The sequence below is a fragment of the Acidovorax sp. GW823-FHT05D11 genome (assembly GCF_058795695.1).
This window is the reverse complement of sequence record NZ_CM179502.1, coordinates 2,574,457-2,631,859: the sequence shown is the minus strand read 5'-3', so window position 1 is coordinate 2,631,859 and position 57,403 is coordinate 2,574,457. Positions and strand designations below refer to the sequence as shown.

Below are 57,403 nucleotides of genomic sequence, written 5' to 3'. Positions count from 1 at the left end.
GCCGTCCTTCTTCTTGGCCACATGCTCCATGAGCACGATCACGCGCTTGACGCCGGCCACCAGGTCCATGGCGCCGCCCATGCCCTTGACCATCTTGCCAGGGATCATCCAGTTGGCCAGGTCGCCCTTCTCGCTGACCTGCATGGCACCCAGGATCGACAGGTTGATCTTGCCGCCGCGGATCATGGCGAACGACTGGTCGCTGCCAAAGATCGACGAGCCCTTGATCGTGGTGACGGTCTGCTTGCCGGCATTGATGAGGTCGGGGTCCACCTTGTCGTCGGTAGGGAAAGGGCCGATGCCCAGCATGCCGTTCTCGGACTGCAGCCACACTTCCTTGTCGCCCGTGAAATTGGCCACCAGCGTGGGGATGCCGATCCCCAGGTTCACATAGAAGCCGTCTTCGAGTTCTTGCGCCGCGCGTGCGGCCATCTGGTCTTGGGTCCACGGCATGGTCAGGCTCCTGCTTTCTCGGTGATGGTGCGTTTTTCGATGCGCTTTTCAGGGTTGGCGTTGAGCACGATCCGGTGCACGTAGATGCCGGGCAGATGGACGTCATCGGGCGCGAGCTCGCCCGTTTCCACGATGCGCTCCACCTCCACGATGCAGACCTTGCCGGCCGTGGCCGCGGCGGGATTGAAGTTGCGCGCGGTGAGGTTGAAGCGCAGGTTGCCGGACTTGTCCGCCACATCCGCCTTGATGAGCGACACCTCGGGTACCAGGGAGCGCTCCATCACATAGGTTTCGCCGTCGAACTCGCGCAGCTCCTTGCCGTCCGCAACGATGGTGCCCACGCCGGTCTTGGTGAAGAAGGCCGGAATGCCCGCGCCGCCGGCGCGCAGCTTCTCGGCCAGCGTGCCCTGGGGCGTGAACTCCAGTTCCAGTTCGCCCGCGAGGTACTGGCGTTCGAACTCCTTGTTCTCGCCCACGTACGAAGAGATCATTTTCTTGATCTGGCGGGTCTCGAGCAGCTTGCCCAGGCCAAAGCCGTCGACCCCCGCATTGTTGGAGATCACGGTGAGATTCTTGGCACCCGAATCGCGCAGCGCATCGATCAACGCCTCCGGAATGCCACACAACCCGAAACCGCCCACAGCCATGAGCTGGCCGTCTGCAACCACACCCCGAAGGGCCTCGGCCGCGGAGGGGAATATCTTGTTCACCACGATCTCCTTGTGAATTTTGGATGCGCTACGATACTACGTACCCGAATAAGTAGTATCCCCTAAAGATTTGCACTATGGACGTTGATTACCGACTCGCTTTCGACATGGCTCCCGTGGGCCTGGTGCTGTCACGCAACCGCACCATGGTCGATTGCAATCGGCAGGTCTGCGAGATGTTCGGCGCCTCGCGCGAGGTGCTGATCGGCCAGTCCTTCCAGGTACTTTATCCGAGCGCCGACGAGTATGAGCGCCTGGGCGCCCACATGGAGCCCATCCTGAACGCCAAGGGCCACTACGCCGACAACCGCATCATGAAGCGCGCCAACGGCGAGGTCTTCTGGTGCCATGTGTCAGGGCGCGCGCTCAATCGCAATGCACCGCATGAATCGGGCATCTGGAGCTTCGAGGACCTGAGTTCCCAGCGCCCCGTGAAAGCGGAGCTGACAGGCCGCGAACGCGAAGTGGCGGCACGCCTGCTGGAAGGCCTGACCTCCAAGGAGATCGGCCGCACGCTGGAGATCAGCCACCGCACGGTGGAGATCTACCGCGCCCGCCTCATGCGCAAGTACAACGCGTCGACCGCAGCCGATCTCGTGCACAAGCTCCTCGCGGGCTGAAGCCTTATTTTTTCGGCCCGTCGATCACGTCGGCGGCCGTGCGGAAAGCCTCCACGGCGGTGGGCAGTCCGCAGTAGATGCTGGCATGCAGCAGCACCTCCTGGATCTCGGCCGCCGTGGCGCCGTTGTTGAGTGCACCGCGCACATGGCCCTTGAGCTCGTGCTGCTTGCCCAGCGCGGTGAGGAACGCCACGGTGATCAGGCTGCGCGTCTTCATGTCCAGCCCCGGGCGCTGCCAGACATCACCCCAGGCATTGCGGGTGATGAACTCCTGGATCGGCTGGGTGAACTCCGTGGCATTGCCAAAGGCATTGGCCACGAAGTCCTCGCCCATGACCTGCTTGCGCGTGGCCAGGCCTTTGTCGAAATCCTTGGAGGATGGGGGTTGCGTCATGCGGGCTCTCCGGTTCGGTTTGGGGCCGCCATGGTAGCCGCCCTGCCCGCCCGAAAAGCACAACGCCACCAGCCCCGCCCCAAGGAGGCCAGGCCGGTGGCGTCGTCAGTCCGGGGGGCTCAGGCCTGTGCTGGGTGTGCCGTGGGCGCGAGATCAAAGCGGTCCAGGTTCATGACCTTGGTCCATGCCTTCACGAAGTCCTGCACGAACACCGCCTGCGCATCGCTGCTGCCATACACCTCGGCCAGCGCGCGCAGCTGCGAGTTGGAGCCGAACACGAGGTCGGCCACCGTGCCCGTCCACTTCGGAGCGCCACTCGCACGGTCCACGCCCTCCAGCACGCCGGCCTCGGAGGCCGATTTCTGCCACCGGGTGCGCATGTCCAGCAGGTTCACGAAGAAATCGTTCGTGAGCACACCGGGACGCTGCGTGAACACGCCGTGCCCGCCGTGCCCTGCATTGGCGCCCAGGGCGCGCAGGCCGCCCACCAGCACGGTCATCTCGGGGCCGGTCAGCGTGAGCTGGTTGGCGCGGTCGATCAGCAGCTCGGCCACCGCGCCTTCGAGGCCGGGGCGCACATAGTTGCGAAAGCCATCGGCCAGCGGCTCCATGACCTCGAACGAAGGCACATCGGTCTGCTCCTGTGAGGCGTCCATGCGGCCTGGCGCGAAAGGCACGCCCACTTCCTGGCCTGCGCTGCGGGCGGCCGACTCGATGGCCGCAGCACCGCCCAGCACGATCAGGTCGGCCAGCGAGACCTTCTTGCCGCCGCTCTGCGCGGCATTGAAGTCCTGCTGGATGGCTTCGAGCTTGCCCAGCACCTTGGCCAGTTGCGCAGGCTGGTTCACTTCCCAGTCCTTCTGCGGTGCCAGGCGCACACGGGCACCGTTGGCGCCGCCGCGCTTGTCGCCCCCGCGGTAGGTGGAGGCCGAGGCCCAGGCCATGGACACCAGTTCGGGCACCGACAGGCCGGACGCCAGGATCTTGGCCTTGAGCACCGTCACGTCCTGGTCGTCCACCAGGGCATGGTCCACCTCGGGAATCGGGTCCTGCCAGATCAGCACTTCGGCCGGTACCTCAGGGCCCAGGTAGCGCACGCGGGGGCCCATGTCACGGTGCGTGAGCTTGAACCAGGCGCGCGCAAACGCGTCGGCGAACTGCTCGGGGTGCGCGAGGAAGCGGCGCGAGATCTTCTCGTAGGCCGGATCGAAGCGCAGCGACAGGTCGGTGGTGAGCATGGTGGGCACGCGCTTCTTCGAGGGATCGTGCGCATCGGGAATCGTCGCCTCGGCGCCCTTGGCCGTCCACTGGTGCGCACCAGCCGGGCTCTTGGTCAGTTCCCACTCGAAGCCGAACAGGTTCTCGAAGAAGTTGTTGCTCCATTGGGTGGGCGTGGTGGTCCAGGTGACCTCCAGGCCGCTGGTGATGGCGTCGCCGCCAAAGCCGCTGCCGTGCTTGCTGATCCAGCCGAAGCCCTGGTCCTCGATGCCGCCGCCTTCGGGCTCCTTGCCCACCAGGGCCGCGTCGCCCGCGCCGTGGGTCTTGCCGAAGGTGTGGCCGCCGGCGATCAGCGCCACGGTCTCTTCATCGTCCATGGCCATGCGGGCAAAGGTGTCGCGGATGTCGCGCGCCGCCGCGATCGGGTCGGGGTTACCGTTGGGACCCTCGGGGTTCACATAGATCAGGCCCATCTGCACGGCGGCCAGGGGCTTGGCCAGGTCGCGCTCGCCGCTGTAGCGCTTGTCGCCGCCCAACCAGGTGGTCTCTGCGCCCCAGTAGACATTTTCATCGGGTTCCCACACGTCGGGGCGCCCACCGCCGAAACCGAAGGTCTTGAAGCCCATGGACTCGAGCGCCACATTGCCGGTGAGGATCATCAGGTCGGCCCAGGAGATCTTGCGGCCATACTTCTGCTTGATGGGCCACAGGAGCCGCCGCGCCTTGTCCAGGTTGGCGTTGTCGGGCCAGCTGTTGAGCGGCGCAAAACGCTGCTGCCCGGCCCCCGCGCCACCGCGGCCGTCGGCCAGGCGGTAGGTGCCGGCGCTGTGCCAGGCCATGCGGATGAACAGCGGGCCATAGTGGCCGAAGTCGGCCGGCCACCAGTCCTGCGAGTCGGTCATCAGCGCGTGCAGGTCGGCCTTCACGGCCGCGAGGTCCAGGCTCTTGAATTCCTCGGCGTAGTTGAAGCCGTCGCCCATGGGGTCGACGAGCGGAGAGCTCTGGTTGAGCGGGCGCAGGTTGAGCTGGTTGGGCCACCAGTCCGCGTTGCCACGGCCCTTGGGCGCGGCGGCCTTACCGTGGTCGAAAGGGCATTGGGCTTCTGTCGTCATGGGTCTCTCCTTGTGTAAGCGGTTCAGGCACTTGGCGAGACCAATGGTAGGAAGCAATCCATGACACGTAAATTGAATCGATTGAATTCGATTGATAGTCAATATTTATCAAACCACAAAGGCCGGTAGCTTCACGGGCTTGGATGGATAGTCGCCAGCCTGCGCAAGGCACGCTGCAGGCGCTATCAATAGCGTAGCTTCCAGCGCCTTGCAGGTAAGCGCTAGAGGCCATTTTTGCTTGAAAATTGTGCTCACGAGCATGTCCCCCGCCCTGGCTACGCGGCTGGGGCGGCTGCCGCCTCACGGGCCAGCACGGCGAGCAGGTTCTGGGCCGCGCCCACGCCCATGTTCACGTAGGCGTCGCTCGTCACGCCGCCGATGTGCGGGCTGAGGATGAAATTCTTCTCGCCCTGGAACGGGTGGCCGGCCACCATGGGCTCCACTGCAAAACTGTCCAGGCCCGCCGCCATCACCTGGCCCGAGCGCACGGCCGCCAGCAGCGCGGCTTCGTCGATGAGGCCGCCGCGGGCGGTGTTCACCACGATGACGCCGCGCTTGCACTGTGAGAGCGTGGCGGCGTTCAGCATGCCGCGGTTCTCGTCGGTCAGCGGGCAGTGCAGGGACACGGCATCGGCCTCGCGCCAGATCGTTTCGAGCGGAACGCTCTGCACGTAGCCGGGCAGGTTCTTGGCGAACGGGTCGAAACCGATCACGCGCATGCCCAGGGCGTCGGCCATCTTGGCAAAGCGCAGGCCAATGGCGCCCAGGCCCACCAGGCCCACCGTGCGGCCGTAGAGCTCCAGGCTCTTGTGCGTGGCCTTGTCCCAGTGACCGGCGTGCATGCGTGCATCCAGCTGCACCACCGACTTGGCACAGGCCAGCAGCAGCGCAAGCGCCTGCTCGGCCACGGCCGCGGCATTGGCGCCCACGGCAGCCACCACCTCGATGCCGCGCGCCTGGGCCGCCACCTTGTCGATGGTGTCGGTGCCGCTGCCGTGTTTGGAGATCACCTTGAGCGAAGGCGCCGCGTCCATCACGGCCGGGCCCACCTTGCCGTAGCGCACGATGATGGCCACGGGGTCGTGTTGCTTGGCCAGGGCGACCATGTCGTCTTCGGTCGGCGTCTTGCCAGCGTAGATGACTTCGTAGCCGGTGAGCAGGCCGAGCGCCTGCTGCGCCAGGTCGGCGCCCGTGACGATGATGGTGGGGTTGGTGCTCACAGCGACTCCCCTTCCTGGAGGACACCTGCCGCACGCAGCGCGGCGGGCAGCCACTTGGAGGCCGTGTCGCCCCGGGCGATGGCGTCGATGCGGGCGGCCTCGTCGGCCACCTTCTTGTCGGCCAGGGCCATCATGCCGGGGGCCTTGGCGCGCTCGATCACGACCACGCCGTCGGCATCGCCCACCACCAGGTCGCCGGGGTTCACCGTGGCGCCGCCGGCGGAGATGGGGTGGTTGATGCGGCCGGGCACGTACTTGGTGGGCCCGGCGGGGTTGAAGCCCGCGCTGAACACGGGGAAGTCCAGTTCCAGGATCTCGAGCTTGTCGCGGATGGCCGCGTCCACGATCACGCCGGCCAGGCCGCGCTTCTTGCAGGCGCTGAGCATCAGCGTGCCCATGAGGGCGGCGGTCAGGTCGCCCTTGCCGTCGATCACCAGCACGTCGCCCGGCTGGGCCAGCGCGATGGCGGCGTGGATCATGAGGTTGTCGCCGGGGCGCACTTCCACGGTGAAGGCCGGGCCGGCCACCTTCATGCCCTGGTGCACCGGGGCCACGCGGCCATGCATCGTGCCGCGGCGGCCCGCCACGTCGGCCAGGATGGCGGCCTGGAAGGTCGCGGCTTTGTGCACGACCTCGGCGCTCACGCGGTCGATGTCACGAATGATGTCGGGGGGTTGGCTCATGGTGAATTCCTTGTAGAGAGCACGAAAAACGGTGGGGCCTGCGCGGCTGCGGCGGTGGCACGGTGTCAGCTGCGCAATGCCCATGCCGCAGCGCGACCGCGGACGTGGAGCGGCTGCAGGCAATGCGGTTGGAAAAAGATGGACGGGCGACGTGTGGGGCCCGGGCGTGGGGCGCGCTTGGCATTTCAACGGATCGCTGGGCGGGGAGCCGCAGGCAGTGCGGTACACGGCAAGGCTCCCCAAGGAGACGGGCCTGTTGAAGGCAATGCCCTAAATCAGTCCAGGCTGGCGCCCGAGTCCTTGACGATCTTGCCCCAGCGCGGAACCTCGGTGCGCAGCAGCTGGCCGAACTGATCGGCCGGGCCGCCCAGCACGTCGCCACCTTCGGAGCGCAGCTTGTCGGCCACCTCGGCATGCTGCAGCGCCTGGTTGATGGCCTTGTTCAGCTGCGCCACGATGGGTGCGGGCGTGCCGGCGGGCGCCAGAATCCCGAACCAGGTCACGGCCTCGAAGCCCTTGTAGCCGGACTCGGCCAGCGTGGGCACGTCCGGCAATTGCGACGAACGCTTGGCCGACGTGATGGCCAACACCTTGAGCTTGCCGTTGCGCACCTGGCCCAGCAGCGTGGGCACGGAGGACATGTACAGATCGATCTGCCCGCCCACCAGGTCGGTCATGGCCTGGGCCGCGCCCTTGTAGGGGATGTGGCGCAGCTTGATGCCCGCCGCGTTCTCGGCCAGCTCGCCGGCCAGGTGGGCCACCGTGCCGTTGCCCGAGTAGCCCAGCGTGAGTGCATCGGGCTTGCCCTTGGATGCAGCCACCACATCGGCAAAGGTCTTGTAGGGCGAATTGGCCGGCGCGGCGATCACGATGGGCGACGACGACACCAGCGCCACGGGCACCAGGTCCTTGATGGGGTCGTAGGGCAGCTTGGGGTACAGCGTGGGGTTGATCGCCAAGTTGCTGGTCTGGCCCATGACCAGGGTGTAGCCGTCAGGGGCCGACTTGGCCGCGGCGTCCACGCCCAGGTTGCCGCCCGCGCCGGGGCGGTTGTCCACGATCACATTCCACTTGTTCTGGTCCGTGAGCTTTTGCGCCACGGTGCGCGCGATCATGTCGGTGCCGCCGCCGGGCGGGAACGGCACGATCAGGCGGATGGGCTTGTTCGGGTAAGCGGCCTGCGCCAGGGCTGCGCCTGCGGGTGCGGCCAGGGCGGCAAGGCCCAGCACCGCATGGCACAGGTGCGCGCCGACGGCACGCGAAAGCGATGAAAAAGCTGGCATGGATTTGTCTCCGTTTATGGTGGTGCTTCACGCCGGTCCGCAGAACCTGCGAGGGCCCGGCGCCGTGGCCGCGACTTTACGCAGACGTTTCAACCCATACAATGCAGTTGCATACAGTGAAACGAATGGCACCATGAGCAACAGCCCCCGCCAGCCCGCACACCCTCCGCTGCCCCGCGCGCCCCAGCCTGCCGCACCGGCCTCCGCAGGCGAGGCCGAGCCCTCCGGGGGCGTCATCGCCGTCACCCGGGCCCTGCAGGTGCTGGAGGCTTTTGCCCTGGGCGAATCGAGCCTGCCGCTGGCCGAGCTGAGCCGCCGCTGCGGCCTGCACAAGACCACGGTGCTGCGCCTGGCGCGCACGCTGGCGCAGTCCGGCTTCATGGTGCAGCGCGAAGACGGCGACTGGCGCCTGGGGCCTGCCGCGGGCTGGCTGGGCGCGCGCTACCAGGCGGGCTTTGACGTGCAGAACGTGCTGGAGCCCGCGCTGCGCGAGCTGACCCACGCCACGGGCGAAAGCGCGGCCTTCTATGTGCGCGAGGGGAACGTGCGGACCTGCCTGGTGCGCGTGGAGGGCCCCCAGGCGCTGCGCCACCACGCCCGCATGGGCGAAGGCCTGCCGCTCGACAAGGGCTCGCCGGGCCGCGTGATCCTGGCGTTCTCGGGCGAGCCGGGCAAGGCGTACGAAGACATCCGCAGGAAGGGCTACCACTGGTCCATCGGCGAACGCGAGCAAGGCGTGGCCACGGTGTCGGCGCCGGTGTTCGGCATGCACTGGCGCCTGATGGGCTCGGTTTGCATCTCCGGCCCCGCATCGCGCCTGCCGGCCGAAAAGCTCGAAGCCCTGGCCCAGACGGTGATCGGCGCCGCGACGCAGCTGTCGTATGCGCTGGCGGGCAACACGGCAGCGCCCGCGCAAAGCCCCGTGCGCGCCACGCAGTGGCATCCCTGAATCCCGGATACTGATGCCTGCCACCTACTGAAAAATCGACAAGGAGACCCCTGTGACCCGCTACCCTGTGCCCTCGCTCGACAGCCTGCCCGAAGACATCCGCGTCCGCATCCTCGAAGTGCAGGAGAAGGCTGGCTTCATCCCCAACGTGTTCCTGGCGTTTGCCCGGCGCCCGGCCGAGTGGCGCGCGTTTTTTGCGTACCACGATGCGCTCATGCTCAAGGAAGAAGGCAGCCTCACCAAGGGCGAGCGCGAGATGATCGTCACCACCACCAGCGCCGCCAACCAGTGCCTGTACTGCGTGGTGGCGCATGGCGCCATCCTGCGCATCTACGAAAAGAAGCCTTTCCTGGCCGACCAGGTGGCGGTCAACCACCGCAAGGCCGACATCACGCCGCGCCAGCGCGCCATGCTCGACTTCGCAATGAAGGTCTGCGAACGCTCGCACGAGATCGAGGATGCCGACTTCGCCGCGCTGCACGCCCACGGCTTCGACGACGAGGACATCTGGGACATCGCGGCCATCACCGCGTTCTTCGGCCTGTCCAACCGCATGGCCAGCTTCGCGGGCATGCTGCCCAATCCCGAGTTCTACCTGATGGGCCGCGTGCCCAAGGCCAAGCCGGCCGCCTGACGCCATGCGCGCCGCGCCCGGAGCCTTGCTGCTGGCGCTCGCCTTCACGGCGGGTGCGGCGCGGTGCGCCGGGTTCGGGCCTCCCGCCGGAACGCTGGCCGTGCACCCACTGCCCTTGGCCGTGCCCCCCGGCGCGCTGTCGCCGCTGCTGTCGTCCACGCTCTACCGCAGCGGGGACGCGGCACCGGCCTACTACCTGGGCGCGGGCGTGGGCATACCACGGCTGCAGATCGCGGACTCCCCCGGCGCCACGGCATGGAAGGTGGTGCCTGACACGGACTGCGCCCACCTGGAACCGGTGCCCGTCGCAGCGCTGCAGGCACCGGCCGTGCAGCCCGTCATGGTGCGGCAGAACCCGCTGCCCATGGACCGCGCGGCCGTATTCGAGGGCAGTTGCACCAGCCGCGACGGCCAGCTGCGCATCGCCACCGCGTTCCAGGGCACGCACCGCAAGGCCCGCGTGGGCGGCGGCTTCTTCGGCACCGAAGGCCGCATCGACAGCACTTTCTATACGGGCGTGCGCACCCTGGCCATCGAACACCGGCCAACGGGCCGGATGTTGCGCATGCAGGAAAGCCTGTCCGACACCAATGGCTACAGCGCACCACAGACCGCGGTCCGCTACCTGCCCGAGTTGCGGCGGGTGCTGCTGCTGGGCGCAGCGCAGGAGCGCGGCGTGCCGCTGGCCCACTGCATCGCGCTGCCGGCCGATTGAGCCCGCGGGCCGTCCGCCACCGCCTCAGCTGACCATCGCCCGCATCCAGTCAGGCAGTTCCGTGGCCTTCTGCTGCGGAAAATCCACCCAGATCGTCGTGGCGCCGCCCGCGGCGCAGACCACGCCCGGCTGGTCCGCCCGCTCCATCGTGCCCCAGGTCTCGAACGTGGTGCGGCCCGGATCGCTCACATAGAGCTTGAGCAGCACGTCGGCCGGGTATTCGAGCTGGCGGTAGAAGTTGCAGAAGGCGTTGACGATCACCGGGCCCTGCCCGCGCGGGTCGGGGTTGCAGCCCACGGACACCATCCAGTCGATGCGCGCCGTTTCCAGGTAGCGGAAATACACGGTGTTGTTCACATGGCCCATGGCGTCCATGTCGCCCCAGCGCACGGGAAAGCGCATTTCATGGACGAGTTTCTTGACCTCAGGGATTTCGATCTTCATCGTTGACTCAGTTGTTTGCACGATCACGGCCTACGCAGCTGGCGCGCCCCACCCAACACCCGTGCCACCGTGGAACTGGCCCTGCCAGACCGCGGGGTGGAGCCTCCCTCAGGGAGAAGGCGCGCAGCGACTCAGGGGGAACCTATACCGCAAAACCGTCGTCCGCCGCAATGACCGCGCCGTTGATGAAATGGCTCTGGTCGCTGGCCAGCATCACCAGCAGCGCGTCCAGGTCTTGCGCGTTTCCCACGCGCTTGCGGGGCAGCATGTCGATGAGCTTCTTGCCCTGCTCGGTGTTCCAGTGGTGGTGGTTGATCTCGGTGTCGATGTAGCCGGGGCAGATCGCGTTCACGTTGATGCCGAACTTGCCCCACTCCATGGCCATGGCCTTGGTCATCTGCACCACGGCGGCCTTGCTCATGCAGTAGGCGCCGATCTGCGGCAGCACCTTGAGTCCGGCCATCGAGGCGATGTTGATGATGCGCCCGCCCGTGAAGCTGCCCGGCGCCGCACCGCGCGAGCGCGCCAGCATGCGCTTGCCCACCTCCTGCGCGACGAAGAACGCACCCTTCACGTTGGTGTCGAAGATGAAGTCGTAGTCCTCGGGCGTCACGTCCTGGATGCGCTGCGTGGTGCTCACGCCCGAGTTGTTCACGAGGATGTCGATGGAGCCCATCTCCGTCTCGGCATGCGCCACGGCGGACTTGATCGAGGCATGGTCCGTCACGTCGAGTTCGATCACATGGGCATCGCCGCCCTCGCCTTCGATGCGTGCGCGCAGTTCCTTGAGCTTTTCCACCCGGCGGCTGGCCAGCACCACACCCGCACCGGCACGCGCCAGCGTGCGGGCGAACTGCGCGCCCAGGCCGCTGGAGGCGCCCGTGATGAAGGCCACGCGGCCGGACAAGTCGATGCTGTAAGCCATTTAGAGTTTCCCCACTGATCAAAATAGAACGGTCGTTCGATTGTCTCTATTCCGTGAATACAATCAGTCGCCAGCCAGACAGGGCATTGCACCCTGCTCTGTAGAAAATAGCCCATTATCAAACGCCCGACGAGAAGCCCATGACAAACGAAGAAATCATCGCCCAGTATGGTCCCCGTGAATCGATGGAATACGACGTGGTGGTCGTTGGCGGCGGCCCCGGCGGCCTGGCCACCGCGATCCGCCTGAAGCAGCTGGCCGCTGAAAAAGGCCAGGATGTCTCGGTGGTGGTGCTGGAAAAAGGCTCCGAGCCCGGCGCGCACATCCTCTCGGGCGCCATCATGGACCCCAAGGCGCTCTCCGAGCTGATCCCCGACTGGAAAAAGCGCGGCGCCCCGCTGAACCAGCCGGTGACCGATGACGCCTACATCTTCCTGTCGGAAAAGTCGGGCTTTCGTGTCCCCAATGTCTTCCTGCCGCCGTTCGCGCAGAACCACGGTAACTACATCGTTCGCCTGGGCGACGTGACCAAGTGGATGGCCGAGCAGGCCGAGGCGCTGGGCGTGGAGATCTTCCCCGGCTTCGCGGCCGCCGAGGTGCTCTACAACGACAACGGTTCCGTCAAGGGCGTGGCCACCGGCAACATGGGTGTCGGCAAGGACGGCGAGCCCACCGAGAACTTCCAGCTGGGCATGGAACTGCTGGGCAAGTACACCGTGTTCGCCGAAGGCGCACGCGGCCACCTGGGCCGCCAGCTGATCGCGCGCTACAAGTTGGACGCAGACCGCGACCCGCAAAGCTTCGGCATCGGCGTGAAGGAGCTGTGGGAGATCGACCCCAAGAAGCACCAGCCCGGCTTCGTGATGCACACCGCCGGCTGGCCCATGGAGAACGACACCTACGGCGGCGCGTTCCTGTACCACCTGGACGACAACAAGGTCGCGCTCGGTTTCGTGACCGGCCTGGGCTACCAGAACCCCTACCTCAGCCCGTTCGAGGAATTCCAGCGCTGGAAGACGCACCCGAACGTCCGCTACTACTTCGAGAACGACAAGGGCGAGATCACCGCCAAGCGCCTGTCGTATGGCGCGCGCGCCATCAACGCCAGCGGCATCAACGCCCTGCCCAAGACCATCTTCCCGGGCGGCGCGCTCGTGGGCTGCAACGCGGGCTACCTGAACGTGGGCCGCATCAAGGGCAGCCACGCCGCCATCAAGACCGGCATGCTGGCCGCGGAGGCAGCCTACGACGCCATCGTGGCCGGCCGCCAGCACGACGAACTCAAGGCCTACCCCGAGGCATTCGAGGCCAGCTGGCTCTACACCGAGCTGAACAAGGACCGCAACTTCAAGAACTGGTTCAAGTACGGCCTGACCACAGCCACGCTGATGAACGGTTTCGAGCAGTTCGTGCTGCGCGGCCACATCCCCTGGACGCTGCACCGCGACAAGCCCGACCATGCCTACTTGAAGCCCGCGGCCGAGTGCAAGCCCATCGTCTACCCCAAGCCCGACGGCAAGCTGACCTTCGATCGCCTCTCCAGCGTCTTCATCAGCAACACCAACCACGAAGAAAACCAGCCCGCCCACCTGACGCTCAAGGATGCGAGCGTGCCGGTCAACATCAACCTGGCCAAGTACGCCGGCCCCGAGGCCCGCTACTGCCCGGCGGGTGTGTACGAGTTCGTGCCCGACACCGCCAAGGGCGGCGATGCGCAGCGCCTGCAGATCAACGCGCAGAACTGCGTGCACTGCAAGACCTGCGACATCAAGGACCCGACGCAGAACATCGTGTGGGTCACGCCCGAGGGCGGCGGCGGCCCCAACTACTCGGGCATGTAGCTATAAAAATCATAGCGCCTTGCGCTTGATGGGCCTGCGCTGCAGGCCTTTTTTTATTGGATTTTCCAAACTCAAACCGCTGCACGAACGAGCTGGAACTGCCCCATGGCCTGCGCCAGCCGGTGCGCCTGGTCCTGGAGGCTCTGCGCGGCCGCCGCGCCCTCTTCCACCAGCGCGGCGTTCTGCTGCGTCATGTGGTCGAGCTGGTCCACCGCCTGGCTCACCTGGCCGATCTGCGTGCTCTGTTCGGTGCTGGCCTCGTTGATCTCGGACATCAGCGCAGTCACGCGCTCCACGCTGCGGACAATGTCGTCCATGGTGGAGCCCGCGGTCACCACCAGCCTCGCGCCGTCGCTCACCTTGTCCACGCTGTCGGCGATCAGCGCCTTGATCTCGCGCGCCGCGTTGGCGCTGCGCCCGGCCAGGCCCCGCACCTCGCTGGCCACCACGGCGAATCCGCGGCCCTGCTCACCGGCACGGGCCGCCTCCACCGCCGCGTTCAACGCCAGGATGTTGGTCTGGAACGCGATGCCGTCGATGATGCCCACGATGTCGGCGATCTTCTGGCTGCTGGCATTGATCTCTTCCATCGTCGTGACCACCTGGCCGACCACCTCGCCACCTTTGCTGGCCACCCCCTTGGCATTGCGCGCCAGCGCATGGGCCTGACCGGTGCTGTCGGCATTGGCCGCCACCATCTGCGCCAGTTGGGCAATGCTCGCCGCCGTCTGCTGCAGGCTGCTGGCCGCATGCTCGGTGCGCGCGCTCAGGTCGGTGTTGCCCGCCGCCACCTCGGAGCTGGCCACGTGGATGGAATCGCCCGCATCGCGCACCTCGGTCACCACATAGTGCAAGGACTCGACCATGGCGTTGAGCGCGGTGAGCAACTGCCCGATCTCGTCCGTGCGGCGGGTCTCCAGGTGCACCGTGAGATCGCCGTTCGCCACCTGCGCGGCGGCCTCGCACGCCTGGCGCAGCGGCAGCACGATGGAGCGCCGCAGCAGCCACCCGAACAACCCCGACAGGCCCACCACCACCAGCACGGCGATGGCGCTGATCCATTGCGCGCGCAATGCGTCGGCGACCATGGTGTCGGCCGCCGCCAGCGATGACTGCTCCGACGCATCGAGCAACAGGTCGATCGCCTGCAGGTAGCGCGTGAGCGCTGCGGCATGGTCCTGCAGCTCCTTCTGGCTGATCACCTTGGACTCCAGGGCGTTCTGCACCAGCGTGTCGCGCAGTGCCGCGTACTGCTGGCGCTGCGCCTGGGCCGCCGCCCACAGGGGCTTGGTGTGCTCGGCGGTGGAAGCACCGGCCAGCGCCGCCTCGATGCGCCCGCGCATGGCGTCTTCATCCGCCAGCTGCTTGCGCAGCTCGGCCACCAGGGGGAAAACGTCGGACGACACCGTGGCGCGCAGCGCGATCTGGCCGATGGTGACGGACTGCGTCTTCCAGTCGCGCACCGAGCGCTCGATGGGCAGCTGCTCACCCGCAAGCAGAGCGGCCTGGCGGCGGGTGCCCTCGCCTGTCATCCAGGTCATCGCACCCAGCAGGGCCACCGCGCCGCCCAGCAGGCCAAAGCTGGTGGCGAGCTTCTGGCCCACGCTCAGGTTGCGCCGCCGGGGGGGCGCCGCGGTGCCGCCGCCGCCGGCGGTGCGCGCCGACGCCTGGGCCCGTGGCGAAGCCCTTGCCTGGGCGGGCAATGCCGACGCGGTGGTGGCAGGCAGATAGCTCATGAAAATCCCTTCCCTGGTTCAACATGCGCCCCACGGGGGCGGCTGGCGTGCAGGAACGCAAGCGCCGTGCCTGCCCCTGGCCGCGGCGTTCCTGCCCCGGCTCAATGCGCCGCACATTCCCCATAGCCGCCGCCGCCGGGCGTGGAGATCTCGAACACATCGCCCGGCTCCATGAGCGCGGCGCCGATGTGGCCCAGTTCCTCAACCTGACCATTGGCGCGCAGCACCCGGTTGGACCCGGCGCGGCCCGGCTGGCCGCCTGCCATGCCAAAGGCGGGATTGAGCCGGCCGTTGGACAGGATGCTGGCGGTCATGGCCTGCAGAAAGCGCACGCGCCGCACGCCGCCATCGCCGCCGGCCCAGCGCCCGGCGCCGCCGGACCCGCGCTGGATCTCGTAGCTGTCGAGCACCACCGGGAAGCGGAACTCCAGCACCTCGGGGTCGGTCAGGCGCGAGTTGGTCATGTGGGTCTGGACCACGCTGGTGCCGTCGAACCCGCGCACCGTGCGGCCCGAGGCATCGAACACCGCGCCCGCGCCGCTGCCGCCGGCGATGGTTTCGTAGTACTGGTACTGCGCGTTGCCAAAGGTGAAGTTGTTCATGGTGGGCTGGCTGCCCGCCATCACGCCCAAGGCGCCGAACAGCGCATTGGTGATGCAGGTGGAGGTCTCCACATTGCCCGCCACCACCGAGGCCGGCGGGTTGGGGTTGAGCATGGAGCCCTGCGGGATGAGGACCTGCAAGGGCTTCAAGCACCCGGCATTGAGCGGAATGTCGTCGTCCACCAGCGTGCGGAACACGTACAGCACCGCGGCCATGCACACTGCACGCGGCGCGTTGAAGTTGTTGGTCTGCTGCGCGCTGGTGCCCGCGAAGTCGATCACCGCGCTGCGCTCGGCCACGTTGACCTTGACCGATACGCTGATCTGCGCGCCGTTGTCGAGTGGCAGGGTGAACTGCCCGTCCTTGAGCTGCGTGATCACGCGGCGCACCGATTCTTCGGCGTTGTCCTGCACATGGCGCATGTAGGCCTGCACGACGGGAAGGCCGAACTGCTCCACCATCTTCGCGAGCTCCTGCACGCCCTTTTCGTTGGCCGCGATCTGCGCGCGCAGGTCGGCCAGGTTCTGCTCTGGGTTGCGGCTCGGGTACGCCGTGGTGCCGCCGCCCGTGGCCAGCAGGGTGCGCACCTCCTCTTCCAGGAAGATGCCGCGGTCCACCAGCTTCACGTTGTTGATCTGCACGCCCTCTTCGTCGATGCGCGTGGAAAACGGCGGCATCGATCCCGGCGTGGTGCCGCCGATGTCCGCATGGTGGCCCCGGCTGCCGACGTAGAACGTGGGCTCCGCGCCTTCGGCCACGTACACCGGCGTGATCACCGTCACATCGGGCAGATGGGTGCCGCCATGGTAGGGGTCGTTGAGCATGAACACATCGCCGGGGTGCATCTTGCCGGTGTTCTCGCGGATCACGGTCTTGATGCTCTCGCCCATCGAACCCAGGTGCACCGGCATGTGCGGCGCGTTGGCGATCAGGTTGCCGGTGGCATCGAACAGCGCGCAGCTGAAGTCCAGCCGCTCCTTGATGTTCACCGAGTACGCGGTGTTCTGCAGCTGCAGGCCCATCTGCTCGGCGATGTTCATGAACAGGTTGTTGAACACCTCCAGCAGCACCGGGTCCACCGTGGTGCCGGCGGCGTACTGCACCTTGCGCGCGGTCACGCGGTCCAGCACCAGGTGGTCCAGGTCGGTCAGGCGCGCCGACCAGCCCGGCTCCACCACGGTGGTGGTGTTCTTCTCGGCAATGATGGCGGGGCCGGGGACCACGTCGCCGGGGCGCAGGTCCTCGCGCACCACCAGGGCTGCGTCGTGCCACTCGCTGCCCGAATACATCTTCACCGTCTCGCGCAGCGGGTGCTTGCGGTGGGCGTGCACCGGCAGGCGCGGCTCTGCGGGCGCATCGCCGGCGATCACCGCCTCGACCGACACGGCCTCCACCACCAGGCCCTTGCCCACCATCAGGAAGGCAAAGCGCTGGCGGTACGCCGCTTCGAAGGCGGACTGGATGGCCGCCATGTCGCCGAAGGGCACGACCAGCGCCGAGTCGGTGCCCTCGTAGCGCACATGCACGTTGTGGCGCACCTGCACGGGGTTGGCGCTGACCTGCTGGCGCTCCAGCTCCGCCTGGGCGGCAGAGCCCAGCGCGTCCAGGCGCTCGGCTATCAGGGGCAGCACATCGATGGCGAGCGGCATCTCCACCGCCTGCTCGCGGATCACGTTCTGGTCCGCCAGGCCCATGCCGTAGGCGCTGAGCACCCCCGCCAGCGGGTGCACGAACACCCGCGTCATGCCCAGGGCGTCGGCCACCAGGCAGGCGTGCTGGCCGCCCGCGCCGCCAAAGCACTGCAGCGTGTAGCGCGTGACGTCGTAGCCGCGCGCCACGCTGATCTTCTTGATCGCGTTGGCCATCTGCTGCACGGCGATCTGGATGAAGCCTTCGGCCACTTCCTCGGGCTTGCGCCGGGTCTGCGTAGCGATGTCCTGAAACCGTACGCGCACCGCGTCGGCGTCCAGCGTCTCATTGGCGGCCGGGCCGAACACGCTGGGGAAGTAGCGTGGCTGCACCTTGCCGACCATCACGTTCGCGTCCGTCACGGCCAGCGGGCCACCCCGGCGGTAGCTGACGGGGCCGGGGTTGGCGCCCGCGCTCTCCGGGCCCACGCGGAACCGCGAGCCGTCGTACGCCAGCACCGAGCCGCCGCCGGCCGCCACCGTGTGGATGCTCATCATGGGCGCGCGCATGCGTACACCCGCCACATGAGTCTCGAACTCGCGCTCGAACGCACCGGCGTAGTGGCTCACGTCGGTGGACGTGCCGCCCATGTCGAAGCCGATGACTTTCTCATGCCCGGCCAGGCCTGCCGTGCGCGCCATGCCCACGATGCCGCCCGCGGGGCCCGACAGGATGGCGTCCTTGCCCTGGAAGGTGCCCGCATCGGTCAGGCCGCCCGACGACTGCATGAAGAACAGCTTGACGCCCGGCATCTCGCTGGCCACCTGGTCCACGTAGCGGCGCAGGATGGGCGAGAGGTACGCATCCACCACCGTGGTGTCGCCCCGGCTCACGAACTTCATCATGGGGCTGGTTTCGTGCGATGTGCTGATCTGCGTGAACCCCACCGACAGGGCGATGCGCTGCGCCGCCTTTTCGTGCTGCGCGTAGCGGTAGCCGTGCATGAACACGATGGCCACGCTGCGCAGGCCGCGCCCATAGGCGGCCAGCAGGTCGCCCCGGAGCGCGGCTTCATCCAGCAGCTGCAGCACGTCCCCCCGGGCGCCCATGCGCTCGCGGGCCTCGATCACGTCGCTGTACAGCAGCTCGGGCAGCTGGATGTGGCGGTCGAAGAGGCGTGGGCGGTTCTGGTACGCGATGCGCAGCGCGTCGCGAAAGCCGCGCGTGGTGACCAGCAGCGTGGGCTCGCCCTTGCGCTCCAGCAGCGCGTTGGTGGCCACCGTGGTACCCATCTTCACGCACTCCACTTGCGCTGGCGTGACCGGCTCGCCGGGTTTCAGCCCCAGCAGGTGCCGTATGCCCGCCACCGCCGCGTCCTTGTACTGCTCGGGGTTTTCGGACAGCAGCTTGTGGGTGGTGAGCGACCCATCGGGCCGCTTGGCCACGATGTCGGTGAAAGTGCCGCCCCGGTCGATCCAGAACTGCCAGCGGTTGCCAGCCGGTGCGGTGGTCACTGTAGAGGGAACTTGCATGGTGATGAGACTCACTGGTTAACGTTGAAAGTAGTACGGAATGAAAATCTTGTTGGCCTCATTGCCGACGGACTGCACCCACTCGCGGGAGAAGCGTTCTCCCAGGCGCCGGAGTTCGGCGTCCAGCTCGGCAGGGGCGCGGTCCACCTTGATGCCCCTGCGCTGAAGTTCGGCCACCGACTCTTCGGCCACCGCCGCGCTCAGAGCCCAGCCGCGCGCCTCGGCCTGCGCGGCGGCCTGGACCACCGCCTCGCGCACGCTGGCGGGCAGCGCATCGAAGGCCTGCTGGTTGACAAAAACGATGTTCTTGGGAAACCAGGCGTTGATGCCGTAGTACTGCCGGATCTGGCCCCAGACCTGGTTTTCCACCCCGGTCAGGGCCGAGGTGATCATGGAGTCGAGCTTGCCCGCCGACAGCGCCTTGTTGACGTCGACCATGGGCACATCCACCGGCGTGGCGCCCAGCATTTGCGCGATGCGCACCGTGGCGGGGTTGTACGTGCGCATGCGGGTGCCCTTGAAATCGGCCGATGAGCGCACGGGTGCAACGCTCAGGAGCCCCTGCGGCGGCCAGGGCACGGCGTACAGCGCCTTGATGCCCTTGGCCGCAAGGTGCGTGTCGATCAAAGGCCGCTGCAGGTCCCACAAGCGGCGCGCATCGGCATAGCTGTGCACCACGAAGGGCACGGCATCGGCCCCGGCGATGGGCATGTCTGCCACCAAGCTGGTCATGATGGTCTCGCCCGCCTGGGCCTTGCCGCCCTGCACTGCGGCCGGAATGTCCCCCAGCCTGGCCAGCGTGTTGTTGGCGTGCACCTCGATGCGCAGGGCGCCTGAGGATGCGCGCTCCACATCCTGCGCAAACTGGACGATGTTGCGCGTGTGGAACGACTCCACCCGGTAGCCGGTGGCCAGCTTCCACTGTGTCTGGGCGTGCAGCGCCGGGGCCACGGCGAGCGCGGTCAGCAAGACCATCTTCATGGCAAGCTCCTGTTGGGGGATGAGGGGCCGGCGCGGGGGCCGGCAGACACAGGGGAAAACGGGCCGACGCAGGCCGCGGTTGCTACTTCGGCTGGCCCATCACGAGGTCAGGGACGATGGTGACGATCTGCGGGAAGACCGTGATCAGGCCGATGCACACCACCAGGCACAGGAAGAACGGTATGGCCGCCTTGGCGATCAGGTTGCTGTCCTTGCCGGTCATGTTCTGCAGCACGAAGAGGTTGAAACCGACGGGCGGCGTGACCTCGGCGATCTCGACCAGCAGGATCACGAAGATGCCGAACCAGATGAGATCGAACCCGGCCTTCTCGACCATGGGCATCACGACCGCAGCGGTCAGCACGATCATGCTGATGCCGTCGAGCGCGGTGCCCAGCACCAGGTACACGCCCACCAGGCAGGCGATCAGCGCGTAGGGCGACAGGTGCATCGAATCGACCCATTCGGCCAGCTCGCGCGGTATGCCGGTAAAGGCCATGGTCTTGGTGAGGAACGCGGCGCCCGCCAGGATGAACATGATCATGCAGCTGGTGCGCGCCGAGCCCGCCAGGCCTTCCTTGAAGTTCTGCCAGGTCAGCGCCCTGCACCATGCGGCCAGTGCCAGGGCACCCACCACACCGTAGGCCGCGCACTCGGTGGCCGTCGCCCAGCCGGCCACCAGGGACCAGCAGATGAACACGATCAGCAGCGCACAGGGAATCAGGTTGCGCGACAGATACAGCTTTTCGCGGAAGGTGGTGGGCGGCTCGTCGGCAGGCATGAGCTGCTTGTTGCGCACGGACCACCAGGCGATGTAGCCCGAGAACAGCAGCATCAGCAGCAAGCCGGGCAAGAAGCCCGCCAGGAAGATGCGGATGATGGAGGCATCGGCCGCCACGGCGTACACCACCATGGTGATGGACGGCGGAATCAGGATACCGAGCGTGCCTGCCGTGGCCAGCGAACCGATCGCGATGCTCTCGTTGTAACCGCGCTTCTTGAGCGCAGGCAGCGAGACCTTGGCGATGGTGGCGCAGGTGGCCGCCGACGAACCCGACACCGAGCCGAAGATGCCGCAGCCCAGGATGGTGGTGTGGAACAGCCGGCCGGGCACACGGCTCAGCCAGGGGGCGAGGCCGCTGAACATGTCCTCGCTCAGCCGGGTGCGAAACAGGATCTCCCCCATCCAGATGAACAGGGGAAGCGCCGCCAGCTCCCAGCTCGCGTTGCTCTCCCAGAAGGCCGAAAAGAGGTTCAGCCCGGGCTGGCTGCTGGTGAAGAAGGCCTGGCCGACCCAGCCGCAGATGGCCAGCGTCATGGCGATCCAGACACCGCCGGACAGCATGAGCAGCATGAGCAGCAACAGGAAGGCGCCGATGGAAAGAATGTCCATGGGGATGCTCCTTAAAGATCCGAAGAAAAGTCGCCCTTGGCGTGGCGCTCTTCCACCAGCCGCACAAAGGTAGGCACGCCGCCCTGCACCACGATCCACCACTCATCGACCACGGCGACGAGAAAGAGCACGGAGCCCAGCGCAAAGCTCATCTGCGGGATCCAGATGGGAATCGCCCACAGGCCCTGGGCCAGTTCCTTGAACTGCCAGCTTTCGTAGGTGAAGACACAGGCCCACCAGGTGAGGTAGCCGATGGCCACGGCCGCGACGGTCAGGCAGGCCACCTCGTACTTGCGGCGCGTGGCGGGAGACAGCTTCTCCAGCACCAGCGTCACGCGCACGAAATCGCCGTGCTTGAAGGCATGGGCCATGGTCAGGAAGGCCGCTGCGGCACACAGCCAGGCCACCACGTCGTTGATGGCGCCGGTCGGAAAGCCGAACTGGCGCCCGAGCGACTGGACCACCATCAGCACGCAGATGACGGCGATGCAGGCAGCCCCGACGGCGCCGGCGGCCAGGTACGCGCCGTCCAGCGCGCGCCGCAGCACGTGCGGCGGCATGGCCAGGGCCGGGGGCGCATCGCCCGCAATGGCCGATGTAGGAGGCATGAGGGACATGGCGGCCTGCTCACTTCTTGCCGTTGTAGGCATCGATGACAGCCTTGCCGTCATCGCCCGCGGTCTTGATCCAGTCGGCCGTCATGCGCTCACCCACGGTCTTGAGCTCCTTCTTGAGGTTCTCGGCGCTCACGTCCACCTGCATGCCCTTGGCGGCCAGTTCCTTGAGGTACTCCTGGTCCTTTTGCTCGCTCAGCGCCCAGCCGCGCTGCTCGGCAATCGCGGCCTGCGCCAGCACCGCGTCCTGCGTGGCCTTGTCCAGGCTGTCGAAGGCCTTCTGGTTCACCACCACGGCATTGCGCGGCAGCCAGGCCGCCACGCCGTAGAAGTACTTCACGCTTTCGTAGAGCTTGCTGTCCACGCCGCTGGCGCTGGAGGTGAGAAAGTTGTCCACGGTGCCCGTGGCCAGCGCCGCCGACAGCTCGGCCAGCTGGATCGTCACCGGCTGCGCGCCGATGAGGTTGGCGATGGCCGACGTGGCCGGGTTGTAGGCCCGCATCTTGGTGCCCTTGAGGTCCTTGAGGGCCGTGACAGGCTTCACCGAATACAGGCTCTGCGCCGGCCATGGCACGGTGTAGAGCAGCTTCATGCCCTGTGCCCCCAGCGTCTTGACCAGCAGCGGGCGCGAGGACTGGTCCAGGCGCTTGGAGTCCGCATAGCTCGTGGCAAGGAACGGAATGGAGTCCACACCGTAGACCGCCGCCTCGTTGGCAGCGCCGGAAAGGATGAACTCGCCGATCGCCACCTGCCCGGACTGCACGGTGCGCTTGATTTCATTGGCCTTGAACAGCGATGCGTTGGGGTGCACCGTGATCTTGAGCTTGCCGCCGCTGGCCTTGCCTACGTCCTGCACGAACTGCTGCAGGTTCTGCACCTGGAAGGTGTTGACGGCATAGCCCGAGGGCAGGTCCCACCTGGTCTCGGCATGGGCCAGGCATGCGGCGGCCGCGGCGCACAGGCCGAACATCATTTTCTTCATGGGGAAACTCCTTGGTTAAAAGCTGGCGAGGTGGTGATTGAGAAGGTCGGTGACCAACATGCACCCTGGGGAATGGGTGATGCAGAACGCGGGCTGGGCGTTCAGGATGGCGGACTGTGGCGTGACGCCGCAGGCCCAGAAGACAGGGATCTCGCCGGGCATCAGCGGCACGGCGTCGCCGTAGTCGGGTTCTGCGATGTCCGCAATGCCGATGAGCGCAGGGTCGCCGATGTGCACCGGCGCGCCATGCACGTTGGGAAAGCGCGATGTGACCTGCACCGCACGGATCACGTCGGCCGCAGGCATGGGCCGCATGGAGACCACCATGGCGCCCCCGAAGGGCCCTGCCGGCTGCGTGGCAATGTTCGTGCGGTACATCGCCACGTTCTTGCCTTCGTTGATGTGGCGCAGGCTGATGCCGGCCTCCTGCAGCGCGGACTCGAACGAGAACGAGCAGCCGAGGATGAAGGTCACGAGGTCGGGGCGCCACAGGTCGGCGATGTCTGGCACCTCCTGCGTGAGCTCGCCGTGGCGCCAGACGCGGTACTGCGGCACATCGCTGCGGATGTCGATGCCGCCCCCGAGCGTGGGCAGCGCGAACTGGCCGGGCTCGCTCACCGCCAGCACCGGGCAGGGCTTGGGGTTGCGCTGGCAAAAGCGCAGGAAGTCGCCCGCTTGCACTTCAGGCAGGATCACCAGGTTGCCCTGCACCCGGCCATGGGCCAGGCCGCTGGTGTGTGATGCCCAGCCGCCTCGCCGGATCACGCTGCGCACATGGACGGGGTCGTCGATGCCCTCGGACCCAAAAACCGCCAGCGCTTTTTCTTGAACTGAATCCACCGTGTTTCCTTGTCGTGGGAAATGCCATTTGTCTGGCGTTGGGCGGATTGTGTTGGGGGGCGGCAGGCGCTGGCAAATTCAAAAAATTTTGCTCAGGTCATCGATTTTTTCGATGCACTTCATTGGGGCAAGGGGAACCAAGTTGGTGCCAAGGGATTACCCTGATATCCGCTTCAGGGTTAACCCCAGGGTGTTGTGGAGCGCCCGCCACGGGGACGGTTGCGATGGCGACACCGAGGCACTGCGGCATCCGCAGATGCATGGCCCTGGGCCGTGGAGTGGCACGCCTGTGCTCGGGTGCCCTGTGCCTCTCAGGACCGCGGGGCGCTGCTTCTTTTGCGGGGAGTGCGGGTGGGCCCCTTGGGCCCCGGCTGGATGTTCTCGATGAAGTCGATCGAGGAGCGAACGATGGCTTCCATCGCGGGCGAGGAAGGATCCTCGCGGTAGCTCACGTGGATGGGCAGGGGCTTGAGCACGGTGTCGCACGCCAGGGCGCGCAGGTCTGGAAACGCCAGCATGCGTTCCACCGCCAGGCGCGGCAGCGTGGCCACGCCGAAGCCGCCCTGCACCAGCTGCACCATCGCCGAAATGGACGACACCGTGTGCACGCGGCGCGGCTCCACCTGCGCATTGCGAAAGGTGTCGAGCAGGTACACGTGCGGCTGCGAGCCGCGCTGGAAGGTGAGGATGTCCGTGTCGGCAAAATCATCGAGCACATAGCGGCGCTTGCGGTGGATATTGCCGTTGCCCACGAACACCATCTCCATGGGCGTCACCGCCTGGCTGCGCATGCCGTCGGCCGATGCAGGCAGCGCCGCGAACACGACGTCGAGCGAGCCCCGCCGGATCTGATCGAGCAGCACGGGCGTGGACTCGACCGTGAGCTCGAGCTCCAGCAAGGGGTTGTCCTTGCGCAGCTGCTCCACCCATGGAATGAGCCAGGAGTGCAGCACCGATTCGATGGCGCCCAGCCGGATCGACACCTCCAGCGGCCCGCCCGATCCCATCTCGGTCTTGAGCTGGCGCTGCAGCTCCAGCATGCGCTTGGCGTAGGTCAGAAACCGTGTGCCGGCCACGGTGAGCTTGAAGTGCTTGTCGCGCCGGTCCAGCAGCAACACACCCAGCTCCTCCTCCAGCGCGGCGATGCGGCTGGACATGGCCGACTGCGTGAGAAACAGCTTTTCCGCGGCGCGCGTGACACTTTTGAGGGAGGCCACCCAGTAGAAGGCTTCGACGAAACGCAGGTTCATGGCGAGGGGTCCCAGGGCATCACTGACGAATGGCTGACGGGGCGCGCGCACCGCCGTGGTGCGCAGGAGCGCGCCAGGCTGGGTGGCGTCATGCCGTCCGGTGCAAAAACGGCGCCATTCTGCAACGGCCGACTCCACAACACTTTTTGCCGGCAGGAAAAAAGAGGCCACGACGCAACGCCTGCTGACCCAGGGCATGGCGCGCCGCCAGCGCAGTGCATGGACGACACGGATCAGGACCATCGATGTCCGAACCCCTCCCTCTGCACTGCAGCGCCACGCTGAGGCGAATCAGCCCGCAAACAGTGGCAGGTCTGCCTTCTTGAGCGTGCGCAGCACGAAGCTCGAGCGGCTGTGGCGTATGCCCTTGATCTTGTAGAGCTTCTCGCGCAGCAGGCGCTCGTAGTCGCGCGTGTCCTTGACCACGATGCGCAGCAGATAGTCATAGTCACCGGAGACCAGATGCGCCTCGATCACCTCGGGAATGCTGGCCAGCGTTTCGCCAAACTTTTCAAGCGTGTTGTCCGAATGGCTGTCCAGCGTGACCTGCACGAGCACCGTGTCCGCCAGGTCCAGCGACTGCGGGTTGATGCGCACGGTGTAGCCCTGGATGACACCGGCCTCCTCCATCTTCTTGATGCGGCCCCAGCACGGCGAAGCGCTCAGGCCCACCGCCTGGCCGATCTCCTGCAGGCTGGCACGGGCGTTCCCCTGAAGCACAGCGAGAATTTTTCTGTCAAGGCGGTCCATGGCCACAATTATTCATGAATATCACCATATGCAGCAAATTTTTCTGCAAATTTGAAAATTCAAGCGAAAGATGGAAAGAACTGCTGCGCCTTGCAGCGCATACTTTGGACATCAAGGCGCTCTTACCGGAGCGCACAAACTGACAGGGCCCCGGACTGGTTACCGCCAGACCGGGGCGCTTGACAAGCAAGCACCTACCTTCGCGGCCGCCCGGCTGCCCCCTTCCCCCTCCCCCTTGCCTGGCCCAGGCCAGCAGCCTGCCTTTGTCGCCTCGGCGACGATTGCCTCCTTCCTGCGCGTTAATAAGCACGCTTACCAGCACAAACCCCGATGCCCCGGGCCATGCTGCAGCGCCATAATTTTCAGGACCGCCAACCCATGCTGCCAGCACCCTTTCCGCTGGTGCGTGCAAGGGGGCGCGGCAAGAAACATACTCACAGGAGACACCATGCAATTGACTTCCCTCGCTGCGGGCCTGGGCCTTGCGCTCGGCTTGATGGCCACCGCCAGCGCGCAGACCACCACGCTCAAGATCGGCTACGCCACGGCGCCCGATTCGCACTACGGCGTGGGGTCCAAGGTCTTCTGCGACGAAGTCGAGAAGGGCACGCAGGGGCGCTACAAGTGCCAGTACTTCCCCAACTCCGCGCTGGGCGGCGAGCGCGAGCAGATCGAGGCCATCCAGCTCGGTACGCAGGACCTGGTGAACACCTCCACCGGCCCCGTGGGCAATTTCGTGCCCGAAGTGAAGATCGTGGACATCCCCTTCCTGTTCCGCGACTACGACCATGCGCGCAAGGTGATGGACGGCCCCATCGGCCAGGACATCCTGACCAAGTTCCCGAGCAAGGGCATCATCGCGCTGGCCTGGACGGAGAACGGTTTCCGCCACATGACCAACAGCAAGCGCGACATCGTCAAGCCCGAGGACGCCAAGGGCCTGAAGATGCGCACCATGGAGAACAAGGTGCACATGGACGGCTACCGCACCTTCGGCATCCTGCCCACGCCCATGGCCTTCCCCGAGCTGTTCGGCGCCATGCAGCAGGGCACGGTGGACGGCCAGGAGAACCCCATCCCCGTGATCCTGTCGGCCAAGTTCTCGCAGGTGCAAAAGCACCTGTCGCTCACCGGCCACGTGTACTCGCCGGCGCTGCTGCTGCTCTCGCCCAAGGTCTGGAACAAGCTCAATGACGCGGACAAGAAGGTCTTTACCGATGCCGCCAAGAGCGCCTCGGTGGCCCAGCGCAAGAAGGTCAACGACGACGAGAACAACGGCATCGCCCTGCTGGAGCAGCAAGGCATGAAGGTCACCAAGACGGTGGACGGCGCGGCCTTCCGCGAAGCCCTCAAGCCCGCCTATGTGGGCTACGCCAAGGAGTTCGGCGCCGACAACATCAAGAAGATCCAGGACGTTCGTTAACTCTTTTGAGCGACTCACACAGCCCTCCTGGCGTCGTTGTTGCGTCTTGCCGTACTGGTTGTACTGTCTGCGACGCAACGCCTAGCCAGGACCGCTTCGCTGGGCTGTGTGAGCCGCTCTTGACCCGCGCCCCGCATCGCCCGGCCCACACAAGGCGCCGGGCGCTTTTGCTTTGACCCTGCACGCCCTTGTCCAAGACCGTCCCGTGAAAACCTTCGAACGCTATTTTCTGGCCGCCAACCGCTGGGCATTGATCCTGCTGCTGGCGGCCATGTCCATCATCATCTTCACCAACGTGGTGATGCGCTACGTCACCCACAACTCGCTCGAATGGGCCGAGGAGGTGTCGCGCCACATGATGATCTGGCTGACCTTCCTGGGCGCCGGCCCCGTGCTGCGCTATGGCGGCCACATCGCGGTGGAGAACCTGCAGGATGCCCTGCCCCGCGCGGGCGCCATCGCCCTGCGTGCCGTGGTCGCGGCCTTGCTGTTCGCCTTCTTCGGCTTCATGGTCTGGTACGGCTGGCTGTACATGCAGCGCACCATGTTCCAGATGACGGCCGTGACGCAGATCCCGTTCGCCTACATCTACAGCGCCATGCTGATCGGCGGCGTGCTGCTGATCGTGCACTTTTTGTTCATCGTGCGCGGCTACGTGCTCGACCGCAACTTTGCGGCCGATGAACACTTCGATGCGAATGCGAGTGCCTCCCTATGAGCGCGTCCATCATCCTCATCGTTTCGGCCTGCCTGTTCCTGGCCATGGGCGTGCCCGTGGCGTTTGCGCTGGGCCTGGCCACCGCGGCCACGCTGATCCTGGCCGAGAGCTACCCGCTGATGGTGCTGCTCAAGGAGACCTTCACCGGCATCGACAGCTTTCCGTTGATGGCCGTGCCCTTCTTCATCCTCGCGGCCGAGCTCATGAGCGGCGGCTCGCTGACCGAGGTGCTGCTGAGGTTTGCCGGGCAGTTCGTGGGCCACAAGCGCGGCGGGCTGGGCTACACCAACGTGGTCTCGCTGACCTTCTTCTCGGGCATCTCGGGCTCGGCGCTGGCCGATGCGGCGGGGCCGGGGTCGATGCTGATCCGCATGATGGACAAGGCCGGCTACGACCGTTCGTACGCGGCGGCTCTCACGGCCTCGACGGCCATCGTCGGGCCCATCATCCCGCCGTCCATCATCATGATCATCTATGCGCTGCAGGATGAAACGGTGTCGGTGGGTGCGCTGTTCGTGGCCGGCCTGCTGCCGGGCCTGCTGATCGCGGTGGCCATGTGCGTCGTGAACTTCCACGTCTCCAAGAAGCGCAACTACAAGGGCGACGGCCGGATGCCGCCGCTGGCCGAGATCCTGCAGACCACCTGGAAGGCGCTGCCCGCCATTTTGCTGCCGGTGGTGATCCTGGGCGGCATGCGCGCCGGCTGGTTCACGCCCACCGAGGCCTCGGTGGTGGCGGTGTTCTATGCGCTGGTGTGCGGCAAGTTCGTCTACCGCACGCTGCAGTGGAAGGCGCTGCCCGACATCCTGGCACGCTCGGCCCTGCTGTCGGCCTCGGTGCTGATCATCATCGGGCTGTCGGCCGCGTTCGCGTGGATCCTGACCATCGAGGGCATTCCGCAGCAGATGGCCGACTGGCTGGTGGGCATGAACCTCTCGCCGTGGATGTTCCTCATCATCGTGAACATCTTCCTGCTGCTGTTCGGCATCTTCATCGAGCCGCTGCCGGGCGTGATGGTGCTGGCGCCCATCCTCGCGCCCGTGGCCGTGAAGCTGGGAATCGACCCCATCCACTTCGCGATGGTGGTGATCTACAACCTCACGCTGGGCATGATCACGCCGCCCGTGGGCGGGCTGCTGTTCGTCACCTGCAACGTCTCGCGCGTACCGATGTCGCAGCTGGTGCGCGAGCTGGTGCCCTTCCTGTGGGCGCATGGCGTGGTGCTGGTGGTGCTGACCTTCATCCCGCAGCTGTCGACCTGGCTGCCGAAGGTGCTCGGGTTCATCAAATAGCGTCTGCGCGGCTTCTTCCAGCGGATATACTGGCGGCCGTCAGGAGAGAGCCCCTTCCCATCAACGAAAGGGGCCGCCGAAGGCGCAGGCAGCAGCCGAACGCTCAGGCAAAAGGACTGGCAACCGCCCGCAGTGATGCGGGCGTTCCCTTGCTGGAGAGAGATGGACCGTGCAGCACGGCACCCATCCACCGAAGGAGCAAGCCGCGCGGCCAGCCAGGGCGCTGCGGTGAATCTCTCAGGTAAAGCGGACAGCAGGGCAAATCCCGCGACCCATGGGGCCGCGGCCACCATTTGCCCCGGAGTCCGCCTTGACCACCCCTACCGCCCCGCTGCTGACCACCCCCCTCAACGCCCTGCACACCGAGCTGGGCGCCCGCATGGTGCCGTTTGCGGGTTACTCCATGCCCGTGCAGTACCCTGCCGGCCTGATGGCCGAGCACCTGCACACGCGCAACGCGGCGGGTTTGTTCGACGTCTCGCACATGGGCCAGCTCAAGCTTGTCGGCCCCGGCGCCGCTGCCGCGTTCGAAACCCTGATGCCCGTCGACGTGATCGACCTGCCCGTGGGCAAGCAGCGCTACGGCCTGCTGCTCACCGACGAAGGCACGGTCATCGACGACCTGATGTTCTTCAATCAGGGCAATGACACCCTGTTCGTCATCGTCAACGGCGCCTGCAAGGTAGGCGACATCGCGCACATCCAGGCACGCATCGGCCAGCGCTGCGACGTCATCCCCATGCCCGACCACGCCCTGCTGGCGCTGCAAGGCCCGCAGGCAGTCACCGCCCTGGCGCGCCTGGCACCCGGCGTCGAAAAGCTGGTATTCATGACGGGTGGCGACTTTTCCATTGCGGGCTGCGACTGCTTCGTGACCCGCAGCGGCTACACCGGGGAGGACGGCTTCGAGATCTCGGTGCCCGCGTCCCAGGCCGAAACCCTGGCGCGCGCGCTGCTGGCCCAGCCCGAGGTCAAGCCCATCGGGCTGGGCGCCCGCAACTCGCTGCGCCTGGAAGCCGGCCTGTGCCTGTACGGCAACGACATCGACACCACGACCACCCCGCCCGAGGCGGCGCTGAACTGGGCCATCCAGAAGGTGCGCCGCACCGGCGGCGCGCGCGCGGGCGGCTTCCCCGGTGCCGACAAGGTGCTGTCGCAGATCGACAACCCCGCCAGCCTGCAGCGCAAGCGCGTGGGCCTGGTCGCGCTGGAACGCGTGCCCGTGCGCGAGCACACCGAACTGCAAGGCCCCGACGGGCAGAAGATCGGCGAAGTGACCAGCGGCCTGCTGGGTCCCACCGTGGACAAGCCGGTGGCCATGGGCTACGTGGCGCCAGCCTTTGCCGCCGTCGGCACGCGCGTCAACGCCATCGTGCGCGGCAAGGCCGTGCCCATGGAGGTGGTGTCCATGCCGTTCACGCCTGCGCGCTACCACCGCGGCTGACCCTCTGCAACCGCCCCAGCCCGGCTAAAGTGGCGGCTGGCATCGGCACTTTTTCTGTTTACCCCTTTTTTTGGAGCTTCCCCCATGACCATCAAGTATTCCAAGGACCACGAGTGGATCGACATCTCCGACCACGAAGCCGCCACCGTGGGCATCACGCTGCATGCCCAGGACGCCCTGGGCGACGTGGTCTTCGTGGACCTCCCCGAGGTCGGCACGACCTTCACCCAGGGTGACGTGGCCGGCGTGGTCGAGTCCGTGAAGGCCGCGGCCGACGTATACATGCCTGTCACCGGCGAAGTGGTCGAAGTGAACGAAGCACTGCGCGCCGACCCCTCGCTGGCCAACAGCGATCCCATGGGTGCCGGCTGGTTCTTCAAGGTCCATGTGACGGACATGCTGCAGTTCGATGCGCTCATGGACGAACCCGCCTACGCCGAGTTCGCCAAGAACGCCTGACCCTCCAATGCCCCGCGGCCCGGCGCCTCCCCGCCGGGCCAATGTGTTTCCTTGCACTGTGCCGCCGCCGATGACCTCCCAAGCCCCCCTGCCCACCCTCGCCGCACTCGAGAACACCACCGAGTTCCTGCCCCGCCATATCGGCATCGACGCAGCCGACGAAGCCCACATGCTGTCCGTGATCGGCGAAGCCTCGCGCAGCGCGCTCATCGAGAGCATCGTGCCGCGCTCCATCGCGCGCAACCGCGCGATGTCGCTGCCCCGGCCCGCCACGGAAGCCGCTGCGCTGGCCGAACTCAAGGCAATGGCGTCCAAGAACAAGGTTCTGCGGAGCTTCATCGGCCAGGGCTACTACGACACGCACACGCCGGGCGTCATCCTGCGCAACATTCTCGAAAACCCCGCCTGGTACACCGCCTACACGCCCTACCAGGCCGAGATCTCGCAGGGCCGCATGGAGGCGCTGGTCAACTTCCAGACCATGGTGTGCGACCTGACCGGCATGCCGATCGCCAACGCATCCATGCTGGATGAAGCCACGGCCGCCGCCGAGGCCATGACCCTGGCCAGGCGCTCGGTCAAGAGCAAGAGCAATGTGTTCGTGGTGGCCGGCGACGCGCACCCGCAGACCATCGAAGTCATCCAGACCCGCGCCAGGCCCCTGGGCCTGGAAGTGCGCCTGGCCAACTCCGCCGAGGAATGGAACGACCTGCTGGCCGGCGACTACTTCGCCGTGCTGGCCCAGTACCCCGCCACCAGCGGCCGCATCGACAACCTGCGCGCCGATGTGGACAAGGCGCATGCCAAGCAAGCCGCCTTCATCGTGGCCGCCGACCTGCTGGCCCTGACGCTCATCACGCCCCCGGGGGAATACGGCGCCGACATCGTGGTTGGCACCACCCAGCGCTTTGGCATGCCCATGGGCGCGGGCGGCCCGCACGCCGCCTACATGGCCTGCCGCGACGAGTTCAAGCGCAGCCTGCCCGGCCGCCTGGTGGGCGTGAGCGTGGACGTGCACGGCCAGCCCGCCTACCGCCTGGCGCTGCAGACGCGCGAGCAGCACATCCGCCGCGAAAAGGCCACGTCCAATATCTGCACTGCGCAGGTGCTGCCTGCCGTGATCGCCAGCATGTACGCCGTGTACCACGGCCCGGACGGCCTGAAACGCATCGCGCAGCGCGTGGCCAGCTACACGGCCATCCTGGCCAGGGGACTCACGCAGCTGGGCGCCCCCGTGCGCCCCCAGGGCTGCTTCGACACGCTCACGCTCAAAACCGACGGCGCTACCAAATCAATAGCTGCTCGCGCAGTGCAGATGGGCGCCAACCTGCGAATTTACTTCGAGAACTACCTCTGCATCTCGCTCGACGAGACAACCACGCGCGCCGATGTCGAACTGCTGTGGAAGATCTTCGCCCAGGACGGCCAGGCCCTGCCCACCTTCGAGGCGTTCGAGCACGGCGTGGAGCCGCTGATTCCCGCCGGGCTGCGCCGCGCCAGCAGCTACCTCACGCACCCGGTGTTCAACACCCACCACTCCGAAACCGGCATGCTGCGCTACATCCGCCAGCTGTCCGACAAGGACCTCGCGCTCGACCGCAGCATGATCCCGCTGGGCAGCTGCACCATGAAGCTCAACGCCACGAGCGAGATGATCCCCATCACCTGGCCCGAATTCGCCGGCGTGCACCCGTTTGCCCCCGCCGACCAGCTCCAGGGCTACCGCGAACTGGATGAACAGCTGCGTGCCTGGCTGTGCGAAGCGACCGGCTACGCGGGCATCAGCCTGCAGCCCAACGCCGGCTCGCAGGGCGAATATGCCGGCCTGCTGGCCATCAAGGCCTACCACGAGGCCCAGGGCGAGGGCCACCGCAACATCTGCCTGATCCCCAGCAGCGCGCACGGCACCAACCCCGCCAGTGCCCAGATGGTGGGCATGCAGGTGGTGGTGACGGCCTGCGACGCCAATGGCAACGTGGACCTGGCGGACCTGAAGGCCAAGTGCGAGCTGCACAGCGCGCACATTGCCTGCGTGATGATCACCTACCCCAGCACGCACGGCGTGTTCGAGACCCAGGTGAAGGAGCTGTGTGCCCTGGTGCACAGCCACGGCGGGCGCGTCTACGTGGACGGCGCCAACATGAACGCCCTGGTGGGCGTGGCCGCCCCCGGCGAGTTCGGCGGCGACGTGAGCCACCTGAACCTGCACAAGACCTTCTGCATTCCCCATGGCGGCGGCGGCCCCGGCGTGGGCCCCGTGTGCGTGGTGGAAGACCTCGTGCCCTACCTGCCCGGCCAGCCCGGCCGTGGCGACCAGCCCCTGGAGCCGAGCGCCGGCAAGGTCGGCCCCGTCAGCGCCGCCCCGCTGGGCAACGCCGCGGTGCTGCCCATCAGCTGGATGTACTGCCGCATGATGGGTGCCGAGGGCCTGCAGGCCGCGACCGAGACAGCCATCCTCAGCGCCAACTACATCAGCGCGCGCCTGAAGGACCACTACCCCACGCTCTACGCCTCGGCCAACGGCCATGTGGCGCACGAGTGCATCCTGGACCTGCGCGGCCTCAAGGACACCAGCGGCGTGATGGCCGAGGACGTGGCCAAGCGCCTGATCGACTACGGCTTCCATGCGCCCACGCTGTCCTTCCCCGTGCCCAACACGCTGATGGTGGAGCCCACCGAAAGCGAAACGCTGTTCGAGATCGACCGCTTCATCGACGCGATGATCGCCATCCGCGAGGAAATCCGGCAAATCGAAAATGGCGCGCTGCCGCAGGACGACAACCCGCTCAAGAACGCGCCGCACACGGCGCAAAGCCTGCTGGGCGCGCAGTGGACCCGCCCCTACGCCCGCGAGACCGCCGCCTATCCCGTGGCCGCCCTGCGCAGCAGCAAGTACTGGTCGCCCGTGGGGCGCGTGGACAACGTGTGGGGCGACCGCAACCTGGCGTGCAGCTGCATCCCGGTGTCCGACTACGCCTGACCGCGTGCGGTGCCTTGAGCGCCGCGACCAGCACTCGCAGCGCTTGCGGACCTGCCGCGCCGGAACCGCGCATCCGGCATTTGCCCGACTTGGCTGCGGGGGGCGACACGCGCCGCCGTACCAGCTCAGCGCAAGTACTTCGCTGCAGTACGAAGTATTGGCGAAATAGCAAGGTCGTAGTGCTGGGTGACCACCGATGATGGTGCCTCTGCCTCCTTGGGAGGGGGCAGCATTGGTCCAACCTCGAATATTCAAAAGCGGCAGGGGTCATCGGCAGCGACTGCGGAGCTGAGACCAGTGGTACAACTAGTGACTAGTGGAGGGATCGGTGTGTACCGCTTTCTTCCAGCGCGAGAGTCAGTTCCCGCAAAAATAAGCTGCCAACTAACGGCTCCCCCTCCGTCGTGGACAGCCCATCTCGCCATCCATGCGCACCGGGTTGCCAAAGGTCGCAGCCTACCAAACACAGCAGCCGGCACATTCACACCGTGAAGCCGATCACCGCGTAGTTCTACCTCAAGTGGCAGCGATCCGTGCGGTGATACGCCATAGCGCGGCCAACGACTGGCACTATTGCTGCGTGCGCTTGCAACGCTTGCTGTGTACCGGCAGGCAGATAGCGACGAAAGCAACGGCTAGCGAGGTGACGAGCACGCACAGAATCGGCCCGAAGCGGATGCGCAGAAGCCGCGCGGTGCGGCCAAGATCAGTCACAGGAAAAACAATGCCTCCCCCTTGAGGGATGGAGGCGCAAGCGCCCTCTCCATCTTTATGGCTTATGGGCTACGTGATGGCGCTTCGCCAATTCAAAGCACGGCTCGGTTCGCCCAGTGGTTAATGGGAAAGCGAAAGACCTCACCGACAGAAATTCCTTGCGCAAATAAAAAAACCATCCAGAGATGGGTGTTTCGCAAATTAACTAATTTCCCATCCAGGCAACACCTGGGAAATCGCCGGAGTCTCTCACACCGCGTGCGACATCAAGAGGTAAATTAAATTCTATATTAACCCGTTGAATTTCGTTACCGGCAACTACACGCCTTCCAATCAACATAATCAATCCGCCCTCCTTATCAACCTCGCGGGAGCCCGAAAAATATTCGACATCTCCACTTTTCAGCTGCACGCGCATTTTCACCTCTACCAAGTGCATTCCTGCCGTCGTCGGTTTAACGAGCACAGCTGCCGAAACCACATTTTTATCTAGCAAAACTGCGGGCGGCTCGCTTTGAAAAATGCGGTTCTCCTTGACCCGAAGGTGCCCATCTTCCCACGCTGGTGGCGGATTCAGAGAAGTACAGCCTCTTTGGTAAATCCAATTCGCATTTTTCCACCACGGGTTTATCGGAACACAAAGCGGCGTAGTCCCATCCTCAATCGCAGGCGCCAGCACTTGCCACTGAGAATTACCTATGGTGGGAGAGAGAGGTTCTTTACTCGTACGAATCGAAAATGCGAACCAACCCACTGAAACGAACCAGATCAAAAATAAAATCGCCACCAACTTCTTCGAGAGACGCAGATCCCAATGCATCTCAAGCATGCGACCGAGATGACAAAACACCCCACACATCAACAAAATCGATCCAAAAAAACCAACAATGGTATGCCTATAAATCGGAATACCCAACAGCTTCACCGCATTGACGGTCCATGAATCACTCAATGCAAAAGCGTTCAACAGGAAGTTAAAAAACGAAAGGCACAACCCAACCAAAATCAATGCATTGGCAGTAGATTTTCTCAAAACAATCAAATATAAACTGAGCGATAGAATAATCAATCCCACAAGCATGAAGATGGATTTTTTAAGCACCAAAATTGGGCCTACCGCGAAAATCCCCAAAAAGCCTAAAAAATACTTAATGGCAGCGAGTATTTTCACCCCCAAAACTACCTCGTTCTCCCTAAACGGCATGACACCTGACTGAGAGCTGATGATCATTTGCACGCATTGGATCAATCCCATCAAAAGGGCGGCGAATGCGATCATGCGAAACCTAGATCGACTGACAATCGCCACGATAACCATTGCGGGCAAAGCGGCGAGAAGCGCAGGTTTAGACAACATAAAGATGGGCGCGAACCAAGCCCACCACGGACTCTCATCCGCCGCATCTACCAATGCAAGCGCAGTGACAATTGCCACAAAAAAAGCAGCAAAATAACTAAAATTTATAAAGGTCTTTGTTTCAAAATCTGCAACTGCCAATACCGAAAATGCGACAAAAAACCGCAGCAAGTCACTGCTTGCCAATTTCCTAAAAGGCGCCAAACAAAATACGCCAACCAACATGGCCGAAAGCAAAACCGATGACCAAGTATAGAAATATGGAATCCAGGCGGCGGAAATCCTAAATTGATTTCCCAAAAAAGCAAGCAGCCGCTGAGGAAAGGGAATGTACCCGGCATCCGTTGAAAACAGCTTATGCAAAACTGATGGTGAATCGGCGTGAGCATAGTAGTTGGTAGCCATCTCGGCCCACATTTCACCGCCCAGCATCCAGTTAGGCTGCATCACCAATTGGCCCATCAAGTAGAGCAAAACTAAGGCAGCAAACAACCACCCGGGGCGCCGATCAGGACTCAGATCGGCGCGTGACGGTAATGCACTGACAGCGAACAACTCATCACGCATTTGGCGAAGTCGCTCCACGTTTTTCATACCGGACGAGAGCTCACGTTTGTCGCACTTTTTGCCAGAGTCACCCTATATTTCTCAGCATCCCAGTTCAACAACTCCGCAATTTGGTCGCCTGTCAGAACATTCAATTTACATTCGGGTTGCTGCCGCACCAAGACATCGAAGTAACACCGAAGTTGGGCCTTTTTTGCTTGTGTAAACGACGACTTGGCAAAAACTCCTTTTTCATTAATAAAAACAATCTCAGGAGAAAAATCGCTATGGCAATTTTCGTTTTGAAAAGTCTCACCCGATGCGTAGACGTGGGCAACAGGTCCAAGAAAAACGACATGATCTGGATACAAGGCCCAGTCGGATTGCAGTCTACGAAAAAGCCTGTCATCCAGCGCCAATTGCTGAATCCCTATGTCATCGACGGGCATATAAGAAGATACAGCACTAGCCGCAGAAAATGGCAGAAATTCAGCATCCTTCATAATTCGCTCACACCTAAGGCACGTCAGTAGGTTAGAAAGCAAATCATCGATTTCCGCGATGCTCTCTCCTCCCAACACTACGCCATGATTTGCCAGGAATATTACATTCACGTCCGGGCGGCCCCTCAAAACCTTTGCCGTCGCACGCGCAAGACACTCTCCCGGCTTCAGATACTCTATCGCCGCAAAATCAACAACTCTCCTCAAGAGGGCCTGTAAATCATCAAGATAATTTTTTCGAACCAAGTGCGCCAAGGCTTCTACGGCATGCAGATGCAAGACAATTCGATGCGGCATTAATGCATGCAGCATGGTCTCAATAGAAGGCCTTAGTGTGAAATCTCCTACAACTCTGGGTGTTTCAGAAAAACAATCCCGCGCAATGGCCGCATTCAGCCCGCTCAAGTCAACCGGAACAAAGATATTTTCCTTTTCAGCATTTGACAGCCAAGTTCCAGAAGCTTTAATCCAAAGCGTATCGCCTTCCTTCCAAGAAGCGTTCCCTCCAGCTCCTTGAACCAGCAGCGGGTCCGTGCCAATCTTTGCGCAGTAACTCCGGACATCATGTTCCATTGCAGTTCTAGAGCCAATCATTTCAGCCACCTATTTTTCTAAGCAAGTGTCGCAGCTCAGAAAATTCACCAAATGTAGCATCGGCTTCGGCCAAACCCTCACCTACTTTTACTCCATGATGAATTTTTTGAAGCGTCACAGCATTGATTTTTTCGCGCGCCCCTTGTATATCGTTGATAGCGCTATCACCGATCATCCAAATACAGGCACCCTTCGGCCGCATTTTTTGTAGTGCAATTTCAAAGGGTGCTTCGTGTGGCTTATCGAATCCAGCCTCTTCGCTCGTGACGATATAATCGAAATAGTGATCAAGACCAAAATATACTACCTTTCTAAACTGAATCTGCGCAGTCAGATCCGTAACAATGGCAGTAGGAATACCCAGCAGACGAATATCATCCAACAACTCCTTGACTTCGTCAAATAGAATTGCATTGCTCAGAAATGTTCGCCAATAGGTTTGCTCAAAATCGAGCGCCAGAAGCACCTGGGAACCCAATCCCATGATCTCCAACATCCTCTGCAAATAAAGTAACCGACTATGGGAAGATGCAGTATTTTTTAGACGCTCTTTAACTTCTGATCGGGCTTGACTAAACGCTTTATCAAAATCATCTGCAGATATTGAAAAGCTTTTTGCAGCCTTTTGCCGGATCGCTTGCTGCGCTGCGAAATGCGCGGGCTCATACGGATATAACGTATTATCCGTGTCAAACAAAATCGCATCGGGAAGACGATCAAATCGCCCATTATTAATAATCTTCATTTAATAAATCGCGTAGTCAGAGCTTGATTAATATGGGTGAGCGTGATCAATTGCATCAACCCCAACATACCATCCTGCCATATTGGCGAAATATCTAGAAAGTCACGAACACGAGGGCATAGAATTTCCGCAGCCATGGCAACATCCTCAGCAGATGTTTCTCCCTCAATTGTGAGTTGCACGTCCGAGCCGTCATCGCTCATGACAACATCAACATGCAAGCCACAAACGCCAACGAGAATTCGATGAATAGTAAGTTCGTTGAACCCATTCCTAGTATTTACAATTAATTTCAAACGAAGCGGATGTTTATCATCCACACCTTCTAACATTCCAGGATGAATCGGCTGCAGAGAAAGGACCAAATCCGCATGCTTGGATTGTGGTCGAATAAATTGCTCGGAATCCGGTTCTCTTTTCTTGAATGACCCCAAGACCTTGTCCAGCGTGTGCCCACGCTGGTGCACGTCACGTCTTATCTTGAAATAGCGACGCAACCCTTCATCAATCTCAAGATATATTTTGAGATTATAACAGTCTCGAAGTGCACGAAGGTACAGTGCGTGTAATCCACTCGCAATGATAAAATCATTGCTGTGAAGCACAAAGGGCCTGCTCATTTTTCCTGTTTTATGATCATAATGCCGCAAGAGGATGTTTTTTCCATCCGATAACGAGACAAGATCGTTACAAAATCCTTCTAGGTCATTCGCCATGGGATTCAAATGTGTCATTACCTGCCACATCGGCCTCTGCCTGTCCCACAAGTGATAATCGTCACCTGAAAGCTTGACTGTCGAGTGGTCACCGAACAATGCTGAAATCGCATCAGCGAATGTATCTTTGCCCGCCCCAGAATCTCCCGCAATTCCCACAACAAAAGGGTTGCGGCTAAGGCGAAAGAAATCGTTTCGACTGATAGTTTCCCTCCAAATTCTGATGGCAAGAATTCCACCGATTGCAGCCATCATCGTGTAAAGAAGCGATGCTGCGTGCCCACTTAATGGAGCGGTAATGGGAAACAAGCTGGCAAGCGCGAATTTATTGCCATTCGAGAAATGCAAAGGTGTTAATAGCAGAGCGCTTGCCACGTATACCACTGAAAATGCCCCCACCAGCAAGACCGCAATGCGACCACTCATCGCTTGATAGAGAACAAGGAATGGAATGCACCATACAAACCACCCGGGTGAAGAAGGTGTTAATACGACAACGAGCAAAAATGACATTCCAATAGTGGCTTGAAACAGCTCAAAATTCAGACGCCGCACTCGCCATGTCAAGTAAAGGACTAGCAGGTAAGTCAAGGGGACAATAAAAATGTAAACATTACCCGCAAGACCTACCGCCAGCTGGTATATCTTTTCCATTTCTGGATTGTTCAACAGCATCTGCATGCCCGCAGATGAGAACACGAAGGCGCCACCGAGCACAAGAACAGCGAGGGAAAAGCCACCGGCGAACTCCAGTGCCCGCTGCCTAAGAGCGCGATTGTGGATTAAATAGATCGCAAAAAATGGAGCGGCCACGATCATGCTCAATTTTGCTGAAATTGCGACTGCCAAAAGTGCCCCACCCCATCTTAAATCCACTCTGCGCACACAAAGCATCGAAAGAACCAAGAACAAGGCAGGGATTAGATCATTTAAACCAAACCCATAACTCGCAACAATAATGATGGGGGACAGCCAATAGGCCAACAAAATTAATTTTTGTTGATTGGGAAGTAGTTTTCGAAGCGTCAGCAACAAACAAAAATCAGCGCACAGCAGTGTGAAATCATAGGCGTATTCCAAAGGAGCGCCAATGACCTTCGCCGCAAACACAAAAGGAAGGAACGGCAGCCACATTGCATATCCATAGGGAAAAGCAACTAGGTCACCGCCCTGGTTCATCCAGACCGACCAGGGGTCGACAGTTAATACCGAGGTGCCTATATCCAGGAATGGGGCATACCAGTTTGCGATGGGTAGTGGGCTCAACGCAATTATCAGCACCACCCGTAGCATCAGCCCTAAAAGAAAAAATGGATGTATAAACAGCTTTTTCATTTGAAATTAATCGTGGCTTCCCAGAGGTCAGGGCGTTTAGTGCAAACAGCATCTGCCACGATGTGTCGCTCCGTCAGAAGCGATGCCAGTTCGGGAATTTCCACAGTAGCGTCTCGGCCTTGAAGCTCGGGAGAAACAAGGCAAAGTTTGAATCCAGCATCTTTTAATCTGCCCGCTTCTTCTTCTTCCAATGAAAAATGCGTGAAGCAGTCCACCCAGACCCAATCAACTTTACCAGCCAAAGATAGTGCTGTTTCGATGGATTCAAATTCTGAAACTCGTACCGCGCAACGTCTTTCGCCAGCATTAGACCACTTAATCATAAATGGAAACGATTGATCTAGAAAGAAATAATTAGATATGCCGTTGGATTTCATCAATGAGATGAGATATGGCTCCAACCCCTCTTCTTTCACATTGAGTATAAGAGTGCCGTGTCGATATAGACCAATCCACTCCTCGAAAGATTCCCCGGGCTTGCAGGGATCATGGTGGATAATAAGTTGCCCATGATCCGTTCTGACGTCAACTTCCACACCATACTTCGAATCGGTCGATATCAACTCTGTTATTGTGTTACGACGATGAGAGATGATTTCCATCATTTGGCTCTTTTCCTCAATTGGAAGCTGAAATCAATGGTTCTTTTTATAAATTTTTTCTTTGCTGCCCAATTTATATTCCAGTGCGAAAAGCCATGCGCTCTCTCGCCAAACGCAACCGGAAAACGATACACCTTGATCTTTTGCTCCTGAGCTTCATAGTATGCATAAAGATCAAGGGAAAAATCTGTTGGAGCACTTTCCCAAGATTCAAAGAATCTTCGCGAGAACATTGTTGGCTGGGCATTGATGTCCCACATCGGACGCATGAGAAGTACTGTTTCAAACATACTCATTCCAACAGTAAAAAATACATCCATAATGGGCCGACCATAACGGCGCCCTTTTACGAATATATCTTCTCCATGCTTTTCAAACAGATCAAGACCGGAAAGCACGTCCTGGGGGTCTGTTTGCATATCGGCATGAGTCCATCCTAGTAGGCTTCCTCGCGCCGCCTTCAGCCCGGCAATAATACCGTATCCGTATCCTTGATTGATTTCAACACGAGTACTTCTGCACCCGCGATACGAGGGAAGCAACCGATCGAGCACCTCACTCGTATTGTCAGTGGAACCATTGTCCACGAGAATGACCTCAATATTCTCACCTTCTGTCAGTGTCTTGCAGCGATCCAGAAGTAACGGGATATTTTTTGCCTCGTTATAACAGGGAATGACCAAGGAAAATTTCATTGAGGCCTCCCCGCAGGGCGACTGCGGAAAACGAAAAATTTCATACCCAAAAAATTAAGACAAGCCGAAAACCCTGTTGCAACAATGAATGCAATATTTATTACAAAAGTATTTGCTCTAAAGAATTTCAGCATCAATGAGTTGACAACAACATTGGCAAGAAGTGTCCCTGCATATAACATTGCGAATCGCCACATAGTGCCGGATACCTTCGGCTTATGACCAAAGGTCCAGATTCGATTCGCGAAGTATGCAAACAAAGTTCCTGCCAAAAATCCAATTGTTTTTGCCATTTCGACCCTGGTCAATTCCAAAGCGACAATACTGCGGTAAGTCAAAAAATCCAGGATAACTGTAGTCACGCCGACAACCAGAAATATCGTCAACTCGCGTCTAAGCATGCGGATCTTTCGGCAATTCGGGAATGATTGCTTGGTAGCCTCGCTCTAGGACCGCCACTTGCTCGGGAGGTATGCGGGGGTCTAGGCCCAGCCGATAAGGGTGGCTCGTCCATTTGTGAAAACAGGATTGCCAGTATTCGAAAGTTTTCAGATCCGCCGGGGTACCCCAGCATAAGTAACTGTCTACCTCAAAAAGATGGCATCGCAAGCCGAGCGCGATCGCGTCATTAATGAGGGAATCAATATAAAATTCGCCGTTAACCCGGCCATCACGCTCAAGGAGTCGCTCGTAGGCGCGTCGGTAATCCGCTTCACGACGGAAGGTGAAAGTTCCCAAGACCACGGGGTCAGAGGCAGGCGCATCCAGTGGTTTTTTTACCGAAATATGCTTGACTATGCCATCTTCTGCATCTATCCATCCGAACATATTCGGATGACGCGTGGCGTTCGGATATGACCGGATACCCCAAACAATCACGTCGACCTGAGGATCGTTTGCAAGCCTGGAGAAGATATCCATATCATAGAGCGCTCCGTTGTCACAAGCACCAATGGTGATTGGAGTCATGCTTTGCCCTCGCTCTTGCACCAGTGCCTCCACACCAATTGACGCGGTACATGCTTGGCCTTCCGTAACATGATCGACTTTTTTAATGATCGCGTCGGGATATAGGTTTTTTAGCTCATCAACTATATTCTCGTATCCTGCCATATCCGATCGAAGGACAAAAACGTGCTGCTCTGCGCTGGGGAGATCATGAGTAGCCTGAGCCACCATCGATCGACCCGAGACTGGAATAAGAGGCTTAGTCTGGACGTAACCCTCGTTCACAAAACGCTGGCCCAATCCAGCCATGGGGATTACCAGAGCCCCACGTGGGACAGATTTATTCTTCGGTGGCGCAATCAAAGCTTTGAATACTCTTGACCAGGCATTGTATTCTTCAACATCCTCGGGTGTACCCCACTGCATGAAGTGCTGCAATGGATAAACTGCTACCGATTTTCCATCTTCAACCAGTACTTTGCAAGAAAGGCTTACATAATATTCGCCCCCAACATTCAGATCCCGATCAATCACCGCGTCAAATGCCCGGCTCATAAGCTGTGCAGATGAAAAATAATATGTACCACTTGATGCATACTCATTCATGCGGTCGGATGTGTATGGTTTCTTTTCCTGGATATCCTGCATCCATCCGTCTTTTTCGAGCATGTATGCGTAGTTTGTATTCCCCAACGAATGCGGATGAAATCCTTTATAGGCTGGTACAGCTCCTGAACAGCCCGTCTGTTTAACAAAATCCTTAAAGTTATGCCAATCCCAGTAACACGTGAAATCACAATAATTAATGACTACTTCCTGCTTTGGGTCAAGCAGATGTGCAACTTGACGAATCGCATTTACCGGACCGAGCTTGTGCGGCGGTATGCCAACAATTTTTCCTGATGGGCAATATTGCCGCAAAATTGCTTCCATACGGTATGATGGCTCATCCAGATGTGCCTGATTGCAGATAAAAACGAAGTTTTCTTCACCCGGGAACATGTCAATGACATGCGCCACAATCGGTTTTCCTTCAATTTCTATCAGTGGTTTCGGAACTTCATAACCGGCGCGACGAAATCTTTCTCCAAAACCTGACATAGGGATAACTATTTGCAAAGTTCGCCTCTTAATGTTTAAAATTCTCATGCAATATGCGGGTCCAGCAAATTGCGACATGCTCTCTTCATCCCACTAACACACTTATCGTGCAGAGAACTGCGCAGTTCAATCTTGTGCCGGCCGACACCGGTTATCAATCGGTCTATGGACAAGGCAGACACCGTTCCCCCCACAGTGGTTGAACACCCTCGGAGAGGACTGGCAAGTTGCACATAGGGTGATCTCACGGACATGCATAGACTCACATGCGGTAGAGCCGCTCATTGATTTCGAACGCATGCGCCCCAGTCCTGTCCGCAGCGCTTCCCCTAGGGTTTGCCAGATGTCACGACTTGCTTGATCATAGCTTCGGAGCAGCCTGCCGAAGCCTAAGACCATCGGCGCGTGCTGCGCCTGTCTCGTTCTTCTCCTCCATGCCGCACAAAGGGCAAGAGGCATGCAGCAAGCGGAGAGAGTCCTCCAGGTCAATATCTCGCTTTCAACGTCGACCTTATGTCAAGCGTTCGACGCTACTCGATTGGTTTTACGCATTTTTTGCTTTTATTGCCATCAGTTTCGTTAAATTGCTGCACAGGAGTTGGAGTACAAAGCTGACAGTGGTAAATCGCTTGTTGTTAAACAGGTACTGACAACAACGGTTCGCCCGCCGTCCCAAAACGATGACTGTGGGTGGAGCCAGTTCCGAACGCTTACACTGGCGCGCCACTGACGCCATGCATGCACTTGCGTCCCTCGTTAGATTACTAAGGAATTCCGTGCGCCTCTCCTCTTCCCTCATACTTGCCGGCTCGCTGGCCGCTTCATTTTTCTGCGCGCACGCACGGGTTCAGGGCCCGGTGACCACGGCCAGCGGCCTGGTCTATGAGTCCCTCAAGGAAGGCACGGGCGAATCGCCCAAGGCCACCGACACGGTGAAGGTGCACTACAAGGGCACGTTCCTGGACGGCAAGGAATTCGACAGCTCCTACAAGCGCGGCGAGCCCACCGAGTTCCCGCTCAACCGCGTGATCCCCTGCTGGACCGAAGGCGTGCAGCGCATGAAACCCGGCGGCAAGGCCAAGCTGACCTGCCCGGCAGCGATTGCCTATGGCGAGCGCGGCGCTGGCGGGGTGATTCCGCCCAACAGCACGCTCAACTTCGAGATCGAGCTGATCTCGGTGCGCAAGTAAGAAGACCCATGCTGCTGAAGGTCGGTGACCTCGCGCGGCGCACCGGCCTCACGGTGCGCACGCTGCACCACTACGACGAAATCGGGCTGCTCAAGCCCTCGGGCCGGTCGGACGCCGGCTACCGGCTGTACAGCCAGGCCGACGTGCAGCGGCTGCATGGCATCCAGACCATGCGGCAGATGGGCCTGCCGCTCAGCGACATCGGCGACCTGCTGGTGGGCGACACCATGGCGCCCGAGCGCATCATCGGCCAGCAGATCCGCGCGCTCGACCAACAGATATCGCAAGCCACCGAACTGCGCGGCCGCCTGACCATGCTGCGCGATGGCCTGATGGCAGGGGCCGAGCCCGACATGGGCAACTGGCTCGAAGCGCTGGCGCTCATGACGACCTATGGCAAGTACTTCAGCTCGGCCGAGCTCAAGCAGATCTTCACCAACTGGAGCCTGATCGAAGCCGACTGGCTGGTCGTGAAGGACCTGGTGCAGAGCGCCATGGACCGCCAGCTGCCGCCCGACGCCCCGGAGGTGCAGGCGCTGGCGTACCGCTGGATGGCGCTGATGCTGCACTGGATGGGCGGCGACATGGACCTGCTGGAGCGCTGGGGCCACATGTTCCGCACCGAGCCCACCACCCACGGCCGCAACCATGCGCCGCCGGGCGAAATGATCGAGTACGTCGAAGTCGCCATCAAGCTGCGCATGAACCTGCTCGACAAGTACCTGACCCGCGACGACCTGCGCGCGCTGGGCCATGTGCCCCACACCCAGTGGGCGGCGCTGGAGGGCTCGGTGCAGCAACTGCTGGCGCGCGGAGTGGCCCCGCAGCACGCCGACGCTGCGGCGGCGGCACGGCGCTGGGATGCGCTGTTCGGCCAGCTGACACGCAACGACGCGGCGCTGCGCCAGAAGCTGCTCACCGCGTCGATGCAGGAGCCCTTGCTGCAGGCGGGCTCGCCACTGAGCGCGCCCGTGCGTGCGTACCTGCACGCTGCCCTCGCCCACGTGCATGCCGCCGCTGCGGGGCCAGCCGCGCCACCCATCCGTAAAAAAACAGTAAAAATCGCTTGACCCTCACGCAACGTGAGGCTTGACAGTCGGTCTTCTGACAGACCGACCCATGACTGCCGACCCTTCCTCTCCCGTTCTCCCCGCGTCCCCTGCCGCCGCAGGGCGCCTGCACGCGCTGGACCACCTGCGCGCCACCATGATGTGGCTGGGCATCGTGCTGCACGCTTCCATCGCGTACATGGCAGCCCCCTCGCCCCTGCCCTGGCACGACGACCTGTCCACGCCCGTGGCCGACCTGCTGGTGGCGGTGATCCACGCGTTTCGCATGCCGCTGTTCTTCATCCTGGCGGGGTTCTTCGTGGCACTGCTGGTGCAGCAGCGTGGGCTGGCCGGCATGGCCCGCCACCGCGTGCGCCGCCTGGGCCTGCCGTTCGCGGTGTTCTGGCCGCCGCTGTTCATCGCCACCACCCTGCTCGGGCTGATGTTCCTGCACCGCATGGCGCACGGCACCTGGGGTGTGGACCGCAGCCTGCTGCCCCGGGGCCCCAACGTTCCGCAAGGCCCGCCCACCATGCACCTGTGGTTCCTGTGGATGCTGCTGTGGCTGACCCTGCTCACCCCACCGGTGTGGGCCATGGCCCGGGCGCTGCCACAGTCCGCGCAGCGCGGCCTGCAGGCCATCGCGGCATGGCTGTGCGCATCGCCGGTGGGTGGGGTGGTGCTCACGCTGCCGCTGGCCTGGATCGGCGCGCACTACGACCACGGCATCGTCACACCCAGCGGGTCCTTCCTGCCGCCGCTCGCGGAATGGGTGCACAACGGCCTGTTCTATGCATTCGGCCTGTGCCTGTACGCCCAGCGGCGACGGCTGATGGCGCGCTACGAACGGCTGTGGCCGGTGTTCGCCGCCGCGGGTCTTGCATGCTTCATGGTGACGGGGTTTCTGTCGGAGATATTGGCCCAGCCCGAAGCATCGGCCTTCGCGCTGGTGCTGCTGACCGGTGGATTCACCGACGTGCTGGCCGCGCCCGTGTCGGCCACCCGGCACCTCCAGTTCTGGATGGCGCTGGCCTACAACGCCGCGTCCTGGCTGTGGAGCTTTGCGCTCATCGGCCTGTTTCTGCGGCATATGGCGCGGCCCAGGGCCTGGCTGGCCTACCTGGCAGACAGCGCGTACTGGGTGTACCTGGTGCACCTGCCGCTGACGGTGGGCTTTGGCGCGCTGCTGTACGGCGTGCCGATCCCCGCGACGGCCAAGATCTTTCTCAACGTGCTGGCGACCACGGCCCTGTGTTTGGCCAGCTATCACCTGTGTGTCCGCTTTACCGCGGTGGGCCAGTTGCTCAACGGCCACCGCCATTCCCGCCCCTACCCTGGAGAACCTGTCCATGCCCACTGACACCCCCACCCGCGACAATCCTCCGCCGCGCGCCGAGCATGCCCGGCCCGCACCGGCAAGCCCGGCAGGCCCGGACCAACGCGCCGCATTGCTCAAGGACCGCAACTTCCGCTGGCTGACCGGCGGCGCTTTCCTCTCGATGCTGGGCGACCAGTTCACGCTCATCGCCCTGCCCTGGCTGGTGCTGCAGATGACCGGCGACACGCTGGTGCTGGGCACCGTGCTGGCACTCATCAGCGTGCCGCGCGCGCTGTTCATCCTGATCGGCGGCGCGCTGGTGGACCGCCACTCGCCCAAGCAGGTGCTGATGATCACCAAGTACATCAACCTGGTGCTGCTGGCCGTGCTGGCCGCCCTGGTGCTGGCCGGCAGCCTGACGCTGTGGATGGTGTACGCGCTGTCGCTGGGCATTGGCCTGGCCACGGCGTTCAGCATCCCGGCGGGGGTCGCGATGATGCCGCACGTGGTGGCCCGCCACCAGCTGCAGGCCGCCAATGGCGTGAACCTGGGCCTGCGCCAGCTCACGATGTTCCTCGGCCCGCTGCTCGCGGGCCTGCTCATCGCGCTGTTTGGCGACGCCGCCACGGCCGGCGCCGGCGGCCATGGCGGCACCCGCGCCAATGCCACCGGCATTGGCCTGGCCTTCGCGCTGGACGCACTGAGCTTTGCGCTGTCGGCCTGGACGCTCTCCAAGGTGCGCACCCACGGCGGCACGCCGCAGCCCGCGGCGGCCCCGCAGGCCGTGCTGTCATCGGTGGCGCAAGGCCTGATGCATTTCTGGCGCGACGGCGAGCTGCGCACCTGCTTTCTCTACTGGAGCGCCATTGCCCTGTTCATCATGGGGCCCATCCACATCGCCATCCCGGTGCTGGCCAGCAGCACGCCGCAGCTGGGCGCGGCGGCCTTCGGCATCATGGTGGGCGCCCATGGCGCGGGAACATTGCTGGGCATGGTGGTGTCCGGCATGGTGCCCCGGCTGCGCATCGGCAGCCTGGGCATGACCATCCTCGCGTTCGACGCGGTCATCGGCGCCCTGTTCATGCCCATGGGCCTGATCACGGCCGTGTGGCAGGGCTCTGTGCTGATGCTCGCCATCGGCCTGCTGGGCGGCTTCATGCAGGTGAGCGTGTTCACCTGGATCCAGCAGCGCGTGCCTCCCGCGCTGCTGGGCCGCGCGATGAGCCTGTTCATGTTCATCTTCATGGGCCTGGCACCCATCTCCGCCGCCGTCACGGGCTGGGTGATGAAGAGCATCACGCTGGCCCAGCTGTTCGCGGCCAGCGGCGGCACGCTGGTCGTGCTGGCGGCGCTGGCCTTCGTGCTGACGCCCATGCGCCGCGTGAGCGATGCACCTGCGGCGGTGCGCTGAAATGCCAGAACCCGGCCGCACCCAAGGAAGGGGGCGGCCGGGAGGGTCGGTGCACGAGGCCTGGGACAACCTGCCTAGCGCAGGCGCATGCGGGAAACCCCGCCGGGCTCAGACCTCGGTCACGAACTGCTCGCGGGGGCGGCGCACCTTCTTCAGGCTCACCAGCCAGTCGCCCTCCTCGGCACGATAGCCCAGCGGGAGAATCGAGACGCTGCGCAGGCCGCGTGCACGCAGGCCCAGGATCTCATCGAGCGCGTTGGGGTCGAACCCCTCCATCGGCGTGGAGTCCACCTCCTCGAACGCGGCGGCAATCAGGGCCGCGCTCATGCCGATGTAGGCCTGGCGCGCCGCGTGCTGGAAGTTCACTTCCGCATCGCGCTGGGGGTAGCTGGAGAGCAGCATCTGGCGGTAGTTTTCCCAGCCCTCGTTCTTGAAGCCGCGCTGGTCATTGGTCAGGTCGAACATCATGTTGATGCGCTCGGCCGTGTAGTTGTCCCATGCCGCGAACACCAGCAGGTGGGAGCCGTCGGTGATCTGCGCCTGGTTCCATGCGATGGGCTGGATGCGCGCGCGCACGGCGGGGTCGGTCACCACGATGATCTCGAAGGGCTGCAGTCCGCTGGAGGTGGGGGCGAGGCGCGCGGCTTCGAGAATGCGCTCGACCTTGTCCTGCGGCACCGCCTTGGCGGGGTTCATCTTCTTGGCGGCATAGCGCCATTGCAGTTTGTTCAGCAGGGGCTGGGCGGCCGCAGTGGTATCAAGGGTGGTCATGGTCGAATCCTGTGGTGAAAGGGTATTTGCAGGGCATGGGTGACAAGGGCCCGGTGTAATGAACTGTAGGCAAACACCCCCGGTTCGGTAAGCCATCCCCGGGAAAAGCATTGTTCCCATTTGGCCAACAATCGGCCCTTGAAATGCGGGTTACCGGTCCGTGCCCGCTCGCGTGCGCCGCTTCGCGGGGGGTGCCCTGCGGCGGCTCCCTTGTGCGTCCAGGGGTTACGCCGTGGGCCCCCCAGGGGCCAGGCCTCACGGGCGTACACTTGCGCGCATGCGCCCCGGGCGGCCCCGGCTGGGCGCCCCACCACGCCCGCGCCTGCCTCTCCTTCACGTTGACGCCACGCCCCCTTCATGAGCGAACCCGACCTGTCCTTTCTGGATCCTGCCCGCCGGATGCCAGCCCATGCGGCGGACACCGCGGGCCCACCCGTCGTGCGGACGGCGCCGCCTGCCGCGCGGGAGGGCTCGCCGGCCGACAGCCTGGTGGCGGAGCTGCGGGCCTACCAGGCCGAACTCGAGAGCCAGAACAAGGTCCTGCGCTACAGCCAGACGGTGGCCGAAAGTGCCTACGAGCGCTTCGAGACGCTGTTCGCCAGCGTGCCGCTGGCCCTCATGGTGGTGGACGAGCACGATCTGGTGGTGCAGGCGAACTCCATGGCGCACCGATCATTCCAGCCCACCGAGCGCGACCGCCCTCTCTCGGCGCTGATGCCCTTCGTGCGCGCGCAGGACGCCAGGCGCGTGCGCGAGGCCTTCGCGCTGGCGCGGGACCTGGGCCGCAGCGAGGCCAAGGAGGTCGTGTTTTCCATCAATGCGGACACGCGCATCACCGGCGATCTGCACATCGCGCACATCGAGGCACCACAAAGCAACGGCCCGCCGCTGCCGCAGTTCCTGTGCGCGGTGATCGACCAGGGCCCTCTGCTCGCGGAACGCCAGGCGCTGCAGCACAGCGCGGCCACATTGCAGCAGCGCAACGAGCAGCTGCACGCGAGCGAAAGGCGGCTCGAAGCCGTCATCAACTCGGCGCTGGACGCCATCATCTGCGTGGACCAGCACCGGCGCATCACGGTCTTCAACCCCACAGCGGCCGCGCTGTTCCAGTGCAGCGCGAGCGATGCGCTGGGCAGCACCCTCGACCGCTTCCTGCCCGATGCCGCCCAGGCCCTGGCGTTTGCGCAGCTCACCACGCAGGCCATGCTGGGCGAGATGACCGCCCTCACCGCCAGCGGCAAGGAGCTGGCCGTGGAAGTGAGCGTCTCGTTCGAGCGCCACGCCGAAGGCGAAACCACCACCGTCTTCGCCCGCGACCTCACGGGCCGCAAGAAGGCCGAGGCGCACCGCAACGAACTCGAGGCGCAGCTGCGCGAGTCGCAGAAGATGCAGGCCGTGGGCACCATGGCCGGCGGCATCGCGCACGATTTCAACAACATCCTGGGGGCCATTCTGGGCAACGTGGCGCTGGCCCAGGCCGACTGCGCGCCGGGCTCTCCCGTGCTGGTGAGCCTGGGGGAAATCGACAAGGCCGGCCGCCGCGCGCGCGACCTGGTGCGCCAGATCCTCACCTTCAGCCGCAACGAACCGCCACAGCGCTCGGCCGTGTCGCTGGCCGAGGTCGTGCACGACACCGAGCGCCTGCTGCGCGTGACCCTTCCACCCGCCATCGAGCTGCACATGCAGCTGCAGGCGGGCCTGCCGCCTGTTCTGGCGGATGCCACGCAGGTGGAGCAGGCGCTGCTCAACCTGTGCACGAACGCGGTCCACGCCATTGGCACGGAGCGCGGCAGCATCCATGTGGAGGCGGCCACCGTGCAGCCCGACCAGCGCCTGAGCGAACGGCTGGGCCTGGCGCCCGTGGACTACGTGGCCCTGTCGGTGCGCGACAGCGGCCCGGGCATGGATGCGGCGACGCTGGAACGCATCTTCGAGCCGTTCTTCACCACCAAGCCGGTGGGCCAGGGCACCGGCCTGGGCCTGGCGGTGGTGCATGGCGTGATGCGCACCCATGAGGGCGGCGTGGACGTGCACAGCGCGCCGGGCCAGGGCAGCCGGTTCACGCTGTATTTCCCGGTGGCCGCCGCAAGCGCCGCCGCCGAGCCCCCGGTGCCGATGCCGGCAGCGACGGCCACCACCCCCGCCGCCGCGCCGGACGCACCAGAGCCCCCAGGGTGCGAGCCGCCCCCGAGAAAGCCCCATGTGATGTACGTGGACGATGACGAGGCCCTGGTGTTCCTGGTGCAGCGCCTGCTGCGCCGCCGCGGCTACGAAGTCAGCGGCTTCACCGACCCGCACGAGGCCAAGGCAGCGCTGAACGCGGCGCCCGATTGCTACGACCTGCTCGTGACCGACTACAACATGCCGGGCTTTTGCGGCGTGGACCTGGTGCGGGAGGCCCGCCTCATCCGGCCCGACCTGCCGGTGGCCCTGGCCTCGGGCTACGTCACGGCCGAGATCGAACAGGCCGCGCTGGCCGAGGGAGCGCAGGCGCTGATCCACAAGCCCAACGACGTGGAAGAGCTTTGCGCCACCGTGCAGCGCCTGGTGGGCGGCGACGATGCCGCCCGGTGAAGGCCCCTCCGCGCCCGCGGCCCAGGCGTGCGCGCCTGGAGCCGCCGCCTGCCCCGCCCCACGGGCGCTGTACGAGGACGCGGACCTGCTCGTGCTCTGCAAGCCGTCGGGCCTGCTGTGCGTGCCCGGGCGCGGCCCGGACAAGCAGGATGCCTTGAGCACCCGCGCCCAGCAGCACTGGCCAGGGGCGCTGATCGTTCACCGGCTGGACCAGGCCACCTCGGGCCTCGTGCTGATGGCGCGCCACCTGGAGGCCCAGCGCCGCCTGAGCCGTGCCTTTGCCGAGCGCACGGTGCACAAGCGGTACCAGGCGGTGGTGCGGGGATGCATGGACCAAGGCACTGCCGACCCCGCGGCATGGCAGGAGATCGACCTGCCCATCGCCGCCGACTGGGCCCGGCGCCCGCTGCGGGTGATCGACGCCACGCAGGGCAAGCCCAGCCTGACCCGCTGGCGCGCGCTGAGCTGCGACCTGGCCGCCCGCACGACGCGGGTCGAGCTTGCGCCCGTCACCGGCCGCACCCACCAGCTGCGTGTGCACCTGGCGGCCGTGGGCCACGCCATCCTGGGAGACGCACTGTATGCCGACGCGGCCACCCAGGGCCTCGCGCCGCGCCTGCTGCTGCATGCCAGCCACCTGGCCTTTGCACACCCGGCGACCGGAGCGCACCTTGCCCTCGAATGGGCGGCGGATTTTTGACCCCGCGGCCGGAGCCGCCCGCCGCTACAGCCGCGCCGGCGCCACGGGCCGCGACATCGCCCATTGCACCGCCAGGATGCTGGCCAGCACCACCAGCATGCCGGCCAGCGACACGCCCGTCATGGCCTGGCCCAGCAGCACCCAGCCCAGCAGCACGGCCGTGACGGGGCTGAGCAGCCCGAGCGACGACACCGCCACCGACGGCAGTCGCGCTATGCCGCGAAACCACAGCGCATAGGCCAGCAACGCGCCCGCGATGCTCAGGTAAAGATACCCGCCCACCTGGGAGGCGGTGAGCGCGGGCAGCGGCGGGTCCACCAGCCAGGCCACGGGCGCGAGCATGATGCCGCCGGCCAGCAGTTGCCACCCCGTGAACGCCAGCACCGGCAGGTCGGACCGCCAGCGCCGCGACCAGAAGGTGCCTGCCGCCATGCACACGGTGCCGACCAATGCCGCGCCGACGCCCACCATGTCCCACCGCGCACCGGGCGACAGCAGCAGTGCGGCCATGCCGAGCACGCCGGCCGCGCCTGCGCCCAGGGCCAGGGCGGGCGGGCGGCGGTGATCCAGTGCCCAGGCCAGGCCCATCACCACCAGCGGGCCCACCGCGCCCACCACGGCGGCCACGCCGCCCGGCAGCCGGTAGGCGGCCACGAACAGCAGCGCCTGGAAAACGCCGATGTTGAGCGCCGCCAGCACCATCAGCCGCCGCCAGCCCACCCAGTCGCCCCACGCCGGCCAGCGGCGGCACCACAGCACCAGCAGCAGGCCCGCGGGCAAGGTGCGCAGCAGCGCGGCGGTGAAGGGCCGGTCGGGTGGCAGCAGCTCGGTGGTGACGATGTAGGTGGAGCCCCAGATGACCGGGCCCACGGCCGTGGCGAGCGCATCCAGCCAGGGAGAGGTGCGGGTGCTTTGCATGGCAATTTATCTTCAAATCAAGATAAAAATACTCTACCATACAATCTTGAAATCAAGATAAATCGATCACAAAGCCCATGGCCACCCCACGCCAGCCCGACGCCGTAGACGCCATCCTGGCCCAGTGGAGCCGCGAGCGCCCCGACCTAGATGTGAGCCCCATGGGCCCCATCGGGCGCATCAAGCGCTGCGCCGCGCTGCTGCAGCGCAGGCTCGACGAGACCTTTGCCGGGTTCGGACTGAGCTTCTGGGAGTTCGACGTGCTGGCCACGCTGCGCCGCAGCGGCGCGCCCTACTGCCTGGCGCCGACCACGCTGTTCTCCACCCTCATGGTCACCTCGGGCACCATGACGCACCGCATGGGCAAGCTCGAGGCCCAGGGCTGGATCACGCGCCTGCCCAACCCCGACGATGCGCGCAGCTCGCTGGTGCAGCTCACCGCCGAGGGGCTGGCGCTGATCGACCGCGCTGTCGAGGCCCACGTCGCCAACGAGCACCGCATCCTGGCGCCGCTCAAGGCCGCCGACCTCGCGGCGCTGGACGCGCGGCTGTCGCTGCTGCTCGCGGCGCTGGAGCCTGCCGGAGACAGCTGAGCCGGGCGTCCCGCAGTACGATGGGGGGATGCCTCATACCCACCTCTACATCCTCACCGGCGCATCGCGCGGCATGGGGCTGGCCATGGCCCAGCAACTCCTGCGCAGCGGCAACACCCTCATCTGCATCGCGCGCAGCGCCAATGCGGACCTGGCCACCGAAGCCAAGGCGGCGGGCGTCACCCTCGAACAATGGCAGCAAGACCTCTCGCAGGGCGAACAGGCGGCGCACAGGCTGCAAAGCTGGCTCGCGGCGCAGGGCCCGCAGGTGTTCGCCAGCGCCACGCTCATCAACAACGCGGGCGTGATCCCGCGCATCGCCCCCCTCTCGGGCAGCGATGCCGCCGACCTGGCCCATGCCCTGCGCGTGGGCCTGGAGGCGCCCATGCAGCTCACCGCCGCCTTCCTGGGCGCGACGGATGCCTGGACGGTACCGCGCAAGGTGCTCAACATCTCCTCGGGCCTGGGCCGCCGGGCCATGGCCTCGCAGGCCGCGTACTGCGCCGCCAAGGCGGGCATGGACCATTTCACGCGCTGCGTGGCGCTGGACGAAGCCATCAAGCCCCAGGGCGCCAAGGTATGCTCGCTGGCCCCCGGCGTGATCGACACCGACATGCAGGTGCAGCTGCGCGGCGCCGCCCCCGAGGCGTTCCCGGACCAGCAAAATTTCGCCAACCTCAAGACGGGTGGCCAGCTCACATCGCCTGCCGACGCCGCCACCCGCGTGCTCGCTTGGCTGGAACGCGCAGACTTCGGCACCAACCCGGTGGCCGATGTCCGGGACGCCTAGAGCCCCAAAACTCCTGTTTTTATAGCTGCCAGCGCTTTATGGACAAGCGCTAGCGGCCAATTTGATCTGAAACCCATCTGAAAGGACCTCCCCATGACCCGTGAAGTCGTCGTCGTTTCCGCAGTGCGCACCGCCATCGGCACCTTTGGCGGCAGCCTCAAGGACGTGCCCCCCACCGAGCTGGGCGCGCTCGTGGTGCGCGAATCGCTCGCGCGTGCCAACGTGGAAGGCAAGGACGTGGGCCACGTGGTGTTCGGCCACGTGGTCAACACCGAACCCAAGGACATGTACCTCTCGCGCGTGGCCGCCATCCACGGCGGCTGCGGCGAAGGCACGCCCGCCTACAACGTGAACCGCCTGTGCGGCTCGGGCCTGCAGGCCATCGTCAACGCCAGCCAGTCCATCCTGCTGGGCGACACCGACGTGGCCATTGGCGCCGGCGCCGAGAACATGAGCCGCGTGCCCTTTGCCAGCCTGAACATGCGCTGGGGCGCCCGCATGGGCGACACCAAGATGGTGGACATGATGATCGGCGCGCTGCACGACCCCTTCCACAACATCCACATGGGCGTGACGGCCGAGAACATCGCCGCCAAGTGGGGCATCAGCCGCGAAGACCAGGACAAGCTGGCCGTGGAAAGCCACAACAGGGCCGAGCGCGCCACGCAAAACGGCCTGTTCAAGGACCAGATCGTGCCCGTCACCTTGAAGAGCAAGAAGGGCGACGTGCAGTACGCCACCGACGAGCACTTCCGCCCCGGCGCCACGATGGAGGACCTGGCCAGGCTCAAGCCCGTGTTCCAGAAGGAGAACGGCACGGTGACGGCCGGCAACGCCTCGGGCATCAACGACGCCGCCGCAGCCGTGGTGCTGATGGAAGCCGGCGCCGCCAAGGCCCGTGGCGCCAAGCCGCTGGCACGCCTGGTGGCCTATGCCCACGCGGGCGTGGACCCCAAGTACATGGGCATCGGCCCCGTGCCCGCCACGCAGCTGGCGCTGAAAAGGGCAGGCCTCACGGTGAACGACCTCGACGTGATCGAAGCCAACGAGGCCTTTGCCGCCCAGGCCTGCGCCGTCACCAAGGACCTGGGCCTGGACCCGGCCAAGGTCAATCCGAACGGATCGGGCATCTCGCTGGGCCACCCCATCGGCGCGACCGGCGCGCTGATCACCGTGAAGGCGCTGCACGAACTGCAGCGCGTGCAGGGCCGCTACGCGCTGGTGACCATGTGCATCGGCGGCGGCCAGGGCATCGCCGCGATCTTCGAGCGCATCTGACCCGTGCCGCCCGGCCTTGCCATCGCCAGTGGCGATGTTGCCACCCTGTATCGGCAAGGCCAGCCCCGCGCAGGATCGGCGATCATCCGTGGGTGCTGGCGCCAAGACCAGCAGAGCGGAGCGCGCCTGCGCGGCCGCCTGTCCATATTGAACCGACGGAGACATCTCTCACCATGATTCGCACCCTGCTTTCCTTCACCGCCCTCGCCTTCGCCGTGGGCACCACCGCGCACGCCCAGGCCCCCGCACCGGCTGCGGCCTACCCCACCAAGCCCATCCGCCTGATCGTGCCCTTCCCGCCCGGCGGCGGCACCGACATCCTCTCGCGCCTGGTGGCCACCAAGCTCACCGAGAGCGCCAAGTGGACCGTGGTGGCCGACAACAAGGCGGGCGCCGGCGGCACCATCGGCATCGGCGAGGCCGTCAAGGCGGCCCCCACAGGCTATGACCTCGTGATGGGCCAGAAGGACAACCTCGTGATCGGCCCCTGGCTCTACAAGAACCTGCCCTGGGACCCCACCAAGGACCTGACCGCCGTGGCCCACGTCGCCTACACGCCCGTGGTCATCGCCACCAGCGTCAACTCCAAGTACAAGACCCTGGCCGACGTGGTGGCCGCCGCCAAGGCCGCGCCCGGGACCATCACCTATGGCTCGCCCGGCAACGGCACGTCCATCCACCTGGCGGGCGACCTGTTCGAGAAGGCCGCGGGCGTGAAGCTGAGCCACATTCCCTACAAGGGATCCAATCCCGCGCTGATGGATGCGCTGGCGGGCAATGTGGACCTGCTGGTTTCGTCCCTGCCCTCGGCCATGGGCCAGATCAAGTCCGGCAAGCTGCGCCCCCTGGCCGTGACCTCGGCCAAGCGCAGCTCGTCCCTGCCCGAGGTGCCCACCGTGGCCGAGTCGGGCTTCAAGGACTTCGACGTGAGCACCTGGTACGGCGTGTTCGCCCCCGCCGGCACGCCGGCCGCCGTGGTGAGTGCCATCAACGCCGAGATCAACAAGCTCCTGGCCACGGCCGACATGAAGGCCGCCATCCATGCCCAGGGCGCGGAGCCGGAAGCCATGTCCGTCGCGCAGTTCGGCACCCTGCTCAAGACCGACTACGCCAAGTGGAAGGGCATCG

General features: G+C 63.9%; 49 protein-coding genes and 2 riboswitches (2 of these 51 running past the window's edge). Of the genes, 21 read left to right on the top strand and 28 right to left on the bottom strand.

The window, feature by feature from the left end:
* Both AC3RCE_RS12290 and AC3RCE_RS12285 read right to left on the bottom strand, forming a co-directional pair.
* Positions 1–453 carry the 5' portion of a 3-oxoacid CoA-transferase subunit B gene (locus AC3RCE_RS12290; protein ID WP_492244832.1) on the bottom strand. 186 nt of this gene lie to the left of the window's left edge, so 453 of the gene's 639 nt are visible here — the first part of the coding sequence; the start codon lies at positions 451–453; its stop codon lies off the left edge, out of view.
* Positions 454–455: 2 nt separating this feature from the next.
* Positions 456–1,163 (bottom strand): CoA transferase subunit A, encoded by a 708-nt coding sequence (locus tag AC3RCE_RS12285; RefSeq protein ID WP_218295200.1) that lies wholly within the window; start codon positions 1,161–1,163, stop codon positions 456–458.
* A gap of 77 nt (positions 1,164–1,240) precedes the next feature.
* On the opposite strand from AC3RCE_RS12285, the gene AC3RCE_RS12280 reads away from it, so the two are divergent.
* Positions 1,241–1,783, top strand: a complete 543-nt coding sequence (locus tag AC3RCE_RS12280; RefSeq protein ID WP_218295201.1) for a PAS and helix-turn-helix domain-containing protein — start codon at positions 1,241–1,243, stop codon at positions 1,781–1,783.
* 4 nt (positions 1,784–1,787) lie between these two features.
* Here AC3RCE_RS12280 and AC3RCE_RS12275 read toward each other — a convergent pair whose 3' ends face one another.
* The 5 genes from AC3RCE_RS12275 to AC3RCE_RS12255 form a co-directional block, all read right to left on the bottom strand.
* Positions 1,788–2,177, bottom strand: coding sequence for a carboxymuconolactone decarboxylase family protein (locus tag AC3RCE_RS12275; protein WP_218295202.1), 390 nt, complete (start codon positions 2,175–2,177; stop codon positions 1,788–1,790).
* A 119-nt stretch (positions 2,178–2,296) separates the two neighbouring features.
* On the bottom strand, positions 2,297–4,507 hold the full coding sequence (gene katG / locus AC3RCE_RS12270; protein ID WP_492255284.1) for a catalase/peroxidase HPI: 2,211 nt from the start codon (positions 4,505–4,507) through the stop codon (positions 2,297–2,299).
* 275 nt (positions 4,508–4,782) lie between these two features.
* Positions 4,783–5,727, bottom strand: coding sequence for an NAD(P)-dependent oxidoreductase (locus AC3RCE_RS12265; protein WP_492255283.1), 945 nt, complete (start codon positions 5,725–5,727; stop codon positions 4,783–4,785).
* Positions 5,724–6,410 (bottom strand): RraA family protein, encoded by a 687-nt coding sequence (locus AC3RCE_RS12260; protein WP_492244835.1) that lies wholly within the window; start codon positions 6,408–6,410, stop codon positions 5,724–5,726. The genes AC3RCE_RS12265 and AC3RCE_RS12260 overlap by 4 nt, the downstream gene beginning before the upstream one ends.
* Positions 6,411–6,685: 275 nt before the next feature.
* Complete coding sequence (locus AC3RCE_RS12255) at positions 6,686–7,693, bottom strand: Bug family tripartite tricarboxylate transporter substrate binding protein (RefSeq protein WP_369643992.1); 1,008 nt, start codon at positions 7,691–7,693, stop codon at positions 6,686–6,688.
* A 133-nt stretch (positions 7,694–7,826) separates the two neighbouring features.
* Between AC3RCE_RS12255 and AC3RCE_RS12250 the strand changes: the two genes are divergently transcribed.
* The 3 genes from AC3RCE_RS12250 to AC3RCE_RS12240 are packed head-to-tail and all read left to right on the top strand — an operon-like array spanning position 7,827 to position 9,991.
* Positions 7,827–8,642: an IclR family transcriptional regulator gene (locus AC3RCE_RS12250; RefSeq protein WP_255594671.1), complete on the top strand. Its 816-nt coding sequence runs from the start codon at positions 7,827–7,829 to the stop codon at positions 8,640–8,642.
* 52 nt (positions 8,643–8,694) lie between these two features.
* Positions 8,695–9,276, top strand: a complete 582-nt coding sequence (locus AC3RCE_RS12245; protein WP_218295207.1) for a peroxidase-related enzyme — start codon at positions 8,695–8,697, stop codon at positions 9,274–9,276.
* A 4-nt stretch (positions 9,277–9,280) separates the two neighbouring features.
* A complete protein-coding gene (locus AC3RCE_RS12240; RefSeq protein WP_492255282.1) occupies positions 9,281–9,991 on the top strand; it encodes a hypothetical protein in 711 nt (236 codons plus the stop codon).
* Positions 9,992–10,015: 24 nt separating this feature from the next.
* Here the strand turns inward: AC3RCE_RS12240 and AC3RCE_RS12235 are convergent, their stop codons facing one another.
* Entirely contained in the window at positions 10,016–10,435 is a 420-nt protein-coding gene (locus AC3RCE_RS12235) for an acyl-CoA thioesterase (protein ID WP_492255281.1), read from the bottom strand.
* A gap of 142 nt (positions 10,436–10,577) precedes the next feature.
* Positions 10,578–11,360 (bottom strand): SDR family oxidoreductase, encoded by a 783-nt coding sequence (locus AC3RCE_RS12230; RefSeq protein ID WP_218295210.1) that lies wholly within the window; start codon positions 11,358–11,360, stop codon positions 10,578–10,580.
* A gap of 140 nt (positions 11,361–11,500) precedes the next feature.
* On the opposite strand from AC3RCE_RS12230, the gene AC3RCE_RS12225 reads away from it, so the two are divergent.
* On the top strand, positions 11,501–13,201 hold the full coding sequence (locus AC3RCE_RS12225; RefSeq protein WP_218295211.1) for an electron transfer flavoprotein-ubiquinone oxidoreductase: 1,701 nt from the start codon (positions 11,501–11,503) through the stop codon (positions 13,199–13,201).
* A 71-nt stretch (positions 13,202–13,272) separates the two neighbouring features.
* Here AC3RCE_RS12225 and AC3RCE_RS12220 read toward each other — a convergent pair whose 3' ends face one another.
* The 9 genes from AC3RCE_RS12220 to AC3RCE_RS12180 form a co-directional block, all read right to left on the bottom strand.
* On the bottom strand, positions 13,273–14,937 hold the full coding sequence (locus AC3RCE_RS12220) for a methyl-accepting chemotaxis protein (protein WP_492255280.1): 1,665 nt from the start codon (positions 14,935–14,937) through the stop codon (positions 13,273–13,275).
* Between the two features lie 101 nt (positions 14,938–15,038).
* Complete coding sequence (locus tag AC3RCE_RS12215) at positions 15,039–18,701, bottom strand: hydantoinase B/oxoprolinase family protein (protein WP_492255279.1); 3,663 nt, start codon at positions 18,699–18,701, stop codon at positions 15,039–15,041.
* An 18-nt stretch (positions 18,702–18,719) separates the two neighbouring features.
* Positions 18,720–19,682 carry a TRAP transporter substrate-binding protein gene (locus AC3RCE_RS12210; protein ID WP_492255278.1) on the bottom strand — a complete coding sequence of 321 codons (963 nt, stop codon included), beginning with the start codon at positions 19,680–19,682 and terminating at the stop codon, positions 18,720–18,722.
* An 82-nt stretch (positions 19,683–19,764) separates the two neighbouring features.
* A complete protein-coding gene (locus tag AC3RCE_RS12205; RefSeq protein ID WP_218295215.1) occupies positions 19,765–21,075 on the bottom strand; it encodes a TRAP transporter large permease in 1,311 nt (436 codons plus the stop codon).
* An 11-nt stretch (positions 21,076–21,086) separates the two neighbouring features.
* Positions 21,087–21,635, bottom strand: a complete 549-nt coding sequence (locus AC3RCE_RS12200) for a TRAP transporter small permease subunit (RefSeq protein ID WP_218295339.1) — start codon at positions 21,633–21,635, stop codon at positions 21,087–21,089.
* A 67-nt stretch (positions 21,636–21,702) separates the two neighbouring features.
* Positions 21,703–22,671 carry a TRAP transporter substrate-binding protein gene (locus tag AC3RCE_RS12195; protein WP_218295216.1) on the bottom strand — a complete coding sequence of 323 codons (969 nt, stop codon included), beginning with the start codon at positions 22,669–22,671 and terminating at the stop codon, positions 21,703–21,705.
* Positions 22,672–22,686: 15 nt separating this feature from the next.
* Positions 22,687–23,487 (bottom strand): putative hydro-lyase, encoded by an 801-nt coding sequence (locus tag AC3RCE_RS12190; protein ID WP_255594713.1) that lies wholly within the window; start codon positions 23,485–23,487, stop codon positions 22,687–22,689.
* Between the two features lie 335 nt (positions 23,488–23,822).
* Entirely contained in the window at positions 23,823–24,761 is a 939-nt protein-coding gene (locus AC3RCE_RS12185; protein WP_255590818.1) for a LysR family transcriptional regulator, read from the bottom strand.
* Between the two features lie 291 nt (positions 24,762–25,052).
* A complete protein-coding gene (locus AC3RCE_RS12180) occupies positions 25,053–25,511 on the bottom strand; it encodes an Lrp/AsnC family transcriptional regulator (RefSeq protein ID WP_218338721.1) in 459 nt (152 codons plus the stop codon).
* Positions 25,512–25,959: 448 nt separating this feature from the next.
* Between AC3RCE_RS12180 and AC3RCE_RS12175 the strand changes: the two genes are divergently transcribed.
* The 6 genes from AC3RCE_RS12175 (at position 25,960) to gcvP (ending at position 33,827) form a co-directional block, all read left to right on the top strand.
* Entirely contained in the window at positions 25,960–26,934 is a 975-nt protein-coding gene (locus tag AC3RCE_RS12175; RefSeq protein WP_218295219.1) for a TRAP transporter substrate-binding protein, read from the top strand.
* A gap of 205 nt (positions 26,935–27,139) precedes the next feature.
* Positions 27,140–27,652 (top strand): TRAP transporter small permease, encoded by a 513-nt coding sequence (locus AC3RCE_RS12170; protein ID WP_218295220.1) that lies wholly within the window; start codon positions 27,140–27,142, stop codon positions 27,650–27,652.
* Positions 27,649–28,944: a TRAP transporter large permease gene (locus AC3RCE_RS12165; protein ID WP_218295221.1), complete on the top strand. Its 1,296-nt coding sequence runs from the start codon at positions 27,649–27,651 to the stop codon at positions 28,942–28,944. Before AC3RCE_RS12170 ends, AC3RCE_RS12165 begins: the two co-directional genes overlap by 4 nt.
* Before the next feature lie 30 nt (positions 28,945–28,974).
* A riboswitch (glycine riboswitch) is annotated at positions 28,975–29,073 on the top strand.
* Positions 29,074–29,086: 13 nt separating this feature from the next.
* Positions 29,087–29,208: riboswitch (glycine riboswitch) on the top strand.
* Positions 29,209–29,254: 46 nt separating this feature from the next.
* Positions 29,255–30,388 carry a glycine cleavage system aminomethyltransferase GcvT gene (gene gcvT / locus AC3RCE_RS12160; protein WP_492255277.1) on the top strand — a complete coding sequence of 378 codons (1,134 nt, stop codon included), beginning with the start codon at positions 29,255–29,257 and terminating at the stop codon, positions 30,386–30,388.
* An 84-nt stretch (positions 30,389–30,472) separates the two neighbouring features.
* Positions 30,473–30,847, top strand: coding sequence for a glycine cleavage system protein GcvH (gene gcvH, locus AC3RCE_RS12155; RefSeq protein WP_218295223.1), 375 nt, complete (start codon positions 30,473–30,475; stop codon positions 30,845–30,847).
* 70 nt (positions 30,848–30,917) lie between these two features.
* The gene (gene gcvP, locus AC3RCE_RS12150) at positions 30,918–33,827 is read left to right on the top strand and encodes an aminomethyl-transferring glycine dehydrogenase (RefSeq protein WP_492255276.1); all 2,910 of its coding nucleotides are present in this window, start codon (positions 30,918–30,920) and stop codon (positions 33,825–33,827) included.
* A 919-nt stretch (positions 33,828–34,746) separates the two neighbouring features.
* On the opposite strand, the gene AC3RCE_RS12145 is transcribed toward gcvP, so the two are convergent.
* From AC3RCE_RS12145 to AC3RCE_RS12110, 8 genes are read right to left on the bottom strand one after another with little or no spacing between them, the layout of a single operon-like run.
* Positions 34,747–36,492 (bottom strand): hypothetical protein, encoded by a 1,746-nt coding sequence (locus AC3RCE_RS12145; RefSeq protein ID WP_492255275.1) that lies wholly within the window; start codon positions 36,490–36,492, stop codon positions 34,747–34,749.
* Complete coding sequence (locus AC3RCE_RS12140; protein WP_492255378.1) at positions 36,489–37,541, bottom strand: class II aldolase/adducin family protein; 1,053 nt, start codon at positions 37,539–37,541, stop codon at positions 36,489–36,491. The genes AC3RCE_RS12145 and AC3RCE_RS12140 overlap by 4 nt, the downstream gene beginning before the upstream one ends.
* 1 nt (position 37,542) lies before the next feature.
* On the bottom strand, positions 37,543–38,286 hold the full coding sequence (locus tag AC3RCE_RS12135; protein ID WP_218295227.1) for an HAD family hydrolase: 744 nt from the start codon (positions 38,284–38,286) through the stop codon (positions 37,543–37,545).
* Positions 38,283–40,337: a uridine kinase gene (locus AC3RCE_RS12130; RefSeq protein WP_492255274.1), complete on the bottom strand. Its 2,055-nt coding sequence runs from the start codon at positions 40,335–40,337 to the stop codon at positions 38,283–38,285. Before AC3RCE_RS12130 ends, AC3RCE_RS12135 begins: the two co-directional genes overlap by 4 nt.
* Positions 40,334–40,942, bottom strand: coding sequence for a phosphatidylinositol-specific phospholipase C/glycerophosphodiester phosphodiesterase family protein (locus AC3RCE_RS12125; protein ID WP_492255273.1), 609 nt, complete (start codon positions 40,940–40,942; stop codon positions 40,334–40,336). The genes AC3RCE_RS12130 and AC3RCE_RS12125 overlap by 4 nt, the downstream gene beginning before the upstream one ends.
* Positions 40,939–41,634: a glycosyltransferase family 2 protein gene (locus AC3RCE_RS12120; protein ID WP_492255272.1), complete on the bottom strand. Its 696-nt coding sequence runs from the start codon at positions 41,632–41,634 to the stop codon at positions 40,939–40,941. The genes AC3RCE_RS12125 and AC3RCE_RS12120 overlap by 4 nt, the downstream gene beginning before the upstream one ends.
* Positions 41,631–41,996, bottom strand: coding sequence for a GtrA family protein (locus AC3RCE_RS12115; RefSeq protein WP_492255271.1), 366 nt, complete (start codon positions 41,994–41,996; stop codon positions 41,631–41,633). The genes AC3RCE_RS12120 and AC3RCE_RS12115 overlap by 4 nt, the downstream gene beginning before the upstream one ends.
* A gap of 31 nt (positions 41,997–42,027) precedes the next feature.
* Positions 42,028–43,701, bottom strand: a complete 1,674-nt coding sequence (locus AC3RCE_RS12110) for a sugar phosphate nucleotidyltransferase (protein WP_218295232.1) — start codon at positions 43,699–43,701, stop codon at positions 42,028–42,030.
* 758 nt (positions 43,702–44,459) lie between these two features.
* Here AC3RCE_RS12110 and AC3RCE_RS12105 point away from each other — a divergent pair.
* Genes AC3RCE_RS12105 through AC3RCE_RS12090 form a run of 4 tightly spaced genes read left to right on the top strand, consistent with a single transcriptional unit; the run spans position 44,460 to position 48,651 of the window.
* Entirely contained in the window at positions 44,460–44,873 is a 414-nt protein-coding gene (locus tag AC3RCE_RS12105) for an FKBP-type peptidyl-prolyl cis-trans isomerase (protein ID WP_370628486.1), read from the top strand.
* Positions 44,874–44,881: 8 nt separating this feature from the next.
* On the top strand, positions 44,882–45,943 hold the full coding sequence (locus AC3RCE_RS12100; RefSeq protein ID WP_492255270.1) for a MerR family transcriptional regulator: 1,062 nt from the start codon (positions 44,882–44,884) through the stop codon (positions 45,941–45,943).
* A 49-nt stretch (positions 45,944–45,992) separates the two neighbouring features.
* Positions 45,993–47,282, top strand: a complete 1,290-nt coding sequence (locus tag AC3RCE_RS12095) for an acyltransferase family protein (protein WP_492255269.1) — start codon at positions 45,993–45,995, stop codon at positions 47,280–47,282.
* Complete coding sequence (locus AC3RCE_RS12090; RefSeq protein WP_492255268.1) at positions 47,272–48,651, top strand: MFS transporter; 1,380 nt, start codon at positions 47,272–47,274, stop codon at positions 48,649–48,651. Before AC3RCE_RS12095 ends, AC3RCE_RS12090 begins: the two co-directional genes overlap by 11 nt.
* Before the next feature lie 108 nt (positions 48,652–48,759).
* On the opposite strand, the gene AC3RCE_RS12085 is transcribed toward AC3RCE_RS12090, so the two are convergent.
* The gene (locus AC3RCE_RS12085) at positions 48,760–49,422 is read right to left on the bottom strand and encodes an NAD(P)H-dependent oxidoreductase (protein ID WP_218295236.1); all 663 of its coding nucleotides are present in this window, start codon (positions 49,420–49,422) and stop codon (positions 48,760–48,762) included.
* A 357-nt stretch (positions 49,423–49,779) separates the two neighbouring features.
* On the opposite strand from AC3RCE_RS12085, the gene AC3RCE_RS12080 reads away from it, so the two are divergent.
* A complete protein-coding gene (locus AC3RCE_RS12080) occupies positions 49,780–51,996 on the top strand; it encodes a hybrid sensor histidine kinase/response regulator (RefSeq protein ID WP_492255267.1) in 2,217 nt (738 codons plus the stop codon).
* Positions 51,983–52,696, top strand: a complete 714-nt coding sequence (locus tag AC3RCE_RS12075) for an RluA family pseudouridine synthase (RefSeq protein WP_492255266.1) — start codon at positions 51,983–51,985, stop codon at positions 52,694–52,696. Before AC3RCE_RS12080 ends, AC3RCE_RS12075 begins: the two co-directional genes overlap by 14 nt.
* A 24-nt stretch (positions 52,697–52,720) precedes the next feature.
* On the opposite strand, the gene AC3RCE_RS12070 is transcribed toward AC3RCE_RS12075, so the two are convergent.
* The gene (locus tag AC3RCE_RS12070; RefSeq protein ID WP_492255265.1) at positions 52,721–53,614 is read right to left on the bottom strand and encodes an EamA family transporter; all 894 of its coding nucleotides are present in this window, start codon (positions 53,612–53,614) and stop codon (positions 52,721–52,723) included.
* Positions 53,615–53,691: 77 nt separating this feature from the next.
* On the opposite strand from AC3RCE_RS12070, the gene AC3RCE_RS12065 reads away from it, so the two are divergent.
* The 4 genes from AC3RCE_RS12065 to AC3RCE_RS12050 all read left to right on the top strand — a co-directional run.
* Positions 53,692–54,207: a MarR family winged helix-turn-helix transcriptional regulator gene (locus AC3RCE_RS12065; RefSeq protein WP_218295240.1), complete on the top strand. Its 516-nt coding sequence runs from the start codon at positions 53,692–53,694 to the stop codon at positions 54,205–54,207.
* A gap of 28 nt (positions 54,208–54,235) precedes the next feature.
* Positions 54,236–54,997, top strand: a complete 762-nt coding sequence (locus AC3RCE_RS12060) for an SDR family NAD(P)-dependent oxidoreductase (protein ID WP_218295241.1) — start codon at positions 54,236–54,238, stop codon at positions 54,995–54,997.
* A 93-nt stretch (positions 54,998–55,090) separates the two neighbouring features.
* A complete protein-coding gene (gene bktB, locus AC3RCE_RS12055; protein WP_492255264.1) occupies positions 55,091–56,275 on the top strand; it encodes a beta-ketothiolase BktB in 1,185 nt (394 codons plus the stop codon).
* A 173-nt stretch (positions 56,276–56,448) separates the two neighbouring features.
* Positions 56,449–57,403, top strand: the 5' portion of a protein-coding gene (locus AC3RCE_RS12050; RefSeq protein WP_492255263.1) for a tripartite tricarboxylate transporter substrate binding protein. 29 nt of this gene lie beyond the right edge of the window; only the first 955 of its 984 coding nucleotides appear in the window; the start codon lies at positions 56,449–56,451; its stop codon lies off the right edge, out of view.

What these genes read in the sequence shown, in the direction of transcription:
- AC3RCE_RS12210 (WP_492255278.1), bottom strand. Translation starts at nt 19,682, where the DNA reads ATGAAGATGGTCTTGCTGACCGCGCTCGCCGTGGCCCCGGCGCTGCAC.
- AC3RCE_RS12255 (WP_369643992.1), bottom strand. Translation starts at nt 7,693, where the DNA reads ATGCCAGCTTTTTCATCGCTTTCGCGTGCCGTCGGCGCGCACCTGTGC.
- bktB (WP_492255264.1), top strand. Translation starts at nt 55,091, where the DNA reads ATGACCCGTGAAGTCGTCGTCGTTTCCGCAGTGCGCACCGCCATCGGC.
- AC3RCE_RS12075 (WP_492255266.1), top strand. Translation starts at nt 51,983, where the DNA reads ATGCCGCCCGGTGAAGGCCCCTCCGCGCCCGCGGCCCAGGCGTGCGCG.
- AC3RCE_RS12070 (WP_492255265.1), bottom strand. Translation starts at nt 53,614, where the DNA reads ATGCAAAGCACCCGCACCTCTCCCTGGCTGGATGCGCTCGCCACGGCC.
- AC3RCE_RS12240 (WP_492255282.1), top strand. Translation starts at nt 9,281, where the DNA reads ATGCGCGCCGCGCCCGGAGCCTTGCTGCTGGCGCTCGCCTTCACGGCG.
- AC3RCE_RS12260 (WP_492244835.1), bottom strand. Translation starts at nt 6,410, where the DNA reads ATGAGCCAACCCCCCGACATCATTCGTGACATCGACCGCGTGAGCGCC.
- AC3RCE_RS12100 (WP_492255270.1), top strand. Translation starts at nt 44,882, where the DNA reads ATGCTGCTGAAGGTCGGTGACCTCGCGCGGCGCACCGGCCTCACGGTG.
- AC3RCE_RS12165 (WP_218295221.1), top strand. Translation starts at nt 27,649, where the DNA reads ATGAGCGCGTCCATCATCCTCATCGTTTCGGCCTGCCTGTTCCTGGCC.
- AC3RCE_RS12215 (WP_492255279.1), bottom strand. Translation starts at nt 18,701, where the DNA reads ATGCAAGTTCCCTCTACAGTGACCACCGCACCGGCTGGCAACCGCTGG.
- AC3RCE_RS12200 (WP_218295339.1), bottom strand. Translation starts at nt 21,635, where the DNA reads ATGCCGCCGCACGTGCTGCGGCGCGCGCTGGACGGCGCGTACCTGGCC.
- AC3RCE_RS12140 (WP_492255378.1), bottom strand. Translation starts at nt 37,541, where the DNA reads ATGATTGGCTCTAGAACTGCAATGGAACATGATGTCCGGAGTTACTGC.
- AC3RCE_RS12185 (WP_255590818.1), bottom strand. Translation starts at nt 24,761, where the DNA reads ATGAACCTGCGTTTCGTCGAAGCCTTCTACTGGGTGGCCTCCCTCAAA.
- AC3RCE_RS12120 (WP_492255272.1), bottom strand. Translation starts at nt 41,634, where the DNA reads ATGAAATTTTCCTTGGTCATTCCCTGTTATAACGAGGCAAAAAATATC.
- AC3RCE_RS12225 (WP_218295211.1), top strand. Translation starts at nt 11,501, where the DNA reads ATGACAAACGAAGAAATCATCGCCCAGTATGGTCCCCGTGAATCGATG.
- AC3RCE_RS12090 (WP_492255268.1), top strand. Translation starts at nt 47,272, where the DNA reads ATGCCCACTGACACCCCCACCCGCGACAATCCTCCGCCGCGCGCCGAG.
- AC3RCE_RS12250 (WP_255594671.1), top strand. Translation starts at nt 7,827, where the DNA reads ATGAGCAACAGCCCCCGCCAGCCCGCACACCCTCCGCTGCCCCGCGCG.
- AC3RCE_RS12205 (WP_218295215.1), bottom strand. Translation starts at nt 21,075, where the DNA reads ATGGACATTCTTTCCATCGGCGCCTTCCTGTTGCTGCTCATGCTGCTC.
- AC3RCE_RS12060 (WP_218295241.1), top strand. Translation starts at nt 54,236, where the DNA reads ATGCCTCATACCCACCTCTACATCCTCACCGGCGCATCGCGCGGCATG.
- AC3RCE_RS12275 (WP_218295202.1), bottom strand. Translation starts at nt 2,177, where the DNA reads ATGACGCAACCCCCATCCTCCAAGGATTTCGACAAAGGCCTGGCCACG.
- gcvH (WP_218295223.1), top strand. Translation starts at nt 30,473, where the DNA reads ATGACCATCAAGTATTCCAAGGACCACGAGTGGATCGACATCTCCGAC.
- AC3RCE_RS12145 (WP_492255275.1), bottom strand. Translation starts at nt 36,492, where the DNA reads ATGAAAAACGTGGAGCGACTTCGCCAAATGCGTGATGAGTTGTTCGCT.
- AC3RCE_RS12230 (WP_218295210.1), bottom strand. Translation starts at nt 11,360, where the DNA reads ATGGCTTACAGCATCGACTTGTCCGGCCGCGTGGCCTTCATCACGGGC.
- AC3RCE_RS12125 (WP_492255273.1), bottom strand. Translation starts at nt 40,942, where the DNA reads ATGATGGAAATCATCTCTCATCGTCGTAACACAATAACAGAGTTGATA.
- AC3RCE_RS12095 (WP_492255269.1), top strand. Translation starts at nt 45,993, where the DNA reads ATGACTGCCGACCCTTCCTCTCCCGTTCTCCCCGCGTCCCCTGCCGCC.
- AC3RCE_RS12065 (WP_218295240.1), top strand. Translation starts at nt 53,692, where the DNA reads ATGGCCACCCCACGCCAGCCCGACGCCGTAGACGCCATCCTGGCCCAG.
- AC3RCE_RS12130 (WP_492255274.1), bottom strand. Translation starts at nt 40,337, where the DNA reads ATGAAAAAGCTGTTTATACATCCATTTTTTCTTTTAGGGCTGATGCTA.
- AC3RCE_RS12085 (WP_218295236.1), bottom strand. Translation starts at nt 49,422, where the DNA reads ATGACCACCCTTGATACCACTGCGGCCGCCCAGCCCCTGCTGAACAAA.
- AC3RCE_RS12175 (WP_218295219.1), top strand. Translation starts at nt 25,960, where the DNA reads ATGCAATTGACTTCCCTCGCTGCGGGCCTGGGCCTTGCGCTCGGCTTG.
- AC3RCE_RS12235 (WP_492255281.1), bottom strand. Translation starts at nt 10,435, where the DNA reads ATGAAGATCGAAATCCCTGAGGTCAAGAAACTCGTCCATGAAATGCGC.
- katG (WP_492255284.1), bottom strand. Translation starts at nt 4,507, where the DNA reads ATGACGACAGAAGCCCAATGCCCTTTCGACCACGGTAAGGCCGCCGCG.
- AC3RCE_RS12195 (WP_218295216.1), bottom strand. Translation starts at nt 22,671, where the DNA reads ATGAAGAAAATGATGTTCGGCCTGTGCGCCGCGGCCGCCGCATGCCTG.
- AC3RCE_RS12180 (WP_218338721.1), bottom strand. Translation starts at nt 25,511, where the DNA reads ATGGACCGCCTTGACAGAAAAATTCTCGCTGTGCTTCAGGGGAACGCC.
- AC3RCE_RS12280 (WP_218295201.1), top strand. Translation starts at nt 1,241, where the DNA reads ATGGACGTTGATTACCGACTCGCTTTCGACATGGCTCCCGTGGGCCTG.
- AC3RCE_RS12220 (WP_492255280.1), bottom strand. Translation starts at nt 14,937, where the DNA reads ATGAGCTATCTGCCTGCCACCACCGCGTCGGCATTGCCCGCCCAGGCA.
- gcvP (WP_492255276.1), top strand. Translation starts at nt 30,918, where the DNA reads ATGACCTCCCAAGCCCCCCTGCCCACCCTCGCCGCACTCGAGAACACC.
- AC3RCE_RS12080 (WP_492255267.1), top strand. Translation starts at nt 49,780, where the DNA reads ATGAGCGAACCCGACCTGTCCTTTCTGGATCCTGCCCGCCGGATGCCA.
- AC3RCE_RS12135 (WP_218295227.1), bottom strand. Translation starts at nt 38,286, where the DNA reads ATGAAGATTATTAATAATGGGCGATTTGATCGTCTTCCCGATGCGATT.